This window comes from Streptomyces bottropensis ATCC 25435 (genome assembly GCF_000383595.1).
In the GTDB taxonomy this organism is placed as follows: Bacteria; Actinomycetota; Actinomycetes; order Streptomycetales; family Streptomycetaceae; genus Streptomyces; species Streptomyces bottropensis.
In genome coordinates, this window is record NZ_KB911581.1 from 7,214,343 (window position 1) to 7,272,013 (window position 57,671).

Sequence of the window (57,671 nt, forward strand, 5' to 3'; positions counted from 1 at the left end):
GTCAGGGCGACTTCGGGGGTACTGCCGGGGGTGACCGAAGGGGCGGATTACTCCCCGGGGAGTAGCGCCGTCGGCGGTAGGAGGGCGTCCGCGCCGCCAGTCCTACGCCCCTCGCGAGGGCGTCCGTGCCACCTGCCTCACGCCCGTCCCCCGTACGGCTTCTGCCCCTCACGACGGCGAACGCGCCACAGCCGGCAGCCTCGTCACAGCGTCTCAGCGTCACAGCGTCACAGCGTCACAGCAGATCGTCAGCCCGGCGCCTTCACCGGCTACGCGGGAAAGAACTCCAGGAAGCTCGGCACGAAGCCCACAGAGCCTGGGTGAAGGCCGCCGGCAACGCCAAGAGGGAGGAGCGTCGTTCGTACCGCCAAGCCTTCCTAGAGGCAACAGGGCCCTTCGCGAGGGGCGTCGGAGCCTGTGGAAGGCCACTTGCCCCGCGACCATACATCGCATGAACGACGCCCTCAGCTCGGCGCTCACCTGGGGCATCGAGCGCGAGCAGGCGTTCGCAAGAAACTGGTCACAGCTCGTCGAGCTTCCGTGGGTCACACCGCCCAAGCCGATCGCCCGGACGCCCGAACGGATCGAACACTGGAAGCGCACCGGCGAGAAGCCCGGCCCGGCCATGGCCCGCCCCTCGCCTCTCGGCGACAACAGCAGACAGAAGAGGGCTCGTCCGAACGCGTCCCGGATGGGCACGCTCACCCGGTTCACGGACCCTCTCCCCAGCTGAGGAGAGGGTCTCGAAACCATGCGCAGCGGATTCCCTTTCCAACGCGCGGAGGCTCTCCCCTGGGTGCTGAGGCTGAGCCTCTACGGCAGTGGTCACAGGTCAAACGCCTACGCGCGGCCTGGCCGAGTTCCAGTGTGGCCAACCGTGTGGCTGGGGCGTTCGCTTCGGGGAGCGGGGCAGTACGGCGACGAGGCCCGCCGCAAACACGACAGCGGGGCGCCAGAGGCTGAAGCCTGTGCCGTTCGCGACCTGCAAATCGGCGGACGACACCGCGAACAAGGCGGGCGAGCCGGATCCACGTCACTGATTCGGGGCCACTGAAGGCACACGTCCAGGAGTACGTCATGCCGGACAACAAGTTCCTCACCCTGGTCTCCGGCACCGCCGTCGATATCCGGATCAACATGCTGAAAGTGACGACCTCCCGCCTCACCTGGAAGTTCGAACGCCGAAAGGAGCCCACTGGGAAGTACCTGGCGCACACCCCTCTCCTGACGCGCTCGCTGCAGGTCCACAGATCTGAGAAACGGACCACCCAGGGGTGCGCAAGCCCATCAATATACAATCGATCATGTATATTGATATACGCCACAGCGTGCATGAGGAGGCCATCTTGAGCCGCACCGTGATCGACCTCGACGACGAGGCACTGGAAGAAGCCGCCAAGGAACTCGGCACCACTACCAAGCGCGACACCATCAACACCGCCCTGCGCGAGGTCACCGCCCGCTACCGGCGCCTGCGCGCGCTCGAAGACGCCCGGCAACTGGTGACCGACGGAGCCCTGGACATCGACATTCTCCTGGACAAGAACCAGTACCGGCCGTGACCGTCGCCGACTACCTCATCGACACCTCCGCCCTCGCCCGCGTCCTGCTCCGCCAGACCACGACTGAGTGGGACGACAGGATCGGCGCCGGCCTCGTCGCGATCTGCGACATCACGGAACTCGAGGTCCTCTACTCCGCCCGCTCAGCCGCGGACCGCGCGCGGCTGAAGGCCGCACTCGACGCCCACTACGTGTGGTGCCCCATGCCTGAGGGCATCTACCGCCGCTCCCGCGTCGTCCAGGAACAACTGACCACCAAAGGGGAACACCGCAGTGCGGGCCCCGTCGATCTCCTGGTGGCCGCAGCCGCGGAAGAAGCAGGCCTCACCCTGCTCCACTTCGACCGCGACTTCGAAACCATTGCTCGCACGACGGGGCAGCCGGTCCGCATGATCGACCTCAGGCAGTAGAGTCCGCGCGGTCGCACGGACGGGCGTCAAGCCTCTCGCCGACCGCCCACCCGAGGCGGTATCGCGCTGATGCCCCCACCGCCGGACGGCCCTCGTTCCGCGCCCTCGCGCCCGCCCCGCGGACTGAGCCGCCTCGCCGACACCCAGTCCGGTGCACGGCACGCGCGGGTGAACTGCCGAGCCACCGGCGATGTGGCCGATCTCGTAGCTGAACCGCGGCTCGCCTCCCGCGGCGAGAGACCGGGACAGGTGAGCGTACTTCTCGCGCTTGAGCAGGTCGTTCATCCGCAGCGTCAGCGGAAGCAGTGAGGCGAAGTCGCGTGCCGTCGCGTTGCCGTCGAGGGTTGCGTTGCGGACGGTCTCTCCGGCGGTCAGTCGGATTCTCATATGGGCCGTGCCCCTTTGGGGTGTTGTGGGAGTGATCGTCGGCGGCCTGCACGTACGCCGTGTTCGTCGGGGTACGAGCGTTGGTTCGGCGCGGGCCCTGTGAAGGCTTGCCCGCGACCTTGTACACGTCGAGTCCCGGGGTGAAGGGGTAGCCGTGGCTGACATCGGGGAGGGCCAGCGCCGCTTGGCGGGCGGTGTCCTGGAGCCAGTCACCGGCCGCGCTCACCGGGCCGCCCGCGTGCCGGTGCCGTAGGTGTGCGGGTCGACGGGCCGCTCGGCCCGGGGCAGGTGGGCGACGACGAGCCGGTAGGAGTCGGTGACGAGCTCCCTGACGAGCTCCTGGTCGACGCCTTCTCCGCTCTCCAGGGTGATCCAGTGCTTCTTGTTCATGTGGTAGCCGGGGGTGATGTGGCTGTACTGCTGCCGCAGGGCGTGGGCCTCGCCGGGGTCCGCCTTGAGGATCACGACGGGACGCCCCGGGACTTCGGTCATCAGCATGAACACCTTGCCTCGTACTTTGAAGACCTCCCAGTCGTCACCGAAGGGATGCTCGAGCTGGGCTCCGGGAAGCTCCTCGGCGTAGGCGGCGGCGGTCTTGTGCAGGGTCGTTTCGTTCAAGAACGTTTCCTTCATCGGGTGAACTCGGGCTGGGCACCCCATGACGCGAGTGGCGCGCCGCGCGGTCGTGGCAGCACGTCCCACTCTCTCCCCGAAACCGACATAAGGCGCAGTAAACTGCGGACACATGATGGTCAGCAAGCGACACCCCAGCCCAAGCGGACGGGCTGAACCGGCCGCGGTTCCGCTGTACGGTTTCCAGCCCCCGGTCGGTACTCCGTACGGCCTGGAGGTGAACACCGTCGAGGACTTCTTCGCCCAGCACGACGACTGGCCGTGGAACCCGCCCCGTCCGGTCCGCGCCACCTTCCACTACCTCATCGCCGTCACCGAGGGCGAGCTGCGGCACGACGTCGACCACGTCACGCGGACCGTCGCCCCCGGCCAGTGGCTCTGGGTGCGTCCCGGACACACGCTGTGCTGGCATCCGCCCGGCTCCGCCCGCGGCCCGTTCGTCCTGTTCGAACCGGATGTACTGCGACCCGACATCGCCCGTCTGCTGGCCCCGCTCACCGCGCACGACGCCCCCGCCGTGCTGAGCCCGCAAGCCGATGACGCCGCCTGGCTCCAGCAGACGGCGCTCCAGCTCCTGGACGAACACCGCGCACTCGGGCGGCGCCCCCTCGACATCCACCACGCTCTGCGCCGCAGCCTGCTCGAATCGCTGCTGCTGCGCCTGACCAACGTCCCGGGCATCGCCCCCACCGGTACGGCCACGGCCGGCACGGGCCGCACCGGCAGGTACGGACGCTTCCTGGATGCCCTGGAACTGCACTTTCGGGAGCTGCACCAAGCCGCGGACTACGCCGAGCTGCTCGACTGCTCGGTCCGCACCCTGAGCCGCGCCGCCCGGGACGCCACCGGCAAGGGGGTACGTGAACTCATCGATGAGCGGCGCCTCCTGGAAGCCCGGCGCCTGCTGGGAGCTGCCCGGTGGGACGCCCGGGCTGTGGCCGCCCACCTGGGCTTCACCGACTCCGCGAACTTCGGCCGCTTCTTCCGCGACCGTACCGGTCTCACCCCGGCCGCCTTCGCCGCCCGCGAGGCGAGGACCGACGCGTGACGCAACGCGGCGGAGGCGCCTTGCCCGTCAGGAGGAGATGGCTGCCTTCGCTGTCTGCGTGAACGCCCAGTGGGAGTGCCCGACGTGCCACTCGCCGTCAATCAGCCGGTACGCCTCGCGCCGGCCGTGCGGAGGTCGCGTTCGCAGACGGCAAGAACGTTGCCGGAGGGGTCGGTGAACCAGGCGAACCAGGGGCCGTTGGCGCGGTAGATCCCGTCCGAGTCGATCTGCACTCCCTCATAGTGCTCGAAATCCACGCCGCGTCGGGTGAGGTCCGCGACAGTACGGGGGAGGTCAGGGACGACGATGTTGAGGATGGTGAAGCGTGCTGGTTGGTGGTTGCGGGAGGCGTACGCGACGGTGCTCGCACCGCCGGGGAGGCGGATGGTGAGCATGGCGTCCCGGTCTTCGACTTGCAGCCCGAGTACGTCGTGGTAAAAGGTGCGGGTCGATTCCAGGTCGGTCACGGTGAAGGAGCTGTAGGCGTCGGTTGCGGTGTCGGTCATTATGGGATCCTCACGTTCGGGTCATTCGGGTGCGCAGGTGTCGCGAGGCGTGTCTCAGAGCAGATCGATGCGGCTGGGACGACCACTGGCCCGATGCCGGCGGCACAGGCGGGGCCCCGCTCGCTATGCCGGAGGAACCCGGCCAGGCTAGGGACCACAGGCTGCGCCGCGGTCAGGAGGCGACCCTCTCGGTCACGGTCTGGGAGAACGCCCAGTTGGAGTGCACGATGAGCCACTGTCCGTCGACGAGCCGGTAGCCGTGCGTGGCGTTCCAGGCGCGCCGCTGCATCTCGTTGCCGTCCTCGTCGAGCACGTAGGTCTTCAGGTTGTAAGCCAGGACGGCGAAGTCGCCGCTGTCTCCGACGTGGACCGTCGGGTTGACGTACTCGCTGCGCACGATGTGCGGGTGGGAGTAGATGGACGACAGCCACGCGACGGTCTTCTCCTTGCCGACGACGATGTTCTCGAGGATCGGGTCGAAGTAGCTCACCTCGTCCGCGAAGCCGTCCAGATAGCCGCCCGGGTCGCCGGCGCTGAAGCGTTCGTTGTACGACTTCTCCAGCTCGATGAGGGTCTTGCCGACTTCTTCCTTGTTGACGCCCACGGCGTCCTCCCTTTCTTTGTGCATGCCCCAGCCGGTGCCTGTCGGCCAACCAGGGGATGTGTTTCTTTCAGTCGTCCAGGACGACGACGTGCTTGCCCGGCGTGGTGCCGGATTCGAGGTCGGCCTGGGCGTCTCGGACTTGTTCCAGGCCGTGGTAGACCTTCGCGACCGGGACGTTGAGGCGTCCGGCGGCGATGGCCTGGAGCTGGTGGGCGAAGACGTCGGCCGGCAGGTCGGCGGCCTGACCACCGTAGGAGGTCAGGCGTACCCCGAAGGGGATCATGAACGGGGTGAAGTCCGGGATGGACCACTGGCCTGCCAGGGCTCCGGTGAAGCAGACGGTGCCGTGCCGGCGGACGGTGTTGAGGGTGTCGGGGAGGACCGAGCAGCCGACCAGTTCCAGGGCGGCGTCGACGCCGTCCGGCACCAGCTCGCGCACCTGGTCGGCGAGGGTGCCGTTGTCGACGAGGGGATGGTCGACGCCCGCGGCCCGCAGTTCCTCGGTCCGGCCGGGGCTGCGGGTGGTGGAGATGACGGTGGCGCCGAGGTCCTTCGCGATGGTGGCCGCGCTCAGCCCGACCGTGGAGGTGCCGCCGCGGATCAGCAGCGTCTGCCCGGCTTTGAGGTCCAGGCCGCGGGTCAGGGATCCGTAGGCGGTCTGGAACATCTCGGGCAGCGCGCCGACGACGTCCCACGGCAGGCCGGTCTCGAACGGGATGACCTGCCCTGCGGGGACGGTGACGTACTGGGCGTACGCGCCGTCGTACGAGCGGCCCATGCCGCCCATCATCGTGGCCACTTGCTGTCCTGGCCGCAGCCCGCTGTCCTCGTCGGCCTCGTCGACCACGCCGACGCCCTCGATGCCGGGCACGCGCGGGTAGGTGACCACCGCGTCGGACTCGCCCTTGCGGGTGGTGACCTCGGACTCGTTGACGCCGAACGCCTTCACCTTGATCCGCACCCAGCCGGGTTTGCGGACGGGCACCGGTACGTCCTTGATCTGAAGTGCGTCGAGGCTGCCGGGCCGGGTGACGACGACGGCCCGCATCGTCGCCGGTGCGGCGCCGCCGGTTGCTGTCGGTTGGCTCATGCCGAGCTCCTTGTTGTGTTCGTCTCCCGGGAATGTGAAGTCGGAGCCGGGGCTCCAGGCACAGGTGCCCGGGTGATCAGTCAGTGGTGACCCTGCGCCGTTCTGCATCTCGGGATCGCGCGGTGACCGTCAGGGGCGGTCGATGCCCTCCCACAGGCCGAGGGCCTGCTGGTAGTGGGCGGTGGCCTCGAAGGGAGGGCTGCCGACGCTTCCCGAGGTGGGTTTGTCCGTGACGGCGGGCCACAGGCGGGTCTGCTCGCCGGTGGCGAAGTCGAGGACGATGTCGCGGATCCGCGTGTCCCGCTCGGCCTGTTCGGCGCTGCGGCCCGGCTGTTCCTGGCCGACGAGGGCATACATCTCGGTGCCGTGCACAGCGGGGGCGCCCTCGGCGGGCCCGATCATGAGCAGATGGGCGTTGCCGCCCGCGGCGGCGTGTGCCAGGGCGCCGCGGGCGGCCGGGAGCGCGAAGAGGTAGTCGGCCATGACCGCGGCGCGGACTTCGGCCGGGGTGCGGCCGCCCTGGTCGTAGGCGTCGACGATCTTCTGCGCGCGGGAGCGGGAAATACGCCACCCCGCGACCTCGTCGACGACGCGGTCGCGGGCGTGGGGGTTGAAGCGGTCGAGGTCGTTCGCCACCCACCAGCCCATGTCGTCACTCGCCATGCTCAACAGCACGTCGACATCGCGGTGCGCGCCCGAGGCCAGGACGTCCATGGGATGGGCGTGCACCACCGCGCCGGGCTGCCCGATGTCCAGGACGACGCCGGTGGCCTGGTTGTCCACCCCACCGCGGACTCCGAGGTCCGTCGGGGCGACCTTGCGCAGGGCGTCCTTCAGGGAGGCCGCGTCGAGGTCGAGCAGCTTCTCCGGGTTGTCCGCGACGCCGAGTTCGGTGACGAACAGGTGCGCGAGCTCCTCGGCCCACCAGGCCGGGACGCTACGAGCGGGTCCGCCGGAGAACCCGGCCAGTCGCCGGTACAGGCCATCGGCGGAGGAGGCGCCGAGCAGACCGAAGGTGGAGTAGGCGCCGGCGCTGTGGCCGTAGACGGTGACGTTGTCGGGGTCGCCGCCGAAGTGGGCGATGTTCCGCTTGACCCAGGTGAGCGCGGCGATGATGTCCTGCAGGAAGAGGTTGCTGGCCTCGGCGAGCCGCCCGCCGTATTGCGAGAGCGAGAGCGCGCCCAGGGCGCCGAGCCGGTAGTTGACCGACACGCTCACCACGCGCCCCGTCGCGGCAAGACCGGAGGCGTTGGAGGTGATCTGAGTGTTCGCGCCGTACTCGAATCCACCGCCGTGGATGTACACGGTCACCGGGAGCGCCTTGTCGGCCGGCTGCTCAGGGGCCCACACGTTCAGGTTCAGACAGTCCTCGCCCATCCCACTGTCCGCTTCGAGCCAGTCGCCGCTGTCGGGCTGGACAGCGACAACACCCTTGCGGTCATAGGGTCGGTCTGGATCGAAGTCCGCGACCACAGGGCGGCGATACCGCTCGGCGGTGGCGTATGGGATCCCCCACCAGGAGCGCACCCCGGGTGCAGTCGGAGCCTTGGGCGCGGTCGCGGTCATGACGAGTCCTTCCAGCGCGGTTCGGGTGTTTCGCGCGGAGTGTCGGCAGCTGGTTGCGAGCGGTGACGTCTCCCATCGTTTCCTGCGATCCGACAAAGCGCCCGGCGAGTGGCGGTCACCTGGTGGTCAGCAGGTGACACTTCGGCAAACAAGATCCCGGTGCCGGCCGTCAACTTCTCTTAGCAGGCTGACGGCCGGATCGTCGGCGAACGGCGCCAGCCTGACCTCGCACAAGAGGCCGGTCTCCTCTTCTTGATCCGGCGTCTTCGCGCGAACAGCGCCCGCTGCGGCACGGTCCCCAGCCCCTGGCGGAGACGATGGCCGAGCTCGGCCGGCGAGCCCGCGCCGCGACCCCCGAGGAGGCGGCCCGCGCCGGTGACCGGGTCGTGGTGAGCATCCCGCCGGCTCCCTACCGGGAGCTTTCCCGCCGCCGCAGCGTCGGGCAAGGTCGTGCTCGACATCGGAGCGTCCGTGACGCGCCGTACGACGAACCCGACGACGGCCGCGTCGGCCTTGTCGAGCCACGTCACGTCGTCGGCGATCACCGGCACGCGCTCGGCGGCCCTGGGCAGCGGACCACGTCCCGTCCGAGCGGTAGCCGTCGCTGCCCCGGGAGGAACGGGATGAGCAGGAAGACCGGCGGCTGTATGTGCGGGAGCCGCCCAGCCCGGCCGCTCCCGCCCCGCCTGTCGGTCCTCTCCGGGCCGTTTCCAGTACGCCCAGGTGTGCGAATACCTCACCCGGCCGGGGCGGAGCCTCCGCGGTCACGGTCGTTTGTCGGCTTGACCGGCGGTCACAGCTCCCGCACGTACGTGTCCTGGTACGCCGCCCTCCCCCCGAACACGTTCAGGCCGACGTGTCCGCTCCTGTACGTCGTGTCCGTCACGTCCATGATCCGGGTGCCGTTGAGGAACACCTGGATGCGGTCGCCCTCGGTGAGGATGCGGACGGGGTAGGTCGTGCCGCGGCGGACCAGAGCCGGGACGCGGGCGAGGGCTTTGGCGTCGTCGAAGTAGCCGTTGGCCTTGGCGACCAGGCGGATCACGCGTAGGTCGGGGTCGATGTTGAGGCAGTAGGCGTCGGCGCCGTCGGAGGAGGCGCGCCAGAGGAGGGAGAGGGCGCCGCCCGTGTCCGGGGCGGCGCCGCCGAGCCGGACCAGAGTGGTGAGGTCCAGGTCCGTCGCCGTGCGGGCCGAGATCGCGTTGGAGTCCTTGTCGAAGCTTCCGGCGCGGCCCGCGCTGTCCGTCGACCAGCGGCCGGCGGGGGTGATCGCCAACTTGCCGAGGTTCGAGCGGAATTCACCGCCGGCCGGGGCGGCCACCAGCGGCTTCACCCGATCCACTAGGCGGAAGGTGCTGTCCAGCCTGTGCACCTTGAGCGACTCGATGTGTGCGGTGCCGCCCTTGGCGTAGAAGGCCATGCCGTCGGCGTCCGGGCCGGGGAAGATCAGGCTGGTCACGGCGGCCTGTCCGTCCGCGCCGAACGCCTCGACCGAGGACGAGTCGACGTACACGCGCAGGGTCACGCGGCCGTCGGTCGTCTTCATCGGCGCGGTCGTGCGGCCCGCGAAGTACTGCGTGAAGTCGCTCAGGCCCGATGCCGAGCGGTCCACGAACAGTTCGTGCGTCTCGGCGTCATATCCGACTGACGTGTGCTGGTCGTCGTCGGTCCGGAGCCGGAAGCCGATCTCCGTGGCGGTGCCAAGGGTGATCTCGGCCTCGATCTCGTAGGCGGTGCCCCGGACTCCCGCGAGCGGGTTCGCGGAGGTGGGGCCGACGGCGAGGTCCTTGCGGGTCGTGGTGGACGTGCGCAGCGTGACCAGCTCCGGGACCGGGCGCTGCGCCAGGCGTACGCCGTCGGCGGTGTCCGTGAGGGTCAGTTCGCGGGGGGTGCTCAGCTGGCCGTTCCAACCGCCGGTCGGGGCGCTGAAAGGGTAGTCCCAGTTGCTCATCCAGCCGAGCCAGACGCGGCGGCCGTCGGGCAGGCCGTAGAAGGACATGGCGGCGTAGTAGTCGCGGCCGGAGTCGGCGCGCAGGACCGTGCCGGCCTTCTGGTCGGGAGTGAAACCGGCGCCGTTCCACTCACCCGTGAAGTACTGGGCGGCCGAGCCGTTCGTGGCGCGTACGGCACCGGTGCTCAGGGTGAGGACCCACTTCACCTTGTCCTTGTCGCCGTCGACCGGCAACGGGAAGAAGTCGGGGCACTCCCAGACGCCGGGCGTGGCCCAGTCGCCGTAGCCGAAGGAGCTGACCTGGGTCCAGGTGAGGAGGTCGGTGGAGGTGAAGAAGCGGATGTGGTCGCCGGCGGAGACGACCATCAGCCACTGGTCGTGGGCCTCGTCGCGGATGACCTTCGGGTCGCGGAAGGTCCAGCCGGCGTCCGGGCCGCCCGGGTTCTGCACGGCCGGACTCGGGCCGCCGTGCAGCTGCCAGGAGCGTCCCTTGTCCTTGCTGTACGCGATGCGCACGCTCGCGTTCCCGCCCGGCTTGTCCGGGTGGTAGCTCGTGTAATAGGCGATCAGGCCCGAGCCGCCGTCGAAGAGACCGGAGGTGTCGTCGGCGTCCACGACCGAACAGCCGGTCCAGCAGTGACCGTAGGCGTTCCAGGGCAGGGCGATCGGCAGGGGCTGCCAGTGGACGAGGTCGGTGCTGACCGCGTGCGCCCAGCGGCCCTCGTCCTGGTGGAAGAGGTGGTACTCGCCGTCGTGGTGCAGCAGGCCGCAGGGGTCGCTGGTGGAGCCGGTGAGCTGGGAGTAGTGGTACGTGGGGCGGTACGGCTCGGTGAAGTGGTCGGCGGTGCCGCGGACTTCGACGTTCTGGAAGTACGACGTCCCGTGCGCGGCCGCGGTGCCGAAGGCGGCGCCCTTGGTGCGGGACACGCGGGTTTTCAGCGCCCGTACGCCGTCCACGTACACCTCGATGGTTCTGCCCGTCGCGCGGGCCTCGACGCGGTACGTGCCTCCGGCCGTGATGCGCCGGACCGGGCCGGAGGCGGAGGCGAGGCGGGTGCCGGAGGAGCGGTCCAGCAGGACGACGGCGTCGCGGCCGGCCTCCAGTCGGGCTTCGTAGCCGCCGGAGCCGTTCGCGGACGCACGCAGGACGAGGCCGGCCGAGGAGGAGCGGTCGCCGGATGTGATGTCGGCCCTCGCCACCAGGTCGCCGTCGGTGAAGGGGGCCGTGCGCAGGCCGTTCTCGCCGCGGATGCCGCGCAGGTCCGGGGTCCAGGTGCCGGAGCGGGCCGTCCAGCCCTGGAGGCCGGTGACGAGGTCGGCCGCGGCGATGTTCTCGAAGGACACCTCGCCGGCCGAAGCCGTGACGGCGAGTCGGCCCTTCGTGTGGGTGGAGTCCTGGGCGGTGATGACGGGGCTGTAGCCGTCGGGAGAGAGGAAGTTGGTCTGCCAGTGCACGCGCAGTTCGTCGCGTTCGGCTTCGAGGCGCAGACGGTAGACCGTGTCGGCCTTGATGGTGGTCGCGTAGGTGCCGAGGGTGACGTCGCCGTCGATGCGGTAGAGCCTCAGCCTGCCCTGGCCCGGGTCGACTTGGACGCCGTAGCCGTGTGTGGCCGTGGCGTCGGTGCGCACCAGCAGTGAGGCGATGGCGGAAGCGTCGTGCAGGAGCAGGTCGGCCTGGAGCGCGGTGTCGTACGTCCTGGTCGTGGTGATGGCGCGGGCGGTGGCTCCCTGGGTCGGGGCCGCGCGCCAGCCCAGCGGACTCGCCGTCCAGGTGCCGCCGCTCGTGGTCCAGCCGGTGAGGTTGGTGGTGACTGAGGAGAGGGACGGCGGGCCGAAGGTGACCGTGCCGCCCTGGGCGAGCAGGCCCACCGAGCCGGTGTCGTGGCGGTGGTCCTCGGTGTGGAGGAGCCGCTTGCCGTCGACACGCACCGTCAACTCGGCTCCGTCCACTGCCACTTCGAGGTCATAGGGCTTTCTGGTCCGCGCGCTCGGAAGTGGAGCGGTGGCTAGTGTGTCGCCGCCGGCCAGGTCGTAGAGCCGTATGCGGGAGCGGCCGGGGTCGAGGGCGACCGCGTATCCGGTCGAGCCGTCCAGGGCTGCCCGGAACACCAACGCGCCTACGGAGGCGGAGGATTGGGGCGTGACGCGGGCCGCGTACGTGCCCTTGGCCGCGAGTTGCTGCTCCGACAGAGCGAGGGCGGGCCCGCGACGGCCGGCGGTCGCCTTCTGGCCGCCGTCCAAGGTGCGGGTCCAGGTGCCGGTGACGGGGATGGGGTCGGGAATCGGGGTGGCGGCGGGGGTCGCTCCGGCGGCGCTCGGGGCGGCGGCCTGTGCTGCGGAGGGGATGCCTCCGAGAGGCAGCAGGGTGGCGGCGGTTCCTCCGGCGAGCAGGAGGGTACGGCGGGACACGCTCATGGCGGCTCCTGAGGGAGAACAGGCGAGGGGGGCCACGGCCCCGCGGGATGTCCAGCCCGCGGGCCGTGGCCGTGTGTAAGACCGTCACGGCCACAGCGGCCGGGGTCCGTCGGTGAAGGCCGACGCCATCTGCCAGGCGTCGAACCGCTCCAGGGCCACGTCGCCGTCGGCACCGATACCGATGCCTACGGCCTCGTCCGGGCGGGTGGGGTAGATGCGGGCGGTCAGGGCACGCCCGTTGGCGAAGATCTCCAGTGCGGAGTGGTCGACGAGGACGCGCAGGTCGACTCGGCCGTCAGGGCCCAACGGCAGTTCGCCGTACCGGGGTTCGGTGTCGACCGTCGGGTCGAGACTGCTGGTCTCGCGGTGCAGTCGGAGGGTGCCGCTCGCTCCGTCGTGCGACCGGCTCACCTCCACGACCGTGCGTTCCGCGCCGTCGGGTGTCTCGCGGAGCACGAGCCGGGCCCTCGCTCCGGGAGCGAGACGCAGGGTCGTCTCGATGTCCAGCTGGTCCCCGCGCACGGCGGGCAGCCGGGTGTACGAGTCGGCCAGCCGGCCCGGAGCCACCTCTACGCGCTCCCGCCGCAGCTCGGTCAGCTCCGGCGCCGGGGCCTGGTGCAGGCCGCCGTCCGTGGCGAGCGTGACGACCCTCGGCAGGGACATCACACCGCACCAGCCGGCCTGCGCGTTCGCCTCGTCCGTCCGGCCCTCCTGGAGCCAGCCGAGCATGATGCGGCGGCCGTGCTCGTCACGGGTGGACTGGGGGGCGTAGAAGTAACGTTCGCCGTAGTCGAGGCGGTGGAGGGCGGTCGGGGCGAAGGTGTCGCCCTGGTAGCGGCCGGTCCAGTACAGAGGGTGGTGGGTGGTGCCCTCGTCCCAGGCGGAGAAGACCAGCGCGTCGGTGCTGCCGGCCTCCTCGTCCTCGCCGAGCCGGAAGAGGTCGACGCACTCCCACATCGTGCCGGTCCAGTCGAGCTCGCCCTGGTTCTGCGAGGCGTCGCCGGTCAGCAGGGGGCCGACGTAGCGCCAGCTGCGCAGGTCGTCGGATTCGTACAGGAAGGCCGTTCCGCCGACGCCCCGGATTCCCGAGCCCACCAGCTGACGCCACACCGCGTTCTCGCCGGAGCCCTCCCGCCAGACGCAGTGGTCGCGGAAGGCCGTGATGTCGATGCCCTCGGGCGGGGCGGTGATAACGGGGTTGGCCGGGTACTTGGTCCAGTACTTCAGATCCGCCGATCCCCTGGCCACGCAAGGGAGTTCATGCTCGCCGTGCCTGCCCGAGTAGACGAGCGTGGGCACTCCCCCGTCGTCGACGAGGACTCCGGACCAGCAGCCGTCGCGGTCTGGGCCAGTGGTGCCGGGGACGAGAGCGACCGGTTCGTCGGCCCAGTGCACGAGGTCGGTACTGGTGGCGTGGCCCCAGTGGATGCGGTGGTGGGCGGCGGCGAGCGGGTTGTACTGGTAGAAGAGGTGGTAGACGCCGTTCCAGTGGCTCAGCCCGTTGGGGTCGTTGAGCCAGCCGCCGGGCGAGGTGAAGTGGAAGCGGGGGCGGTGGGGGTCGCGCAGGGCGCGTTCGGCCAGTCCCTCGGCGGTGTGGCTGCCGGAGGGGAGGGTGAGATCGTGGGTCATGCGGCGGTGGTCTCCGCTTTCTCGGTGTCGTCGGTGGCGTCGGTGGCCGCGGTTGCCTCGGTGGCCTGCCGGTCGGTGGCCTTGAGGACGCGGCGGGCGATGTCGGAGGCGGGTGCGCGCAAATGGCAGCGCACCCAGTGGGGCTGGCCGTCGTCTTCGCCGACGATGTGGCGGACGGGGTCGGTGCGGCTGCACGCGCCGTCGTCGCCGTAGGGGCAGGACGTGGGGTTGAGGATCGCCTCGCGCAGGCGGGCGCGCTCGACGGCGTCGTAGCTGCCGGCCCGTTCGGGGTCGGGTACGGCGGACAGCAGCAGGCGGGTGTAGGGGTGGGCGGGGGCGTCCATCACCGCCAACGCGTCGCCGCCCTCGACGAGTTCGCCGGCGAACATGACCATCGTGGTGTCGGCGAGGTAGCGGGCGGAGCCCAGGTCGTGCGTGATGTAGAGCATGGCGATGTTCCGCTCGTCGCGCAGGCGCCGCATCAGGTTGAGCACGCCGACGCGCACGGATACGTCCAGCATCGACGTCGGTTCGTCGGCCAGGACGATGCGCGGTTCCACCGCCAACGCGCGAGCGATGGAGACGCGCTGACGCTGGCCGCCGGAGAGTTCGTGCGGGTAGGACTGGAGCATGTCCTCGGTCAGGCCGACCGTTTTCATCAGCTCGCGCAGCACCTCTGGTGTGGCGGAGTGGCCGTGCAGGACGAGGGCCCGGGTGAGGAAGTGCTCGATGCGGTGGACGGGGTTGAGTGAGCCGAAGGGGTCCTGGAACACCATCTGGACCTTGCGGCGGTACGCCCGTGACGCCCGGCGCCGCTCGGTGCGCAGGACGTCCTGGCCGTCGAGCAGCACCTGTCCGGCGGAGGGCTGTTCGAGGCGGGCGAGACAGCGGGCGATGGTGGACTTGCCGCTGCCGGACTCGCCGACCAGGGCGGTGATCCGGCCGGCCGGGAGATCGAAGGAGACGTCGTTGACGGCTCGGACACGACGCCGGGAGAAGACGGTGCCGACCTGGAAGTCCTTGGTCAGACCGCGTACGGACAACAAGGGCTGGGTCATCGCGGGGCTCCCTGGGCACTCTGGGCCGCCCACCGGCCGGGGGCGATCTCGCGCAGGTCGGGGATGTTCATGGAGCAGTCCGAGCGGTCCTCGGGACAGCGGACGTGGAAGCCGCAGCTGTCGGCGGTGCGCGGGGCGTCGAAGAGGCCGGTGAGCTCCTGGCGCGGGCCGGTCAGCGGCGGGAAGGCGTTCATCAGCGCCTCGGTGTAGGGGTGGAGCGGATGGGCGAACAGGTCCTTGGCGTCGGCTAGTTCGACGATCCGTCCGCCGTACATCACGCCCATGCGGTCCGACAGCTCGACCATCAGGGACATGTCGTGGGTGATGAAGAGGATGGAGAAGCCCAGCTCCCGCTGGAGGTCGCGGATCTGCGCCATGATCTCCTGCTGCACGACCACGTCGAGCGCGGTGGTCGGCTCGTCCATGATCAGCAGCCGGGGGTGGAGTGCGACGGCCATGGCGATGACCACGCGCTGGCGCATGCCGCCGGACAGCTGGTGCGGGTATGCCTTCAGCCTTCCCGGGTCGATGCCGACCAGCTCCAGCAGCTCACCGGCCCGCTCACGCGCCGCCCGCTTCTTCAGCTTCTCGTGGGTGGTGAAGATGTCGACTATCTGCTCGCCGATGGTCAGGACGGGGTTGAGCGAGTTCATCGCCGACTGGAAGACCATGGCGATCTCCCGCCACCGGAAGGCGCGCAGCTCCCGTTCGTTCAGGGCGAGGACGTCCCTGCCCTGGAAGCGGATGCTGCCCGCGGTGATCTCCGCCGGGGGCTTGAGCAGTCGCATCACCGCGTTGGCGATGGTCGACTTGCCGCAGCCGGATTCTCCGGCGAGGCCGAAGACCTCTCCGGCGCCGATGGAGAAGGAGACGTCGTCGGCGCCCACGACGGTGCGTCCGTCGCCGCGGTATTCGACGCGCAGGTCGTTCACCTCAAGTACGGGTTCCATGGCTCAGCCCCTCGTCTCACGGCGGGCACGGCGGTTGCGCAGTCTGGGGTTGGTGACCTCGTCGACCGCATAATTGACCAGCGCGAGCGCGAACGCGACGAGCGCGATGCACAGCCCGGAGGGGACGAAGGCCCACCATGTGCCCGTCATCAGCGCGCCGTCGTTGCTGGCCCAGTACAGGTTGGTGCCCCAGCTGACGACGCTGCTGTCGCCGAGGCCGAGGAACTCCAGGCCTGCCTGGGCGCCGATGCCGAAGATCACGCAGCCGAGCAGCGTGGTCATCACCACGGACGCCATGTTGGGCAGGATCTCGCGGAACATGATCCGCAGCGGGCGCTCGCCGGTGACGACGGCGGCGGCCACGAAGTCCTTGCCGCGGATCGACTTGGCCTGAGCTCGCAGTACCCGGGCCGAGCCCGCCCAGCCGGTGACGACGAGGACCAGGATCACGGTGGAGGTGCCGGGCGGCAGGAACGCGGCCAGGATGATGAGCAGCGGGAGGCCGGGCAGCAGCAGGAAGATGTTGGTGACCAGGGTCAGCGCGTCGTCCATGATGCGGCCGAAGTACGCGGACGCCAGGCCGACGAGGATGGCGACCGCGGTCGCCACGAGCCCTACGGTGAACCCGACGAAGAGGGAGCTGCGCGCACCCCACAGCGTGAGGGCGAGCACGTCTTGTCCCTTGGCGGTCGTACCGAGCCAGTGCGCGGCCGAGGGAGCCTGGCTGCCCGTGGAGTTGATGAGCGACGGGTCGCCCGGTACCAGGACGGGCGCGAGCAGGGCCAGCAGCGCGAAGAGAGCTAGCAGGATCAGCCCGGTCAACGCCTTCTTGCTGTCGATGAGCTGGCGCAGCAGTCCGCGCCGACGGGAGGTGCGCGCGGGGCTGGTCGGCGTGGTGGCCGTCGCGATCTCGATGGCGGTCATGTCGGCAACCTCCTCAGCGGACGCGGACGCGCGGGTCGAGGCGGACGTAGACGAGGTCAACGAGGAAGTTCGCGACCAGTACCGCGGCCGTGATCGTCAGGAAGATTCCTTGCATCAGTGGGTAGTCCAGGCCCTGGACGGCCATCAGCAGCTGGTAGCCGATGCCGGGGTAGGCGAACACGACCTCGGTGAGCAGGGCGCCGCCGACGACGAAGCCGAGCGCCATGCCGAAGTTGGTGACGGAGGGCAGCAGCGCGTTGCGGGCGGCGTAGCGGAACATGATCCGCGAGGGGCTGAGCCCCTTCGCCTCGGCCATCGTGATGTAGTCCTCGGCCGCCGTGGCGATCATGGTGTTGCGCATGCCGAGCATCCAGCCGCCGATGGAGACCAGCACGATGGTCAGCGCGGGCAGCACCAGGTGGGTGGCGACGTTCGAGAGGAACTCGCCGTTGAGGCCGGGGGTCAGACCGACGTCGTAGGCGTGCCGCAGCGGGAACCAGTTCAGGCTCACCCCGAACAGGTACAGCGCGCCCATCGCCAGCCAGAAGTACGGGAACGAGCCGACGAAGATCAGCAGGGGCGGGAAGGCGGAGTCGAGGACGCCGCCGCGCCGCCAGGCGGCGACGATGCCGAGCAGGTTGCCGAGCACGGCCGCGATGACGAGCGCGACGCCGCCGAGCAGCAGGGTCCAGCCGATCTGCGAGCCGATCACGTCGGTGACCGGCGTGGGGAAGCGGGTGATGGAGATGCCGAGGTCGCCGGTGAAGACGCTCTTGACGTAGGAGACGTACTGCTCCCAGAGGGGGCGGTTGTCGAGGCCGAAGAGTTTCCGCAACTGGGCTATCTGGTCGGGCTGCATCGTGCCCTGGGCCTGCGCGAACATCCGGGAGACCGGGTCGCCCGGCATGAAGCGCGGGAGAACGAAGTTCAGGGTGATGGAGGCCCAGAAGGCGAGCAGATAGAACCCCAGGTTGCGCAGGATCAGACGCACGGATCGTGCTCCCTGTCGGTGGGGGGGGTGAACGTGTGGCTCGGTGCGCGGGGGCGGCCGTCCGGGGAGGAGGGCGGCCGCCTGTCCGCGGGCGGCGTCAGCCCTTGACGGGCTTCAGCGACGTGAGCACGAGGATCGTGCTGCCGTTGCGGTTACCGAGGGTGGCGTACGGGTTCTCTTCGGTGGGCCAGCCGGTGAAGCGGGCGTCCGTGTACGCGCCCCACTCGGGGCCGGTGAACAGCGGGACGACGGGCGCGTCCTTGTTGTACAGCTCCTGCAGGCCGTTCATCTGCTCGGCTTGCGTCTTCTCGTCCGTGGCGGCGGCGAAGGCGTCGATGAGCTTGTCGGCCTTCTTGTCGCCGAAGCGGTGGTAGTTCTCCGTGGCCTGCTTGCCGACCTGCCGCACCATCTTGGTCGACATCACGCCGCGGAAGTACTCGTAGGGGGTGGCGCCGTTGTTGCTCCACACGATGCCGGTGTCGAAGGTGCCGGTGTTGTACGAGGACGAGACCGCCGACCAGTCGGGCGTCTTCACGGTGGCGGTGATGCCGACCTTCGCCAGGTCCTGCTTGATGATGTTGGCGACCGAGATCCAGTCGGAGGAGGCGGAGCCGACGGAGATGTCGAGGGTGAAGTTCTTGCCGTTCTTCAGCTTCCGCTTGCCGCCGCTCTCCTTGTAGCCGGCCGCGTCGAGGGCCTTGGCCGCCTCGGTGCTGTCGTACTTCGTCCAGGTGCAGGAGGCGGCCAGCGATGTGTCACGCCACTTGTCGTACGTGCGGGCCAGGCCCGTGCAGTCGGCGGGTTCGGCGTAGCCGTTCATCGCGACCTCGGTGATCTGGTCACGGTCGACGGCCATGCTGAGCGCCTTGCGCACGGCCGGATCGTTGAACGGCGCCTTGGTGGTGTTCAGCTGCCAGTTGATCATGGCGCCGGTGGCCGGGAACCAGTAGTGGTTGTGCTTCTTGTCCTTGGCGACGAAGGACTTCTCGATGTCCGGGATGAACGACTGCGTCCAGTCCACCTCGCCGTTGGTGAAGGCGATGTTGGCGCTGTCGTTGCCGGAGAAGGCGAGCATCTGGATGCCGGCGATCTGCTGCTTCGCGGGCTGCCAGTAGTCGGGGTTCTTGCGCAGCTCGTACGACTGGCTCTGGAACTTCTCGATCTTGGTGTACGGGCCGGTGCCGACCGGGTCCGGGTTGGTGTACTTCGCCGGGTCCTTCACCTTCGACCAGATGTGCTTCGGCAGGATGTAGTGGCCGCTGATCTCGTAGAAGGCGGTCGAGAACGCCCTGTCGAAGGAGAACTTCACCGTGTGGGCGTCGACCGCGGTGACCTTGTCGAGGTAGTCGAAGCCGCCGAGCACCTTCTTCTGGAGCTCGAAGGTGTAGACGACGTCGTCGGCGGTGAGCGGCTTGCCGTCCGACCACTTGACGCCGTCGCGCAGCGTGAAGGTGAGGGACTTGCCGTCCTTGGCCTGCTCCCACTTGGTGGCCAGCCACGGCGTGTCCTTGGCGTCGGCCATGCTGTGCACCGCCAGAGGCTCGTAGACCGACTGGAGGGTCATGGGGGCGGCCTGCGGGGAGAGTGGGTTGAAGTTGCGCGTGAACGTCGCCAGATCCTCGCGCGGGATGGTGAGCAGCTGGTTGCCAGAAGTGTCACCGGCGCCGGCGGCGCCCGAGCCACCCGTACAGGCGGACAGGACCAGGGCCGCGGCGGCGGTCGCGGTGACCGCTCTCAGGACGGCTCGTGGCCGCCGTGAAGGTATGCGGGAGGGTGCCATAATGGAGACTCTTTTCCTCTCTTCAACACACAGGGCGAAGACGGGATGGGATTCCTCGGCGGGCTGATTAGTGGTCAGACCGACGAGCGTTCGAGCAGCGGGCAGTCGATCGTCACCCGGTGGGTGTCGAGCGGCTGCCCTGCTGCGAGGGCGGCGAGCATGTCGATGCCCTTGGTGCCCATGGCCTCGAAGGGCAGGGCGAGCGTCGTCAGCTTCGGCCGCAGATAGGCGGCGATGAGTTCCTGGTTGTCGAACCCCACCACGGCCACGTCGTGCGGGATGCGCAGCCCACGTTCCTTGATCGCGTCGTACGCGCCCATCGCCATCCGGTCGTTTCCGCAGAACAGTGCGGTCGGCCGGGCGCCGGCCGGGCGGTCCAGCAGTTCGCCGGCGGCGGTGTAGGCGCTGTCGGCGGTTGCCCAGCCGGGGACGACGAGCGAGGGGTCGAGGGTGATCCCGGCCTCGCGCAGGGCACGTTCGTACCCTTCACGCCTGCCGATGGCGGCCGGGATCACCGGGTCGAGGTTGATGAACCCGATGCGGGTGTGACCGGCGTCCAGGAGCCGGCGGGTCGCCTTGTATCCGCCCGACACCTCGTCGGGCAGGATGCACGGCAGCTCACCGGCCGCGTCGTAGCAGTTGACGAGCACCGTCGGCACCTCCCGGACGGCCTTGGGGAGCGTGACGGCGCGGTGCCAGGTGGTGGCGTACAGCAGCCCTTCCACCCGGTGCTCCAGCATCTGGTCGAGCGCGGCGGCCTCCTGGGCGGGGTCGCCCTCGCTCGCGGCGATCAGCAGGAACCTCCGGTCACCCCAGGCGCGGCTCTGCGCGCCCGTGATCATCTCCCCCGCGAACGGGCCGGTCACGATCTCGGTGATCAGCCCGAACCACCCGCTGCGGTTCGCGGCCAGCGCCCGCGCCCCGGCGTTGGGCCGGTAGCCGAGCTCGGCGATCGCCGCCAGGATCCGCCGACGGGTCTCCTCGGGGATGGCGGCGCCGGGCTTGTCGTTGAGGACGAAGGAGACGGTGGTCCGCGAGACACCCGCGTGGCGCGCCACGTCGCTCATGGTCACGCGCTGCGTCCTGTTCGTGGCCACTTCCAGTCCCTTTCGGCGAGTCAGAGACGAGACAACGCCTCCAGTTTCGCGCTTTAATAACGCGCGTTACTTCCTTGTGGCAGGGAAGTTACGTCCGTCTTGAACGGCATGTCAATACCTGTGCAAGGGCTGCATCAGGCCACCGGTCCCGGTGTCCTTCGCGACCCGCATCTTCTGAGAGAGGCAGACAGTCACCATGGCCCGCCCCCAGGCCCCCGTCAGCGTCACCGTCCTCGGCGAGTGCGTCGCCGACGCCTTCACCGACCCCACCCGGTCCAGCTCCGACGAGCTCGCGCTGCGCGCCCTGCCCGGCGGCGGCCCCGCCAACACCGCCGTCGCTCTCGCCCGGCTCGGCACCCCCACCCGCTTCCTCGGGCGCTTCTCCACGGATGTCTTCGGCACCCTCTTCCGTGCCCGCCTCAGCGCCTCCGGCGTCGACCTGACCGGCAGCCTGACCGCCCCCGAGCCCAGCGCCCTCGCCGTCGCCGACCTCGACGAGGCCGGCCAGGCCACCTACACCTTCTACGCCGACAGCGCGGCCGACTGGCAGTGGACCGACGAAGAACTCGCCGCCACCGGGTGGAAGAGCGCGGCCTGCCTGCACACCGGCTCCCTGGCACTCATACGCCAACCCGGCGGCACCCGCATCGAGGACCACCTCGCCAAGGCCCGCGAGCACCTCACCGTGTCCATCGACCCCAACGTCCGCCCCCTGCTCGTACCGCCCACCGCCTACCGCGAACGGCTCCCCCACTGGTGCACCCTCGCCGACATCCTCCGCCTCAGCGAGGACGACCTCTCGCTGCTCCTGCCCGGCGCCAGCCCGGAAGAGGCGTGCGACACCTGGCACGCCGCCGGCGCGCGCCTCGTCATCATCACCTTGGGCGGACGGGGCGCCCTCGCCTCCCTCGACGGCCTCCGCGTCACCGTCCCGGCCCCGGCCGTGGACGTCGTCGACACCGTCGGCGCCGGGGACTCCTTCACCGCGGGTCTGCTCCACCGCCTCGCCGCCCTGGGACACCTCGGCGGCCGACTCGACCGGCTGAACCTCGAAGACTTCACCGACGCCTGTTCCTTCGCCGCCCGCGTCGCTGCCCTGACCTGCTCAGTCCCCGGCGCGAACCCGCCCTGGGCGGAAACCTCCGCGATCTCCGTTCCCGCGATCTCCGGACGCCGTCCGCACGGCAGCAGCAGTCCAGTGGTCTCGTAGAAGCGCAGCGTTGCGGCCGGATGCCGAGGCGCTCGGCCAGCTGCGATATGCGGTAGGCCGTCGCACCACCGACGGTAAAGCCTCGACACAACTCGAAGGTCAAGACCCATCGCCAAACCACCCGAACCCCCGCCTGGACGGACAGCCAGGAGCCGTCCGTATACGGGTTCACCCGCCGGAACCTCCAGGATCGCGGGAACCCACGTGCTCCCCCCTTGGACGTGCTCGCCGACGCCGGCGCCGATCGTGCCAGCACGGTCTACCACCCACACTGAAGGAGGCCATGCTCTGGCCCGGGGCGCTCGAAGGCGCGGGCGCCACCGCGCAGCCGGCGCACACCCGTTCGCAACAATCCACAGCTGGACAGGGCCTGTTGGTGACCGTCCCACCAGCCTGACCAGTCGAACCGCAGGGCTCTGCGCAAGAGGGGCGAGTAACCCATCCGGGCGGTTTCCTCTTGGGGCAGTTTCCCCACCTCTGGACGTCATCACAGATCGAGCGACGCGAGGGCGACAGTGTCTCCACATCGCGATGGCAGCCCATGCCGCGCAACCGGCAGATGGGACACCGATTCACCCCGTAGACACCGTCGCCTGAACACGACCGCGCCGCCCCGGCCCCTGCACGGCCCCTGGGTCTTGGCATCGGCCCTCAGAGCAGCCACCCGGACCACGAGCGACAACTTCGAACACCCACTCCGCCGCAGGTCAGAGGGGCTCGGCCTCGCCCGGCCGCCGCCGGACCCCAAACCCACGAGCAGCGGATTCAGTCCGTTCAGGCAAAGTTGACGCTCCGCCAGCCAAAAAAGAACGTTTCCGCAGGTCAGAGACCTGCGGAAGTGGGGCGGGTGGGACTCGAACCCACGGCCGACGGATTATGAGTCCGCTGCTCTAACCGGCTGAGCTACCGCCCCGTACGGCGTGTCGCGTACATGTGTGCGCGCCGTCTGCCGCAGCATAGCCGCTCATACGATCTCCTGCTTCGGATGGTCGGCCTTCGCATGCGCTTCTTGACCTTGAGGACTTCGGCGGCGCGCACGCGGTTCCCCCGGACATGAAAAAGGACCCCCGACGGGGTCCTTCCTCACTGCTCTCCCGACTGGACTCGAACCAGTAACCTGCCGGTTAACAGCCGGCTGCTCTGCCAATTGAGCTACGGAAGACCGAAGCTCCCCCGACTGGACTCGAACCAGTAACCTGCCGGTTAACAGCCGGCTGCTCTGCCAATTGAGCTACGGAGGATTGCCTCGCTGCATCGAACGCGACTCCCTGGGTATTCGCCAGGGGGCGTGCGCTCGCTGCGACACATACATTAGCGCAAGCAGGGGGGTGCTCCGCCAATCGGTATCCCGCGCCCGTCGCGCGCGCAGGGCACGCAAGGGACCGACGCAGACGTAAGGGAAGGGTGGCCGCCATGCGCTATCGGCTCACGTTCTTTGCCGGACTGGCCCTGGGCTACGTACTCGGGACGAAGGCCGGACGCGAACGCTACGAGCAGTTGAAGAAGTCCGCGCGACAGGTCGCGCAGAACCCCGCGGTGCGCAACACCGCCGAGTCGGCCGCCCAGCAGGGGCGCGTCTACGCGGGCAAGGCGTACCACGTGGTCAGCGAGAAGGTCGGGGACCGTGTGCCCGACCTGGTCGCCGAGCGGGTCCGCTCGCTGCGCGAACGCAACGCGAACGGCTCCTCCGCGGACGACTGGGGAACGAGCAATACCTAGGGACCACATCGGGTCGGCCGGACCGACGCGCGGCGCCCCCACCCCTTCCGGTGCGGCAGAATTTCCGCCATGGGGATAGTCGCCGGGTTGGACAGTTCGCCCGATTTTACGCGCATTGTCGTCTGTGACGCGGACACAGGGGCCGTGCTCAGGCAGGGTTATGCCCCGCACCCGCTGGAGCCGGCGGAGGGCGGGGGGCGTCCGGCGGACGTCGACCCGCAGGCCTGGCTGCTGTCCCTGGGCGAGGCGGCCACCGGCGGGCTGCTGGAGGGTGTGCAGGCGATCGGGGTCTCGTCCCAGCAGAACGGGCTGATCGCGCTGGACGCACAGGGCAACAGCGTGCGTCCGGCGATGGTCGGCGGCGACAAGCGGACCCAGGTCGCGGCGGCCGACCTCGTCGACGCGCTCGGGGGGCGCGGCGCGTGGGCGGAGGCCGTCGGCTGCGTACCGGGAGCCGCACAGCCGGTGACGAAGCTGCGCTGGATGAGCCGTACGGAACCGGATGCCGCGATGCGGACGGCCGTCCTGCTGCAGGCGCACGACTGGCTGGTCTGGCAGTTGCTGGGGCGGCCGGTCAGAAGGACGACGGACCGGGGCGGGGCGTCCGGGACCGGGTACTGGAACGCGGCGACCGGGCAGTACCGCACGGATCTCGTCGAGATGGCGCTCGGGCACCAGGTCATGCTGCCGGAGGTGCTCGGCCCCTCGGACGCCGCCGGGACGACGCCGGAGGGGCTCCTCATCTCCGCCGGCACCGGGGAGACCATGGCCGCCGCGTTCGGGCTCGGCATCGGGCTCGGGGACGCGGTCGTGTCGCTGGGGGCCTCCGGGTCGGTCATGGCCGTGCACACGACGGCGCTCGTCGACTCATCCGGGATGATCACCTCGCTGGCCGACGCCACCGGAATGCATCTGCCGGTCGTCACCACGCTCAACGCCGTACGGACGCTGCGCGGGGCCACCGAACTGCTGGGCGTGCCCGATCTGGAGGCGCTGTCCGACCTGGCGATGAAGTCGACGCCGGGGTCGCACGGGCTGGTGATGCTGCCGTATCTGGAGGGCGAGCGGACGCCGAACCTGCCGCACACGGCGGGGACACTGGCCGGGCTGCGGCGGGAGTCGATGAAGCCGGAGCACTTCGCGCGGGCCGCGTTCGAGGGCATGCTGTGCGGGCTCGCGGACGCGCTGGACGTGCTGCGCGGCCGGGGTGTCGACGTGCGGCGGATCTTCCTGCTGGGCGCGGCGGCGGAGCTGCCGGCGGTGCAGGCGGCGGCGCCGGCGCTGTTCGGGGTGCAGGTGGTGGTGCCGCAGCCGGCGGACTACGCGGCGGTGGGTGCGGCGCGGCAGGCCGCGTGGGCGCTCGGGGTCTCGCAGGGGACGCTCGATCCGCGTACACCACCGATGTGGCCGGGGGCGGCGGCGCAGGTGCTGGACCCCGGGGACGAACTGGCGGTGGGGCAGGCGGTACGGCAGCAGTACGTGGCGGTGCGCGAGCAGACGCATCCCGGGGCGTTCCGGGCATGAGACCCGGCTCCCGGCCGCGAGGTCCGGTCACCGGAGCTTCACCGTCGGGTTAATTCGGTTGAGGTAACGCGGGGGGAGTGTTCGACGATGGGGGGTGGTGCGTCCCGAACCCCGTCGACTCCGAGAGATCTCGCGTGCTCATACGATTGCTGAGAAGTCATCTTCGTCCTTACCGGACACCGATCATCCTGCTGGTGCTGCTGCAGTTCGTGCAGACGTGCGCGACGCTCTACCTGCCCACACTGAACGCGGACATCATCGACCAGGGCGTGGTGGAGGGGGACACCGGCTACATCCTGTCCTTCGGCGCGCTGATGATCGGCATCTCGCTGGTGCAGGTCGTCTGCAACATCGGGGCCGTGTACTACGGCGCCCGCACCGCCTCGGCGGTCGGCCGGGACATCCGGGCGGCCGTGTTCGACCGGGTGCAGTCGTTCTCGGCGCGTGAGGTCGGTCACTTCGGGGCCCCGTCGCTGATCACGCGGACGACGAACGACGTCCAGCAGGTGCAGATGCTGGTGCTCATGACGTTCACGCTGGTGGTGTCGGCGCCGATCATGTGTGTCGGCGGCATCGTGCTGGCGCTCGGGCTGGACGTGCCGCTGTCGGGCGTGCTTCTCGCCGTCGTACCGGTGCTCGGCATCTCCGTCAGCCTGATCGTGCGCCGGCTGCGCCCCCTGTTCCGGGCCATGCAGGAGCGGCTGGACACCGTGAACCGGGTGCTGCGGGAGCAGATCACCGGCAACCGGGTGATCCGGGCCTTCGTACGGGACGACTACGAGAAGGACCGGTTCCGCAAGGCGAACGCCGAGCTGACGGAGGTGTCCCTGGGCACCGGGCGGATGCTCGCCCTGATGTTCCCGATCGTGATGACCGTCATCAACCTGTCGTCGATCGCCGTGGTCTGGTTCGGTGCCCATCGCATCGACAGCGGCGGGATGGAGATCGGCGCGCTCACCGCGTTCCTCGCCTATCTGATGCAGATCGTGATGGCCGTGATGATGGCCACCTTCATGTTCATGATGATGCCGCGCGCGGAGGTGTGCGCCGAGCGCATCCAGGAGGTGCTCGACACCGACAGCAGTGTGGTGCCGCCGGTCGCGCCCGTCCGGGAGCTGCGGCGGCACGGCTTCCTGGAGGTACGGGGCGCGGGCTTCCGCTATCCGGGCGCCGAGGAGCCGGTCCTCCGGTCGATCGAGGTCGTCGCACGTCCCGGTGAGACGACCGCCGTCATCGGGTCCACGGGCAGCGGGAAGTCCACGCTGCTGGGGCTGGTCCCGCGGCTGTTCGACGTCACCGAGGGCGAGGTGCTGGTGGACGGGGTCGACGTCCGGACGCTCGATCCGCAGCTGCTGGCCAGGACCGTGGGGCTGGTGCCGCAGAAGCCGTACCTCTTCTCGGGGACCGTGGCGACGAACCTGCGGTACGGCAATCCCGACGCCACCGACGAGGAGCTGTGGCACGCGCTGGAGGTGGCGCAGGCCAAGGAGTTCGTGGAGCGGCTGGAGAACGGGCTGGACTCCCCCATCGCTCAGGGCGGGACGAACGTGTCCGGCGGGCAGCGGCAGCGGCTCGCGATCGCGCGGACGCTGGTGCAGGGGCCGGAGATCTATCTGTTCGACGACTCGTTCTCCGCGCTGGACTACGCGACCGACGCCGCCCTGCGCGCGGCGCTGGGGCGGGAGACCGCCGAGGCGACCGTGGTGATCGTGGCCCAGCGGGTGGCGACCATCCGGGACGCCGACCGGATCGTCGTCCTCGACGAGGGCCGGGTCGTCGGCACCGGACGCCACCACGAGCTGATGGCGGAGAACGAGACCTACCGGGAGATCGTCCTCTCCCAGCTCACGGAAGCGGAGGCAGCCTGATGGCCGGGCCGTTGGCACGGATGGCGGGGGCCGGGGCTCCCGATCAGCACTCCATGGACTTCAAGGGGTCCGGGAAACGGCTGCTCGCGCAGTTCAGGCCCGAGCGGTTCACGATGTACGCGATGATCGTGTGCGCGGTGCTCAGCGTCGGTCTCTCGGTGCTGGGGCCGTACCTTCTCGGCCGGGCGACCGACCTCGTCTTCGCGGGGGTCGTCGGGCGGGAGATGCCGGCGGGTGCCACGAAGGCCGAGGTCCTGGCCTCCATGCGCGAGCGCGGGGACGGCGCGGTCGCCGACATGCTGTCGGGCACGGAGTTCACCCCGGGCGAGGGCATCGATTTCGACGCCGTCGGCACGGTGCTGCTGGTTGCCCTCGGCATCTTCCTGGTCGCGGGGCTGCTGATGGCGGCGGCGACCCGGCTCTCCAACCGGGCCATCAACCGGACCGTCTACCACATGCGCGAGGAGCTGCAGGCGAAGCTGTCGCGGCTGCCGCTGTCGTACTTCGACCGGCGGCAGCGCGGTGAGGTGCTGAGCCGGGCGACCAACGACATCGACAACATCGGCCAGACGCTCCAGCAGTCCATGGGGCAGCTGGTCAACTCGCTGCTCACCATCATCGGTGTGCTGGTGATGATGTTCTGGGTGTCTCCGCTGCTGGCGCTGGTCGCGCTGGTGACCGTGCCGGTGTCGTTCGTGGTCGCCACCCGCGTCGGCAAGCGGTCGCAGCCGCACTTCGTGGCGCAGTGGCGGGTCACCGGGAAGCTCAACGCGCACATCGAGGAGATGTACACCGGGCACACGCTCGTGAAGGTGTTCGGGCGGCAGGAGGAGTCGGCGCAGCAGTTCGCCGAGGAGAACGAGCGGCTGTACGAGGCCGGGTTCAAGGCCCAGTTCAACAGCGGGATCATGCAGCCGCTGATGTTCTTCGTGTCGAACATCAACTATGTGCTGGTCGCGGTGGTGGGCGGACTGCGGGTCGCCTCCGGCGCCCTGTCCATCGGTGACGTGCAGGCCTTCATCCAGTACTCGCGGCAGTTCTCGATGCCCCTGACGCAGGTCGCCTCGATGGCGAACCTGGTGCAGTCCGGTGTCGCCTCCGCCGAGCGGATCTTCGAACTGCTCGACGCGGAGGAGCAGGAGGCCGACGCGGTGCCCGGGGTGCGGCCGGAGGTGCTGCGGGGGCGGGTCGCTCTGGAAGGGGTGTCCTTCCGGTACGAGGCCGACAAGCCGCTGATCGAGGATCTGTCGCTGGTGGTCGAGCCCGGCCACACCGTGGCGATCGTGGGGCCGACCGGGGCCGGGAAGACGACCCTGGTGAACCTGTTGATGCGGTTCTACGAGGTCACGGGCGGGCGTATCACCCTGGACGGGGTCGATGTGGCGTCCATGTCCCGGGACGAACTGCGGGACGGGATAGGGATGGTGCTCCAGGACACCTGGCTGTTCGGGGGGACCATCGCGGAGAACATCGCGTACGGGGCGTCCGCCTCGCGGAAGGTGACGCGCGGGGAGATCGAGGAGGCGGCCCGGGCCGCGCACGCGGACCGGTTCGTGCGGACGCTGCCCGAGGGGTACGACACCGTGATCGACGACGAGGGGAGCGGGGTGAGCGCGGGTGAGAAGCAGCTCATCACGATCGCTCGGGCGTTCCTGTCGGATCCGGTGATCCTGGTGCTGGACGAGGCGACGTCTTCGGTGGACACGCGTACGGAGGTGTTGATCCAGAAGGCCATGGCCAAGTTGGCGCACGGGCGTACGTCGTTCGTGATCGCGCATCGGCTGTCGACGATCCGGGATGCGGACACGATCCTGGTGATGGAGAACGGTTCCATCGTGGAGCAGGGGGCGCACGAGGAGTTGTTGGCGGCGGACGGGGCGTATGCGCGGCTGTACAAGGCGCAGTTCGTCGAGGCTGTGGCTGAGGTGGACTGAGGGGGTGGGCCGAGGGGCGCGTTGTCGGGTGCGGGTGCGTGGGGGCTGGTCGCGCGGTTCCCCGCGCCCCTGAGAAGCAGGGGCCGCGCCCACTGCTTCTCAGACCCACCGGAGTCGCGCTCGACAACGCGCCCCCTCAGTCCAGGTAGCCCCGCAGCTGGTCCGCGAAGGCGTGGTCGCGGAGTTTGTTGAGGGTCTTGGACTCGATCTGCCTTATGCGTTCCCGGGTCACCCCGAAGATGCGGCCGATCTCCTCCAGCGTGCGGGGGCGGCCGTCCGCCAGGCCGTAGCGGAGTTGCACCACCTTGCGTTCGCGTTCGCCGAGGGTGGAGAGGACCGCCTCCAGGTGCTCGCGCAGGAGGAGGAAGGCCGCCGACTCCACGGGGCTCGCCGCGTCGCCGTCCTCGATGAGGTCGCCGAGGGCCACGTCGTCCTCCTCGCCCACGGGGGCGTGCAGGGAGACCGGTTCCTGGGCGAGGCGGAGCACCTCGCTGACGCGTCCGGGGGCGAGGTCGAGGTGGGCGGCCACCTCGTCCGGCGTGGGCTCGTAACCGCGCTCCTGGAGCATGCGGCGCTGGACGCGGACGACCCGGTTGATCAGCTCGACCACATGGACGGGGACACGGATCGTGCGGGCCTGGTCGGCGAGGGCGCGGGACATGGCCTGACGGATCCACCAGGTCGCGTACGTCGAGAACTTGTAGCCGCGGGCGTAGTCGAACTTCTCGACGGCGCGGATGAGGCCCAGGTTCCCCTCCTGGACCAGATCGAGCATGGTCAGCCCGCGGCCGACGTAACGCTTCGCCACCGACACCACGAGCCGCAGGTTCGCCTCGATGAGGCGGCGCTTGGCCATGCGGCCCATGACGACCAGCTTGTCGAGGTCGAGGGCGAGCCGGGTGTCGAGGTCGGAGGCGTTGCCGAGCCGCTCCTCGGCGAAGAGGCCGGCCTCGACGCGGCGGGCCAGTTCGACCTCCTCCACGGCCGTCAGGAGGGGGATGCGGCCGATCTCGCGCAGGTACTGGCGGAACAGGTCGGAGGACGGACCGCTGGTGTCCGTGCGGACGCGCGGCAGTTCCACGGGCTCGGACTCGGGGGGTTCGGCCGGTTCGTCGAGTTCGGGCGGGTCGTCCGGGGCCGCCTCGGGGTGGTGCGCGGCGCGGCTCTGGGCGGGCACCGCGCCGATGACATCGGTCTGCGCGTCCGGCTCCGCACCGTCGCCGCCGACGGCCGTACCGGTGTCGTTCTGTACGAGGGTCTGGGTCTGCACGGGGGCGACCTCCAGGAATGTCGCTGCCCGGGCGTGCGGCAGCGGTACGTCTGGGATGGCGCGGGCGGCCTCTCCGCCGTCCATCCCGTACTCATCGAGCGGAACCGCGGGGATCTCGGACCCATGGGGGACGGGTCGGCCGCGCTCCGAGGACTCAGGCACCGCCACCCAGTGTGGAGTACGACACACAGCCGCCACGAGGGGCGTGCGGTGACTTTTTGCGTCCGGCCCGTGACCGCACGGTTACCGTGGCCCACGAGTGCGCTGCTGGGAGGGCCGTACAGCGCTGGTGGGCCGTTCGGAGCGGGGTGGCTCCGGCGCGGATTGGCATGTGCTCCGGGGACGTGCGCGGCGGGGGCGCGGGCCGGCACGGGCTCAGAGCGCCTCCGCGCCCCGCTCCCGCAACGCCTGGTCGTACTGCTGGAGCACCCACAACTCGTTCTGTACGGCGGCCAGCTGGGCCGGGTCGCCCTGGGCGGCCGCCCTCGCCAGGCTGCCCTGGACGTCGCGCACCCGGCGCTCCACGGCCCGGCGGCGCACGGTGACCAACTGCGCGCCCGCGTACACCTCGTCGACCGTCCTGCGCATGATCGCCTCGACCGCCAGCTCGGTCACCATGGCCCGCACCGTGTCGTCCGGCGCCGCCTCGCGGACCCGGACCAGATACTCCTGCGGGTCCTCGGCACCGTACTCGACGCCACCGGCCTCGATGATCGCCACGCGGACGGCCGCGTAGGGGGCGGCGGTGAACTCGTCGACCCCGTACGCGTCGAAGGCGGGGGCGACCAACTCCGGGCGCTGGAGGGCGAGCTTGAGGAGTTCACGTTCGGTGGCGTAGACCGGGTTGCGCAGGGTGAGGGCCGGGCCGGAAGGGGGGCGGACGGTGGACTCGTACGGCTGGGCCGAGCGCTGTGCGGTGGGGGCGGGACCCTGGCCGCCCCGGTCGCGGGCCCAGCGGGCGAGCTGGGCGACGCGCTTGACGACGAACTGGGTGTCGAGGATGCCGAGCATCCCGGCGAGCTGTACGGCGACCTCGTGCTGCGCGCCGCTGTTCTTGATGCGGGCCACGACGGGCGCCGCCTCGTCGAGGGCGGAGGCACGGCCCGCCGGGGTCTCCAGGTCGTAGCGGGCGACGATCTTGCGGAGCGCGAACTCGAAGAGCGGGGTGCGGGGTTCGGTCAGTTCGACCACCGCGTCGTCGCCCTTGGCCAGGCGCAGCTCGCAGGGGTCCATGCCGTCCGGGGCGATGGCGATGTAGGTCTCGGCGGCGAACTTCTGGTCGTCCTCGAAGGCGCGCAGGGCGGCCTTCTGGCCGGCCGCGTCGCCGTCGAAGGTGAAGATCACACGGGCCGAGCCGTTGTCCATGAGCAGCCGGCGGAGGATCTTGATGTGGTCGCCGCCGAAGGCCGTGCCGCAGGTGGCGATGGCCGTGGTCACTCCGGCGAGGTGGCAGGCCATCACGTCCGTGTAGCCCTCGACCACGACGGCCCGGCTGGCCTTGGCGATGTCCTTCTTGGCCAGGTCGATGCCGTAGAGGACCTGGGACTTGCGGTAGATCGCCGTGTCCGGCGTGTTCAGGTACTTCGGGCCGTTGTCCGACTCGTAGAGCTTGCGGGCGCCGAAGCCGACCACGTCGCCGCCGATGTCGCGGATGGGCCACATCAGCCGGCCCCGGAAGCGGTCGATGGGGCCCCGGCGGCCCTCCTGGGACAGCCCGGACAGCAGCAGTTCCTTGTCGGCGAAGCCCTTGCCGCGCAGGAAGCGGGTGAGGTGGTCCCAGCCCTGGGGGCTGTAGCCGACGCCGAAGTGGACGGCGGCGGCCTGGTCGAAGCCGCGCTCGGCGAGGAAGATCCGGCCGGTGTCGGCCTCGGGGCTGGTGGCGAGCTGTTCCGCGTACCACTCGGCGGCGATCTTGTGGGCCTCGACCAGGCGGATGCGCTCTCCGCGCTGGTGGGAGGGGTTGTACCCGCCCTCCTCGTAGCGCAGGGTGATGCCGGCCTGGGCGGCGAGGCGCTCGACGGCCTCCGAGAAGGAGAGGTGGTCGACCTTCATCACGAACGTGATGGTGTCGCCGCCCTCCTGGCAGCCGAAGCAGTGGAACAGTCCCTTGCTCGGGCTGACCTGGAACGACGGCGACTTCTCGTCGTGGAAGGGGCAGAGGCCCTTGAGGTTGCCGCCGCCCGCGTTCCGCAGCTGGAGGTACTCGGACACCACGGCGTCGATCGGGACCGCGTCCCGAACCGCCTTCACGTCCTCGTCGTTGATCCGTCCTGCCACGCGGTGATTCTACGGTGGCCCACTGACACGGATGTGCTGCGGAAGGGGCACGGGGACCCGCGGGGCCGGTCGCACCCGGTCCGCGGCCGCCCCGGCCCCCTCCGGCGGCCGGCTAGGCGATCAGGCTCTCCAGCGGTACCTGGGGGTTCGCGAGCGCCTCGACGTCCACGGCGGCCCGGGACCCGATCAGCTTCTGGATCGGCTCGGTGACATCCCACACGTTCACGTTCATCCCGGCGAGCACCCGCCCCTCCTTCACCCAGAACGCGACGAACTCCCGCTTGCCCGCGTCCCCGCGGATCAGCACCTGGTCGTACGACCCGGGCGGCGCCCATCCCGAGTACTCCATCCCCAGGTCGTACTGGTCGGAGAAGAAGTAGGGCACCCGGTCGTAGGTGACGTCCCTGCCGAGCATCGCGCGTGCGGCGGCCGGGCCGCCGTTGAGCGCGTTGGCCCAGTGTTCGACCCGCAGCCGGGTGCCGAACAGGGCGTGCGGGAAGGAGACGACGTCACCGGCGGCGTAGATGGAGGGGTCGGACGTGCGGAGCTGCGCGTCCACCGCGATGCCCCCGCCCTCGGACCTGTCGGCCAGCTCCAGTCCGGCGGCCTCGGCGAGGCCGACCCGGGGTGCCGCTCCGATGGCCGCGAGGACGTCGTGCGCCGGGTGCTCCTCGCCGGTGTCGGTGCGGGCCGCGAGGACCATGCCGTCCTGGCCGACGATCTCGGTGAGCCGCGCGCCGAAGCGGAAGCGGACGCCGTGCTCGCGGTGCAGTTCGGCGAAGAGGTTGCCCAGCTCGGGGCCGAGCACACCGTGCAGCGGGGTGGGTCCCGGCTCCACGACGGTGACCTCCGCGCCGTACTCGCGGGCCGCGGCCGCCACCTCCAGCCCGATCCAGCCGGCGCCCGCGATCACGAGGTGGCCGTTGTCCCGGCCGAGCGCGGCGAGGACGCCCTTGAGGCGTTCGGCGTGGGCGAGACGGCGCAGATGGTGGACGCCCGCGAGGTCGGTGCCCGGGATGTCCAGGCGGCGGGGCTCGGCGCCGGTCGCCAGCAGGAGCGTGTCGTACTGGACGAGGGTGCCGTCCTCGCCGAAGCGGACGGTCTTGGCCGTACGGTCGATCGCGTCGACGGTCTGGCCGAGGTGCAGCTCGATGTCGTGGCGCGCGTACCAGGACGGTTCGTGGACGAAGACGCTGTCGCGCTCGGCCTTGCCGAGGAGATAGCCCTTCGACAGCGGCGGGCGCTCGTAGGGGTGGTCCCGTTCGTCGCAGATCAGTATCACGCGGCCGGTGAAGCCCTCCGCTCGGAGCGTCTCGGCCGCCTTCGCGCCGGCGAGACCGCCACCGACGATGACGAATGTCTGATCCGCGTCGACCACTTGATGCCTCCTCTTGAGGTTGCGTCCACATGCGAGCGTCCCGCACACAGCGTGATGCGGGAAGAGGGAGTGACCCGATCAGGCCACGGAGGGTCACGTGTCAGTCATATCCCCGTATACCCCTGTCCCGTCCGCCCCGTCAGTCTCGCGTGCAACGTGCGGGCGGAGGGGTCGGTGAGCGAGGCGATCTGGTCGACGATCACCCGCTTGCGGGCACGGTCGTCCGGCGCCTCGTCGAACAGTGCGCGGAACTGGGGTTCGAGCCCCTCCGGTGCGCGGGCGGTGAGCGCCTGGGCCAGCTCGGCGACGACGATCCGCTGGTCGGCGCGGAGCCGTTCCTGCTCGGCGCGCTGCATCACGTACCGGTCGGCGACGGCCTTGAGGACCGCGCACTCCAGGCGCGTCCCGCGCGGGACGACCAGTTCGGCGGCGTACCGGGTGAGGGGGCCGCTGCCGTACGCCTGCCGGGTGGCGCCCTCGGCGGCGAGGCAGAAGCGGCCGATGAGCTGGCTGGTGGCGTCCTTCAACCGGGCCTGGGCGACGGCCGTCCCGTCGTAGCCGTGCGGCCACCACTCCTGGTCGAGGAGGCGGTCGAGGGCCGCGGCGAGTTCGGTCGGGTCGGTGTCGGCGGGTGCGTAGCGGCCGCGCGCGACCTCGAAGACCGCCTGGCGTTCGGGCTCGGCGTGCAGGCAGTTGGGGTCGATGTGGCCCGCGTGGAGGCCGTCCTCGACGTCGTGGACGGAGTACGCCACGTCGTCGGACCAGTCCATGACCTGGGCCTCGAAGGTCGTGCTGGTGCCGGGGGCGCCCTTGCGGACCCAGTCGAACACCGGGCGGTCGTCGTCGTAGACGCCGAACTTGGAGGACTGCGGGTCGGTGGGATGGGCGCCGCGCGGCCAGGGGTACTTGGTGGCGGCGTCCAGGGCGGCGCGGGTGAGGTTGAGGCCGACGCTGACGAGTTCGCCGGTGGTGTCCGAGGGTGCGAATCTCTTGGGTTCGATCCTCGTCAGCAGGCGCAGGGACTGGGCGTTGCCCTCGAAGCCGCCGCAGTCCTCGGCGAACTCGTTCAGCGCCTGTTCGCCGTTGTGGCCGAACGGGGGGTGGCCGAGGTCGTGGGAGAGGCAGGCCGCCTCGACGAGGTCCGGGTCGCAGCCGAGGGCGGCGCCCAGCTCGCGGCCGACCTGGGCGCACTCCAGGGAGTGGGTCAGGCGGGTGCGGGGGCTGGCGTCCCAGGCGAGGCTGCGGGTGCCGGGGGTGACGACCTGGGTCTTGCCGGCGAGTCTGCGCAGGGCGGCGGAGTGCAGGACGCGGGCGCGGTCGCGTTGGAAGGCGGTGCGGCCCGGGCGTTTGTCGGGCTCGGGGGCGTAGCGCTCCGCGGAGGGCGGGTCGTAGGCGGGCGGGGTGTCGTGGCTCGCGGCGGTGTCGTGGCCGAGGGGTGTGGTGCCTTCCATGATTCGACAGTACGGGGAGGGTGTGACAAATGGGTGCCTACTCGTCCGCCGGGTGCGGTGCGTGGGCGAGTGCGGGCGCCGTGGCTTGCCGCGCGGTTCCCCGCGCCCCTGGAGGGGCGCTGCTGCCGCCCGGGGCTTCCCCGGCCCCCTATGCCGTGGCCAGCGCCGGCAGTGGCCTCGTCCTGCTCGTCAGGGACTCGTCGTAGCGGTGGAGGAGCAGGGTCACCATGGCCGGGTGGGCGCCCAGGGGGGCCGCGGTGATCCAGGGGGCCGCTTCGGCGCACTCCCTGGCGAAGCGGCCGGGGGCGGTGAAGTAGGAGGCCACGGCTATGCGGGTGCGGCCCTGGGCGGTGAGGGTGCGGACGGCTTCGGGGACGGTGGGGGCGGCGGCGGAGGCGTAGGCGGGCAGGACGGGGACGCCGAGGCGGTCGGCGAGGAGGCGGGCCGTGCGGCCGGTGTCCTCGGCGGCCTCGGGGTCGCGGGAGCCGGCGGCGGCGAGCACCACGGCGCTGGTGCGGCGGGCGGCGGCGCTCATCCGGGTGCGCCAGCCGGCCTCGACGAGACGGGCGTGCAGGGTCTCCACGAGGAGGGGGTGCGGGCCGAGGGGGGCGGCCAGGCGGGTGCGGGCCTCGGCGGCGGCCGCCATCTCGGGGATGTCCTGCTTGACGTGGTAGCCGCGGCTGAGGAGCAGGGGGACGAGGACCGCTTCCCGGTCGCCGAGGGCGGCGAGGGTGTCGGGGAGGAGGGGCTCGTTCAGCTCGATGTGACCGAGGTGCACGGCGAGGCCGGGGCGCCGCTCGCGGACGCGCTCCATGAGGGTGCGCACGGTCGCCAGGGCGCGCGGGTCCCGGCTGCCGTGGGCCACGAGGACCAGGGCGGGCGCTGCCGGGCGGGGGCTTCCGTCGCGGGAGACGCGGCTGAGCTGGGCGGCCAGCTGGTCGGTGATCAGGTTCATGATGTGCGCCGTACTGTCGAGGTCCGCGTTCGACTTGCTCGTCGTCGCCGTCATGGATCAATGGTGCCGGGGGGAGGTTGCCTGCCCGTTGCACGGTGGTCACGGGTGTTTTCCAGCGGTTCACCGCGCGGGATGAGGGTGTGTGAGCCCACGTGACCTGGCGTTTCCACTCGTTCGAGTGAAGCTTGTCACGCCTGGCGGTGAACCGGAGCGACACGGATGACGTCTTCGTTGGTCGGAAGGACGGGCGCGGTGGGGCCCGTCGGAAACAACCAGGACACATTCGGGGACGCCTTCGGGGTCCGGGAGACGGGGGTGGGCCGCCGTGAGGCGTGTCGGGCGGGTGGTGCGGCTGCCGCGTACGCGGACGGGCCGGCGGCGGGCCGTGCAGGTGGTGATGCTGCTGTGCGTGCTGGCACTGCTGCCCTCGACATGGATGTTCACGGCGGCCGGCGACCGGCTGCGGAGCACGGCCGACGTGCCGCGCACCGAGGTCGCGATGGTCTTCGGCGCGGGGCTGTGGCAGGGCGAGCCGTCCCCTTACCTCGCGCGCCGGCTGGACGCGGCGGCCGAGCTGTACCGCTCGGGGCGGATCAAGGTGGTGCTGGTCACCGGGGACAACAGCCGCGTGGAGTACGACGAGCCGGACGCGATGCGCGGTTATCTCACCGAGCACGGCGTGCCCGACGACCGCATCGTCAGCGACTACGCCGGGTTCGACACCTGGGACTCCTGCGTCCGCGCCAGGAAGATCTTCGGCGTGGACCGCGCGGTGCTCATCAGCCAGGGCTTCCACATCCGCCGGGCGGTCGCGCTGTGCCAGGAGGCGGGCGTCGAGTCGTACGGCGTCGGCGTGCAGGACCGGCACGACGCGACCTGGTACTACGGGGCCACCCGTGAGCTGTTCGCGGCGGGCAAGGCCTCCCTGGACGCGCTGTTCGAGCCGGACCCCCGCTTCCTCGGTCCTGAGGAAACGGGGGTCTCGAAGGCGCTGGCGTCAGCGGGTCGGTGAGCGCGCCGTCAGTGCTGGACGGTGCCCCAGGTGCCCTGGTCCACGGCGCAGCCCCACTTCTTGCCGTCCGTGGTCTTGCCGTAGACGGCGAACTTCACCTCGTAGAGGTCGGTGCGCAGCATGCGGGTGCTGACCTTGAAGGCCGCGCTCTTGCCGGGCTTCAGCGTCTTGGCGGCGACCTTGACGATCTGGTTGGTCTTCTGAGTGATCTTTGCGCCCCTGGTCGTGACCGTCGCCTTGCCGAAGCGCAGGCTCTTGGTGTTGGTCACCTTGAGGCTGACGTCCTTGAAGGTCACCTTCTTGCTGGAGTTCTTGAGACCGAACCGGAGACCGCCGTTGGTCACCCAGTTGTTGTTGTCCACGTAGAACTTCTTCAGGTAGGTGATCTTGATCGGGCAGCTGGCGGCCGCCTGCGTCCCGACGGTGGGCTGCGACCCGGTGGACGCGGCGGACGCCGCACCGGCGAGGCCCAACTGGGCGGCGGTGAGAGCACCGGCGGCCCCCAGGACGGCGACGGTGGTGCGCATACGGTTCACGGTGTTTCCTCTTCCCCCTACGGCCCTCGCACGGGCCATGTGACAGGACGTACGCCACACCGGGACTCGCGGCTCGGTCCCCGTTCGATCCCCGTTGTCGGTGGCGCCTGTCGTTCTTAGCACGCACGGGCCGAACACGTGGACGGTAAGTGCTTGCGCGGGCGCCTACGGTGACAGAACCGGGACATCGTCACACCCGTCGTTCACCCCGCGCGCCGCGACGGCTCCGACCGGCTCCTCACGCCGGGCGCGGGCGCGCCGGGAGGTCCCCGTGCCGGTGGCGTAACGAGGAGCGTCCCGGCGCGTAACACGTCCGCCGCACGCTGGGCGGTATGCCGAACTCCGCGACGCCCACCCACTGCCCGTACTGCGCCCTGCAGTGCGGAATGAACCTGACGCCCGGTGCGGACGGGACCGAAGGGGTCGTAGTGGTCACAGAGCGCGCGGACTTCCCGGTGAACCGGGGAGCGCTGTGCGGCAAGGGCCGTACGGCGCCGGCGGTGCTCTCGTCCCGGGTCAGGCTGACCAGTCCCTTGGTCAGAAGGGCGGGCGTCCTGGAGCCCGCCACCTGGGACGAGGCACTCGACCGGATCGCCGAGGGGCTCACCCGCACGCGGACGGAACATGGCCCGGACGCGTGCGGAGTGTTCGGCGGCGGCGGGCTGACGAACGAGAAGGCCTACGCGCTCGGCAAGTTCGCGCGGGTGGTGCTCGGCACCTCGCAGATCGACTACAACGGCCGGTTCTGCATGTCCTCGGCGGCGGCCGCCGGGATGAAGGCGTTCGGGCTCGACCGGGGGCTGCCGTTCCCGCTGGAGGACATCCCGAGGACGGGGTGCGTGATCCTCGTCGGCTCCAATCTCGCGGAGACCATGCCGCCGGCGCTGCGGTATCTGACGGAACTGCGCGAGAACGGCGGCACGTTGATCGTCATCGATCCGCGCCGCACCCGTACGGCCGAACAGGCCGACCTGCATCTGTCCCCGCGTCCCGGCACCGATCTGGCCCTGGCCCTCGGCCTGTTGCACCTGATCGTGGCGGAGGGGCGCACGGACGAGGAGTACATCCGCGAGCGGACGAGCGGGTGGGAGGAGGCCCGTGCGGCGGCCATGGCGCACTGGCCGGAGTACGTGGAACGGATCACGGGGGTGTCCGTTCCCGAACTCCGCGAGGCGGCACGGATGTTCTGCGAGCCGGAGCACGCGATGGTGCTCACCGCGCGCGGCCCCGAGCAGCAGTCCAAGGGCACGGACACCGTCGGCGCGTGGATCAACCTCACGCTGGCGACGGGCCGGGCGGGCCGGCCGCTGTCCGGGTACGGCTGCCTCACCGGGCAGGGCAACGGGCAGGGCGGGCGCGAACACGGCCAGAAGGCGGACCAGTTGCCCGGCTACCGCAAGCTCGTCGACCCCGAGGCACGGCGGCACGTCGCCGAGGTGTGGGGCGTGGACCCCGACAGCCTGCCCGGACCGGGCCGCAGCGCGTACGAGCTGCTGGACGCGCTCGGCGGCGACATCAAGTCGCTGCTGCTGATGGGCTCCAACCCGGTGGTGTCGGCGCCGCGTGCCGCACACATCGAGGAGCGGATCAAGTCCCTGGACTTCCTGGCCGTGTGCGATGTCGTGATGTCGGAGACGGCACAGCTCGCGGACGTCGTGCTGCCGGTGACGCAGTGGGCGGAGGAGACCGGCACGACGACCAATCTGGAGGGCCGGGTGTTGCTGCGGCGGCGCGCGATCAGCCCGCCCGACGGGGTCCGCAGCGATCTGGAGGTCATGCACGGGCTGGCCGACCGCCTGGGCGTGGAGAAGGGCTTCGCGACCGATCCCGAGGAGGTCTTCGAGGAGTTGCGGCGGGCCAGCGCCGGTGGCCCCGCCGACTACTCCGGGATCACCTACCGCCGGCTCGCGGAGGAGAACGGGGTGTTCTGGCCCTGCCCCGCGCCCGCCGGCGACCTGCCCGTCGCCGACCTGCCCGCGGGCGACCTGCCCGCCGTTCCGGGACCCGAGGCGCACCCCGGCACCCCGCGGCTGTTCCTCGACCGGTTCGCCACGGATGACGGCCGGGCCCGGTTCGTGCCCGTCTCGCACCGGGCGGCGGCCGAGGAGCCGGACGCCGAGTACCCGGTGCTGCTCACCACCGGGCGCGTGGTCGCCCAGTACCAGTCGGGCGCCCAGACCCGGCGGGTCGACGAGCTGAACGCCGCCGCGCCCGGCCCGTTCGTGGAGCTGCACCCCCGGCTGGCCGAGCGGCTCGGCGCGGTGGAGGGTGCCCCGCTGGCCGTGGTCTCCCGCCGGGGCCGGGCGGTGGCCCCGGCGCGCATCACCACCGCCATCCGCCCCGACACGGTCTTCATGCCGTTCCACTGGCCGGGCGAGGGCCGTGCCAACACCCTCACCAACCCGGCCCTCGACCCCACCTCCCGCATGCCGGAGTTCAAGACGTGCGCCGTGCGGGTGGAGACCGTGGGCGAGTGAGGTCGAGCCCGGGATCGGGCTGATGACGGTTGAACATTCATGCTTTCCCTTACGTTGATCCCGTGTGGTTGTCCCGACGCGTCGCCATGGTGGGGACGGCGCGGGCGCGGCTCGCCGTGACCACATGGGAGTACAGCCGACCCGGGGGATCGCATGCCGGAACACGACAACGACAGTCACCGCTGGACCGACTCGTTCCCGTGGAGCCTCTCCTACCGCTGGGGGCACTCCGCGCTGACCGCCGACTTCGACCTGAGCGGTGACACGCCCCGGCTGCTGCGCGTCCGCCACCCCGGCGAACCCGAACCGGGCCCCGAGGAGGCCGGGACCGACCGCTCGCTGCCCCTGGTGGACCTGGTTCTGCTCGGCGACGGCACGGGCTGGGCGAGACCGCGCTTCACGGGGACGGCGATCGGCGGGCGTCTGCGGTACCGGGCGCACCACTCGACGTACGGGGCGGGGATCGACGGGGCGGGGCTCGACGGGGCGGGGTCGGCCGCCGCGTCGGGGTCGGCCTCCGGGTCCGGGTCCGGGTCCGGGTCCGCTGCCGACTCCGGGTCCGGTTCCGGATCCGGGTCCGGGTCCGGGTCCGGTTCTGGTTCCGGATCCGGCGAGAGTGACTGCTGGCATCGGCTGACGTTCGAACTGCACGACCCGGTCAGCGGGTTGACCGCCTTCGTCGAGTACGCCTCGCCGGACGGCGTCCCCGTGCTGCGTTCCCGGGTCCGGCTGCGCAACGACGGCGCCGGGACGGTCACCGTGCGCTCCGTCGGCAGTCTCCTCCTCGGCGGGCTCCCCTCCCCCGACGAACTGTCCGTCCTGCGGGCACGCAACGACTGGCTCGCGGAATGCCGTTGGTACACCGAGCCGCTGCGGGACTCCGTGCCCGACATCGACCACCGGGTGCACGGCGGCAACGGACACGCGGCGGCACGCCTGGCCGGGCGCGGCAGCTGGCCCACCGACGGGCATCTCGCGATGGGCGCACTCCGGCACCGTACGGACGACCGCACCTGGCTGTGGCAGATCGAGTCGGCGTCCAGCTGGGTCTGGGAGGCCGGCGAGTCGGCGGGCCGGACGTATCTGGCGCTCGGCGGCCCCACGTACGACGAGCACCGGTGGCGCGCGGTCCTGGAACCGGGCGCCGACTTCACGACGGAGTGGGCGGCCCTCGCCCTCGGCACCCGCTTCGACGGCGCCCTGGCGGCCCTGACCACCTACCGCCGAGCCGTACGCCGCCCCCACCCGGACCACACCCGGCTCCCGGTGGTCTTCAACGACTACATGAACACCCTGATGGGCGACCCGACCACGGAAAAGCTGCTGCCGCTCATCGACGCGGCGGCGGAGGCGGGCGCCGAGTACTTCTGCGTGGACGCGGGGTGGTACGACGACGGGGACGGCGGGGACGACGGGGAGGACGGCGGGCGCGGGGAGCGCGCGGGCACGGACGACGCCGACTCGCCCGGGGGGTGGTGGGACAGTGTCGGCGCCTGGCTTCCGTCGGCGCGGCGCTTTCCCGGTGGTGGTGACGTGGGTGGCACGGGTGACGGTGGCGGTGGCGGTGGTGATCCCGCCGCGGGCATCCGGGTCGTGCTCGACCGGATCCGGGAGCGCGGGATGGTGCCGGGGCTGTGGCTGGAGCCGGAGGTCATCGGGGCCCGCAGTCCGCTGGCCGGTGAGCTGCCCGCCGAGGCCTTCCTGCGGCACGAGGACGGCACCCGGGTGACCGAACAGGGCCGCCATCAGCTGGATCTGACCCACCCGGCGGCCCGCGCCCACCTCGACGGGACGGTCGACCGCCTCGTCGGTGAGTGGGGCGTCGGCTATCTGAAGCTCGACTACAACATCACCACCTCGGCGCCGGCCCACCTCGCCCACTCCCGGGCCTGGCTGTCCTGGCTGGCCTCGATCCTGGACCGCCATCCCGGGCTCGTCGTCGAGAACTGCGCGTCCGGCGGTATGCGCATGGACGGCGCGTCGCTGGCCGTGGCCCAGCTCCAGTCCACCTCCGACCAGCAGGACCCCCTGCGCTACCCGCCCATCGCGGCCGCCGCCCCCACCGCCGTGCCTCCGGAGCAGGGTGCCGTCTGGGCCTACCCCCAACCGTCCTTCACGGACGAGGAGATCGCCTTCACGCTCGGCTCCGCGCTGCTCGGCCGCATCCATCTGTCCGGCCATCTGGATGGAATGACGGACCATCAGATCAAGCTGGTGCGGGACGCGTTGACGGTGCACAAGGCGATCCGGGCCGACCTGCGCACCTCTCTGCCCTTCTGGCCCCTCGGACTTCCGGGCTGGACGGACGACTGGATCGCGCTAGGACTGAGACCGCCGGTCGCGGGGGCGGGGCCGGTGTACGTCACGGTCTGGCGGCGGGGCGGCGACACCGAACGGTCCCTCACCATGCGGCCCTTCGCCGTCCCCCGCGCCGGCACGGGCGCGCCGCGGGTGGAGGTCCTGCATCCGTCCGCGACCACCGCTACGGCCGCCTGGGACGGACCGGACCTGCGCGTGCGCCTGCCCGAAGCCCCGTCGGTCCTGCTGCTGAGGCTGACTCCGTCCGCGTCGCCGGAAGGGATACGGGGCGGCGCGGCCTAGGCGGAGGGCGGCAGGCGGTGGCCCCGCCAGTCGCCGCCCTCGATCAGTTTCCCGCCGGCCCGCAGGCCGGCGGCGACGGCCGGGGCCGCGACGTACACCCAGGCCCGTACGACCGTGCCGTCGTCGAGGATCGCCGGGCGTTCCACCCGTTCGTAGAGGTTCGCGGGGTCGCCCGGGGCGTACTCCTCCAGCTCGTCCAGGGCGCGCAGGAGTTCGGCGTAGGACTCGGTCCGGGCGATGACGAGTTCGCCGATCACCGCGCCTCCTCCCCCGCGGCCCCCGCCGGTCTCCTCCACGGCCTGCTCCACGGCGTAGGGGTACCCGGGGCCGTCGTACAGGGCCATGCCACGCATGCCGGCGGGGCGCTCGGCGCGGGTGCGGCCGCGCAGGAAGAGGTCGTGGTTGACCTCTCCGGGGCGGAGGGTGCCGTAGACGAAGAAGGGGAGCACCGTACTCCTCCGGCGGGTCGAGCGGATCAGGAGGCTGGGAGGGGGAGGCCGTCCGTGTAGTCGTTGTACGGGCGGGTGATCTTCTTGAGGCTGTGGGCGTCGAGGGCCGCCTCGGCGGAGTTCGTGCCGAGGGTGCCGGCGTGGTGCCAGGTACCGGTGAGGGTGACCCAGGTGTCGGCGGGCGGAGCCGGGGTGTCGTGGACGCGTACCTTCACGAACTGGGCGTCGGCGGCACAGCAGCTGAAGATGACGCGGGTGAGGTACCAGCCGGCGTCCCCGGCGCCGTCGCCCGTCCCGGAGGAGGTCGCCTTGTCCGGGGTGACGAAGCCGGTCAGCTGGACGGTGCGGCCCTCGATGGCCCGGTCGCGGTCCTGCTGCACCCGGCGGGTGAAGTCCGTGAGGGTCATCGGGAGCGGTGAGGTCTTGGGCAGGGGGTCGAACGCGTCCTGCTCGGTGATCGTCACCGCCTTGGGGGGCTCACGGGAGGCGGTGTACGCGCCGATGGCCGGCGGCGCGTAGAACAGCAGGCTCAGGGCGGGGAGGAGCAGGAGCCAGGCGACTCGGGGCGGGGTGGAGTGATCGTGACCGTGGCCGTCCTCGTACTCGCCGTCGTCCTCGTGCTCGTCGTCGTGCTTGTGCTCGCCGTCGTGCTCGTGCCCGTCGTCGTGCTCATGCCCGCGCTCGTGCTCATGCCCGCGCTCGTGCCCGTCGTCGGGCTTGTGCCCGTCGTCGTGGCGGTGCTGGGCGACGGTCCTGCTCCGCCTCCACAGTGACCACGCCTCGGCCGCGCCCAGCACGAGCAGCAGCGCGCCCGAGGCGACGAGGAGGGGGTACATGCCCTTCTTGACGTATCTGAGGTAGTGGTCGGTGAGGAGGGTGGCGTGCAGGAGGCCGAGGCCGCAGAGGAGGAGAAGGAGCGCCTGCAGGGGTCGTTTCACAGCAGGACGGCTCCGATCAGGACGCTGCACAGGATCGCGACGACGACGGTCGCGCTGGAGAAGCGGACCGCGAAGGCCCGGCCGAAGGTGCCCGTCTGCAGGGCGATCAGCTTGAGGTCGACCATGGGCCCGACCACCATGAAGGTCAACCGCGCGGTCGGTGAGAAGCCGGTGAGGGACGCGGCGACGAAGGCGTCGGCCTCGGAGCACACCGAGAGCAGGATGGCGAGCGCGGCGAGGAACAGCACCGACAGCCAGGGCGAGTCGGCGAAGGTGTCGAGCACGGTACGCGGGACGAGGACGTTGAAGGTGGCCGCGGCCATCGCGCCGACGACGAGGAAGCCGCCCGCGTGCAGGAAGTCGTGCTGGAAACCGGTGCGGAACTCGTTCCAGCGGCTCTGCCCGGGCCGGTGTCCCGTGTGACGCGCGACCGGCTTGAGCCACTCCGCGCGCCCCAGCCAGAGCCACAGCCAGCCCATTCCGGCGGCCGTGACGAGGGAGGCGAGCAGCCGGGCCAGCACCATCTCGGGGCTGCCGGGGAAGGCGATGGCCGTGGCGGTCAGGACGATCGGGTTGATGGCGGGCGCCGACAGCAGGAACGCGAAGGCGGCGGCCGGACTGACCCCTCGCCGGATCAGACTGTGCGCGACCGGCACCGAGGCGCACTCGCACCCGGGCAGGATCACCCCGGCGGCACCGGCGACCGGGACCGCGAGCGCCGGCCTGCGGGGCAGCACCCGGGTGAACACCCGCGCCGGTACGAACGCGTTGATGGCACCCGACAGAGCCGTGCCGAGCAGCAGGAACGGCAGCGCCTGCACGGCGATGGAGAGACAGACGGTCCGCCACGCCTGTACGGCCGGTTCCTCCATCCACCTCGCCATGGCGAACAGCGCGACACCGGGGACGACGGCCGCGCCGAGGAGCAGCAGGGGCCAGTGACGGGGCCAGGCCTGGTCGGGGGGCGCGTCGGAGCCGGGGGGCGCGTCGGAGCCGGGGGCCGCGTCGGAGCCGGGGGCCGCGTCGGTGTCAGGGGGTACGTCGGAGCCGGGGGCCGCGTCGGTGTCAGGGGGTACGTCGGAGCCGGGGGCCGCGTCGGAGCCGGGGGGTGTCATCCGCCCGGCCGTCGCCGCTTCCGGGCCGGCCGCCGTCCCGTGTGGCCCGGCCGTCGCCGCCGCTTCGGCCGGTTCATCTGTCTTCTGCATGCCCACTCCGCACATCCGGACGTTCGGGTCGAACATAGCGGGCGCTCCGGGCTGGCCGTCTCAGACCCCGTCCAGCAGGGACGCGAGGCCGCCTTCGAACGCCGGACCGAGGGTCTCGCCGCCGAGCGCGACGACGACGTACGAGCGGCGCAGGAAGCGGCGGAGAGTGGATGTGTCGAAGCGGATCATGGCCATGCCGTGCGGTGAGCGGAGTTCCACGACGGTGTGGGCCGAACCGTGGGGCCACAGGTGTACGTCGCCGATGCCGGTCGGCCTGTCCAGCCCCTCCGCCAGCAGGGCGCGAGCGAACGCCCAGGTCACGTTCACGTCGTCGGCGGAGACGCCGGCCGGGAAGTCGATGTGCACGGCGAAGGGGTCGTCCGGGGTGTAGCGCAGGGTGGTGCGGACCGGGACCTCGTCGTAGTCGGGGGTGATCAGGCGGGCGCGGGCGCGTTGTTCGAGAGCGGGGGGTGTGGGCATGGTGGGCTGCGCGGGGTGCATGAGCGGTCTCCAGTTCAAGCACGTCTGGTGCTTCGGGTCCTTCGGGTCCTTCAGGCGCTTCGACTTCTTCATGCGGTTCAGGCCCTTCGGATGCTCGGAGGCCACGGGCTCGTGTGTTCGCCAGTTGTCTCTTCGGGTGACACCAGGTCCGACTGCGCCAAGGCCCCCTGTATTACGCCGCCTTGGAAGTAACCCGCTGTGATGCGAGTCACTTTGTGTGATTACTTGAGATTTTTGTCATTGCGACATACAAAATCGGCCATAACCCATCAGCAGGTGACTGGAGAGCGTCCCCGCCATGACCGACGGCCCGCCCGCGTCCGCGACCGCGTCCGCGACCGCCACGTACACCCGGATCTTCGAGGAACAGCACCCGCGCCTCGTCGCGTACGCGCGCTCCCTGACCAGGAACTCCTGGACCGCCGAGGACCTCGTCGCGGAGGCGCACTTCCGTGTGTGGCGGAGGCTGTCGGCGGGGCACGAGATCGACAACGTCCCGGCCTATCTGACGACGACGGTCCGGCATCTCGCGACGGCCGCGGGGACGGCCGCCACGCGGGAGACGCCGCTGGATCCCACCGCTCCCGAGCGGGTCGAGGCCGACGTGCGGGTCGCCGCCGGTGCCGTCGACCCCACCGACCCCGCTGAACAGGTCTCCTCCGTCGATCTGCTGGTGCGTGTGCTGGGCCAGCTGCCCGAGCGGTGGGTGCGGGCGCTGTGGCTGGCCGAGGCGGAGGGGCAGCCGCTGGAGACGGTCGGGCAGCGGATCGGCGCCAAGCAGGGCGCGACGGCGGTGCTGCTGCACCGGGCGCGTGAGGGGATGCGTCAGGCCTTCCTGCGCGAGCAGCCGGGGGCGCCGGTCGATCCGGCGTGTCAGGTGCGGTGGGGGCGTATGCCGGCGTACGTGCGCGGTACGGCGACCTCGCGGCAGTCCGAGCAGTTGCTCGGCCATGTGGACGTGTGTGACGACTGCCGGGCGCGGCTCGCGGTGCTGATGCGCACGAACGACCGGCTGCCCGCACTCGTCGGTCCGGCCCTTGTGGTGTTCGTCGTGGGTGGGGGTGGGGGCAAGTTGCTGCTCTCCCTGACGGCGGGGTCCGCCGGGGCGGTCACCGCGCTGGGTGGGGCTGGTGGGACCGGTGGGGCGGGCGCGTATGGCGGGCAACTGCTGCATGCGGTGCGGCAGGTGGCTACGGGTGGGGCTGGCGGGGTGAAGGTGCCCGCGGTTGCCGCCGTGGGGGTGGCCGCTGCGGCTGCCGCCGTGGTGGCCGGTGTCCTTCTCACGCCCCTCGACTCGGACGCGGGGGCGGCTCGGCGGGTGCCGGTCGCGCAGGCTCCGGTGCCGCATCGGCCCGAGGGGCGGTCGCCGGAGGTTGTCGAGCGCCGGGGTGTGGTGGTGGGGGTGGGGTCGCGTCTGCCCGGCGGTCCCGGTGCGGGTGGGGGCGAGGGGGTGCCGGTGCGGGAGGGGGTGCCGGTGGAGGGGGTGCCGCCTGTTCGGGAGGCGCCGCCGGTCGAGGAAGCACCACCCGTGCGGGAGGCGCCGCCGGTCGAGGAGGCACCACCCGTGGAGGAGGCACCGCCCGTGCGGGAGGCACCGCCCGTGCAGGAGGCACCGCCCGTCGAAGAAGCGCCACCCGTGACGGAACCACCTGCGCAAGAGGCGCCGCCCGCCGAGGAAGTGCCGCCTGTGGAGGAGGCACCGCCGGCCGAGGAGGCACCGCCCGTGCAAGAGGCACCGCCGGTCGAGGAGGCACCGCCCGTGCAAGAGGTGCCGCCGGTCGAGGAGGCACCGCCCGTGCAGGAGGCACCGCCCGTGCAGGAGGCACCGCCCGTGCAGGAGGCACCGCCCGTGGTGGAGGTGCCGCCCGTGGTGGAGGCACCGCCCGTGCAGGAGGCACCGCCCGTGGTGGAGGTGCCGCCCGTGGTGGAGGTGCCTGGGCCGCCTGAGGTGATTGCACCGGGGGCGGAGGTGCCTGTTCCTCCGGTGGAGGAGGTGCCTGAGGTTCCGGGGCCTGGGCATGGAGGCGGGTGCTGAGGTCTTGGTCGCGTGGGGTGGTGGCGGTGTCTTTTTCTCGCCCCCGCCGCCCCTACCCGTCCCATCCCCAGGGGGGCGCCCCTTCGACCCCCTTGGGGCGGGAGGTCAGGAGGCCGGGGGGTGTGGGGCTCGCGGGTGGGTGCGGGCGCGTCGTGGTTGCTCGCGCAGTTCCCCGCGCCCCTGAAAAGCGAAGCGGGGGCTTCGCCCCGCTTCGCTTTCGGACCGACTGGCCCGGCATCCCGGCATCCCGGCATCCCGGCGGACCATCACGTACGCCCCGCCGGACCAGCGCCTCCGCGCCCGTCCACCTCGCCAGAGGCCCGGGGACACACGGAGAGGCCGCCCGTCTACTTCGCCAGACCCGCCGGACCATCACCCCAAGCCCGCCCGTCCACCTCGCCGGAACCGCCGGCCCACCCCCGCGAGACCCACTCCTCCACCTCGCCAGACCGGCCGGACCACCACCCCCGGGCCCGCCCACCCACCCCGCCCAGTCCCGTCGGCCCACCCCCGCGAGGCCCACTCGGCCCTCTCGCCAGACCGGCCCACCCACCACTCCCAGGCCCGCCCGTCCTCCTCACCGGGCCACCCCCAGCCCGCCCAGGCCTCGCCCCACACCCGCCCGACCTCCCCGGGTCAGCGTCAACCGCCACGGGTCGGGCGGGGACAGGGTGTCCCGAGGCGGCCTCCGGGTGGGGCGCGCGGTGGGGGCCGCGCGCGCTTCGTGCGGCTCAACCCCCGTACGGGCGCCTCTTCTTCGCCTCGCGTAGGGCGTGGGCCCACCAGGACAGTTGGTCCAGCATCACGTGGGCCGCGGAGTTGGGGGCGGACGGGTCCTTGAGGTGGCCGGTCTCGTCGAAGGCGGCGTGGGCCTGGTGGAAGGAGACCGTGTCACGGACGGTGGTGGCGTGGAGTTCCGCGAAGACCTGTCGGAGGTGTTCGGTCGCGCGGAGGCCGCCCGACATGCCGCCGTAGGAGACGAGCGCGACCGGCTTGGCGCGCCATTCGTGGAAGTGCCAGTCGATGAGGTTCTTCAGGGCCGCCGGATAGGAGTGGTTGTACTCGGGCGTCAGCACGATGAACGCCTCCGCCGCCGCCAGCTTCGGGGTGATCTCGGCCAGACGTGCCGTGCTCTCGGGGGTCGTCGCGAAGGTCGTCGGCAGGTCGGCCTCGGCGACGTCCACCACGTCGACCTCGAAGCCGTCGTGCTGCCGTACCCTCCCCAGCAGCCACTCGGCGATCACCGGGCCGAAGCGGCCGGTGCGGTTGCTGCCGATGACCAGCGTCACCCGGACCGGGGTGGCGGAGGAGGAGACGGGCGCGATGCCGGTGTGCGTGTCCGTTGAGGTCTGCATGGGGACCACCCTCGTACCTCGACCTTGCTTGAGGTCAAGCCCGAGGCCGCCACGACCTGCCGAGGCCCCGACCCGACCTCCGGTCACCCGTTCACACCCCCGGGTCCCCTCGATCGCGTTCTCTGCCGCAGGACCCTCACCTCACCCCGGTGACCTGCCAGAACACCTCGCCACTCGCCCCCTCCCGCACCCTCCTGACACCCATTCACATCATTTCTGACGGACCATCAGCAAGCGCTCGACGCGGTGTGCCACTTACCTCGGAAAGGAACGGAGGACTCTCGGAGGAGCCAGCACGATGCGACGTACCGTCCGGCCGCTGACCGCAACCGCGCTAGCCGTCGCCCTCGCGGCCCTCGCCGCCGCACCCGCGTACGGCGGTGAGGGCACCGGGCGACTCGACGTCTCGCCGGCCGGTGCCGTCCCCGGCGACGAGGTCACCGTCCGTACGACGGCGTGCGGCGCGGGCGGTACGGCGACGGGGGACGCCGGCGCGGTCGGCGCCGGCTCCTTCCCGCTGGCGCCCGACTCAGGACGGCAGCGGCTCGACGGACGGTTCGAGGTGCCGCCGAGCGCGCAGCCGGGAACGTACGAGATCGTCGCGACCTGCGCCGACGGTGGCCGCAGGGTCACCGGCGACCTGGTGGTCTCGCTCACCGGCACGCGCACCGCGCCGCCGGCGTATCCGAGGGGAAGTGTGAAGACGGGGGTCGGTGGCGCACTCGGTCCCGACCCCGTACAGACCGCGGCGGGCGTGGCGGCTCTGGCCGTCGCCGCCGCGGGCGGTACCTGGCTCCTGCATCGCCGGGCGAGAGGCGACGGGATCTGACGGACACCCTCCGCCGTCCGTCCGCCGGTACCGCCGTCCCTCTCCCCTCCGGGCCCGATGCCCCTCGGCCCGGAGGGGAGGACAAGGGACCGTTGCGAACGCCCGCACGGCCGTGAGGAGGTCCTCGTGCGTCGGCTCTCCGACTCCGTCATAGCCGGGGTGACCGTGATCGCCCTCTTCTGCGGCGCGTGGCTGGTGCGCAGCGGCACCGCCTCACAAGCGCCTCCCCAGCCGTCGGCCGCGCAGGCCCACCTCCGGTCCGGTACGCCGAGTGTCTCGCCGGAGCCGGGCGGCGCCTCCGCGGTCCCGGCAGCCGTCCCGCTGCCGCCCTCTCCGCCCGACCGCATCCGCATCCCCTCCCTCCGCGTGGACGCGCCACTGATGGGGCTCGGCCTCACGCCCGCGGGCAGCCTGGACGTCCCGCCCGCAGCGAAGGAGAACCTCGCGGGCTGGTACGAGTCCGGCACCAGCCCGGGCGCCCGGGGCACCTCGATCGTGGCCGGACACGTGGACAACGCCGAGGGGCCCGCCGTCTTCTTCCGCCTCGGCGCGCTGAGGCGCGGCGCCACGGTCGAGGTGGACCGGCGGGACGGCGGGACGGCCGTGTTCACGGTGGACGCGGTGGAGGTGTACGACGCGCGGGACTTCCCCGACGAGAAGGTCTACGGGGCGGCGACGCGGCCGGAGTTGCGGGTCATCACCTGCGGCGGGGGGTATTCGAGGGCGACCGGCTACCAGGGCAACGTGGTCGTCTTCGCCCATCTCACGGGCAGTCGCCCGAGCTGAGCACCGGCACCGGCCGCCCCCAGCACCCGGCGAGCGCCGCGCCCCTCACAGCCCTCACAGCCCTCAAACCCGCAGGCCCGCGCGCCCGCACGCCCTCACGCCCTCACGCCCTCACGCCACCCACTGCTCGTACCCCATCTTCGCCACCAGCGTGAACACCACCGTCAGCAGTACGACCCGGACGAAGCCGCTGCCCTTCTTGAGGGCGGTCCGGGCGCCGACGGTGCCGCCGACGAGGTTGAAGACCGCCATCAGGGCCGCCAACTGCCAGTACACCGTGCCCTTCCAGGCGAACGTGGCGAGCGCGCCCGCGTTGGTGCAGCAGTTGACGATCTTGGCGGTGGCGGAGGCGGTGACCAGGTCCAGGTGGAGGAGGGCGGTCAGGGCGAGGACGAGGAACGTGCCGGTGCCGGGGCCGATGAGACCGTCGTAGAAGCCGATGCCGACGCCCGCCAGGCCGATCGCGGCGAGGACTCGGCGTGCCGAGACGGGGCCCGTGGCGGGGGCCGTCGTGCCGAAGGAGGGGCGCAGGATCACGAACGCGCCGACGGCGAGCAGGACGACCATGACCACCGGCTTCAGGACCTCGGTGCTCAGACCGGCGGCCACGAACGCGCCGGCCGTCGAGCCCGCCAGTGCCGCCAGACCGATGCGTACGGCGATCCGCACGTCGACGGGCGTGCGGCGGGCGTACGTGACCGCCGCGCCCGTGGTGCCGACGATGGCGACCGCCTTGTTGGTGCCGAGCGCGTACTGCGCGGCCGAGGCGCCGTTCGGCAGACCCAGGAGGAGGGCGGGCAGAAGCAGGAGCCCGCCGCCGCCCACCACGGCGTCGATCCAACCGGCCGCGAGGGCGGCGAGGCAGAGGACTACGACCATGGTCAGCGATATGTCGGGCACGACGCGACCCTATGCGGTGCGATACGTGCGCTGTCCATCGACCTGAGGAACTTCTGAGGTGAGGATCCTTGGGGGTGAGGATCCTCGGGGTGGGGATCCTCGGGGTGGGGATCCTCGCGGGTCCGGCACCCGGCACCCGGCACCCGGCACCCGCCCAACGTGCCTGATGTTGCGCCGTGAATGCCCGCCCGGCGTGACCTACGGCACCGCGGCCCGGCGCGCCCCCCGTCTCCCCGCGCCCCGCCCCGTCCTGCCGTATACGCCTGCGCGGCCCTCGTATGGCCAGGTCAGCAGCGTGATCCCGGGTGTCCTCACACCCCGTCACACCCTCCCGGAAACCCCTCACACCCGGATCGGGGCCGCGGGGAGGGCAGCGTTCCTCGTGGGAAACAGACGCGATGCGGTCGGGTAACACCGGCACCGCAGGCTCAAGGACATGACCTCGAACGAGCGTGTGGTGGTGATCGGCTCCGGCCTCGCGGGCGTACGTCTCGCCCGGCGGCTCGGAGAGTTCGGCATGCCCGCCACGCTGGTCGGCGAGGAGGAGCACACACCGTACAACCGGGTGCTGCTCGCCGAGGTACTGGCCGGGCGGTACGCCCCCGAGGTCATCGCGTTGCCCGCCCCCGCCGAGCCCACGCGGCTGGTGAACGGCCGGGTGGTCCGGATCGACCGCGAGATGCGAGCCGTACATCTCGCGGACGGTACGGAGATCGCGTACGACAGACTGGTCCTCGCGACCGGTTCCAACCCGGTGCTGCCGCCGCTGCGCGGCCTCTGGGACCCGGAGCGGCACGAGTTCCCCGACGGGGTGCACGCGTTCCGGACCATGGATGACTGCCTGCGGCTGTCCGGTGCCGTACGGCCGGGGGCTCGGGCCGTCGTCATCGGGGGCGGGCTCCTCGGGGTCTCCGCCGCCCGCGCGCTCGCCCTGCGCGGCGCCCAGGTCGTCCTCGCCCAGCAGGGCGAACGGCTGATGGAACGCCAACTCGACCCGTCCGCCTCGAAGTTGGTCCGACGCCACCTCACCGACCTCGGCGTGGAGGTGCACACCGAGACGCGTGTCCGTGCCGTGCGCAGCGTCGGCGGGGCCGTGCGGTCGGTGTCGATGGCCGACGGATACACGCTCGACGCGGACCTGGTCGTCATCGCCTGCGGGGTCCACCCCCGGGTGGGTCTCGCCCAGGATGCGGGGCTCGCCGTGCACAAGGGCGTCATCGTCGACGAGGAGCTGCGCAGCTCCGACCCCCACATCCACGCGATCGGCGACTGCGCCCAGTTCCAGGGCACGGTCTACGGGCTCGCCACCCCGGCGCTCGAACAGGCTGACGTCCTGGCCGAGTTGCTGGCCGGCGACGCCGCGTCCCCGGCCGCCCGTTACACCGGCACCCGCGCCCTGACCCGGCTGACGCTCGCCGGAGCGGACTTCCTCGATCTCGCCGCGTTCGGCGAGCCCGAGCCGCTGCCCGGCGACGACGTCATCCAGCTCACCGACGCCACACGCGGCACCTACCGCAAGGTCGTCGTCCGCGACGACCGCCTGGTCGGCGGGGTGCTCGTCGGCGAACTCGGCACGGTGGGCGCGCTCGCCCGCGCCTGGGAGGGAGCGGAGCCGCTCCCCGGAGACGGCGCTCCCCTGCTCCACCTGCTCACCAACGATGGAGGCTCCTGAATGTCCGCCACCCTGGGGCCCACCCCCACGATCGTGCTCGTCGGCCACGGCATGGTCGGCCAGCGCTTCCTGGAGGCGCTCGCCGAGCGCGGCCTGACCGCCACGCACCGCGTGGTCGTGCTGTGCGAGGAGCCGCGCCCGGCGTACGACCGCGTGGCGCTCACCTCGTACTTCGCGGGCAAGACGCCCGAGGACCTGTCGATGACCGACATGGAGTTCATCGAGACGCACGGCATCGAGCTGTTCGTCGGTGACCCGGCGGAGACGGTCGACCGCGAGGCCAGGAAGGTCACGGCCCGCTCCGGGCAGGTCTTCGAGTACGACATCCTCGTCCTCGCCACCGGTTCCTTCCCCTTCGTGCCGCCGGTCCCGAACAAGGACGCCACCGGCTGCTTCGTGTACCGCACGATCGAGGACCTGCTCGCGATCGAGGAGTACGCGAGGACGGCCGAGACCGGTGCCGTGGTCGGCGGCGGTCTGCTCGGGCTTGAGGCGGCCGGCGCGCTGAAGGGCCTCGGACTCACCTCCCACATCGTGGAGTTCGCGCCCCGGCTGATGCCCGTGCAGGTGGACGACGGCGGTGGCGCCGCGCTGCTGCGCACGATCGAGAACATGGGCCTGAGCGTGCACACCGGCGTCGGCACCCAGGAGATCGTGGTCGACGAGCAGGGTGCCGTCACCGGGATGAAGCTCTCCGACGGCTCCGAACTCGCCACCGACCTGGTCGTGTTCAGCGCCGGCGTCCGCCCCCGCGACCAGCTCGCCCGCGACTGCGGCCTGACGGTCGGCGAGCGCGGCGGCATCAGCGTCGACGAGCAGTGCCGGACCGTGAGCGACCCGCACGTGTTCGCGATCGGCGAGTGCGCGCTGGCCTCCGACGGCCGGGTGTACGGCCTGGTGGCGCCCGGGTACGAGCAGGCCGAGACGGCCGCCGCGACCATCGCCGCCGACGAGGCCGCGTTCACGGGCGCGGACATGTCGACGAAGCTGAAGCTGCTCGGCGTGGACGTGGCCTCCTTCGGCGACGCGCACGGCGCGAGTGCCGACTGCCTGGACGTCGTGTACTCCGACTCCCGCTCGGGCGTCTACAAGAAGCTGGTCATCGGCCGCGACGGCGAGCTGCTCGGCGGCATCCTGGTCGGCGACGCGGAGGCGTACGGCACGCTGAAGGCGTTCACCGGGTCCGTCCCGCCGGTCTCGCCCGAGTCGCTGGTGCTGCCGGCGGGCTCCGGCGGCGGCGCCCAGCTCGGCCCGTCCGCGCTGCCGGACGAGGCGATCATCTGCTCCTGCCACAACGTGTCCAAGGGCGCGATCCGCGGCGCGGTCACCGACCACCGGTGCACCACGGTGCCCGAGGTCAAGAAGTGCACCAAGGCCGGCACCGGCTGCGGCAGCTGTGTGAAGGTGCTGGGCCAGCTGGTCACCGCCGAGCTGGAGGCCGGCGGTGTCGTCGTCGACAAGGGCCTGTGCGGCTGCTTCTCGCAGACCCGCGAGGAGCTGTACGAGATCGTCCTCGCCCTGCGCATCAACACCTACCAGCAGCTGCTGGACCGCTACGGCCGCGACGAGGCCAAGGGCGGCGACGGCTGCGAGGTCTGCAAGCCCACGGTCGGTTCGATCATCGCCTCCCTCGCCCCGACGATCGGCGCCAGCGGCTACGTCCTGGAGGGCGAGCAGGCGGCCCTGCAGGACAGCAACGACCACTTCCTGGCCAACCTGCAGAAGAACGGCTCGTACTCCGTCGTCCCGCGCATCCCCGGCGGCGAGATCACCCCCGAGGGGCTGATCGTGATCGGCGAGATCGCCCGCGACTTCGGTCTCTACACGAAGATCACCGGCGGTCAGCGGATCGACATGTTCGGCGCACGTGTCGAGCAACTCCCCCTCATCTGGGCCCGGTTGGTGGACGCCGGCTTCGAGTCCGGCCACGCCTACGGCAAGTCGCTGCGCACGGTGAAGTCTTGTGTCGGGCAGACCTGGTGCCGCTACGGCGTCCAGGACTCGGTCCGCATGGCGATCGACCTGGAGCTGCGCTACCGGGGCCTGCGCTCCCCGCACAAGCTCAAGTCGGCGGTCTCCGGCTGCGCCCGCGAGTGCGCCGAGGCCCAGTCGAAGGACTTCGGCATCATCGCCACCTCCAACGGCTGGAACCTCTACGTCGGCGGAAACGGCGGCGCCACTCCCCGCCACGCGGACCTCCTGGCCCAGGACCTCGACGACGCCCAGCTGATCAAGCTGATCGACCGGTTCCTGATGTTCTACATCCGCACCGCGGACCGCCTGGAGCGCACCTCGACCTGGCTGGAGCGGATCCCCGGCGGCCTGGACCACGTCCGGGACGTGGTCGTGGAGGACTCCCTCGGCATCTGCGAGGAGCTGGAGTCCCTGATGACCGACCACGTCTCGGCCTACGCCGACGAGTGGGCCTCCACCATCAACGACCCCGAGAAGCTCGCCCGGTTCGTGTCCTTCGTCAACGCCCCGGACACCCCGGACCCGGTCGTCGGCTTCGTCCCCGAGCGTGACCAGATCAAGCCCGACCTGCCCCTGCTGTCCATCGGCCTGCGGCCCGCCGATGTCCTGGAAGGAAGCGCCCAGCGATGACGATCGCCCCCGAGAAGACCGATGTGAAGGTCCAGCTGCGGCTGGCGGACGGCTGGTTCACGGTCTGCGACCTGACCCTGCTGACCCCGGGCCGCGGCGTGGCCGCCCTGCTCCCCGACGGCAACCAGGCCGCGCTGTTCCTCGACCGCGCGGGCAGGCTGTACGCCATCGACAACCGCGACCCGTTCGGCGGCGCCGCCGTCCTCTCCCGGGGTCTCACCGGCAGCCACCAGGGCCGCCCGTTCGTGGCCTCGCCGCTGCTGAAGCAGCGCTTCGACCTGGCGAGCGGGGAGTGCCTGGACGACGAGGCGGTACGGATCACGGCGTACGAGGTGCGCGCCGCGTAGGCAGGGCCACGGCTGCCGCGTCACGCCTTCAGTTGCTCGTACGTGACGCCGGTCAGCTGCTCGGAGGCCGTCCAGAGGCGTTCGCCGGCCCGGTCGTCGTGGGCCCAGGGCGCCCTTCTGGAGGGGCCGGGCGCGCCGCGCCACATCAGGAAGGACGGCCCGATGAAGGAGTCGGGGCGTACGCCGGGGGCGGTCGCCGCGTACAGCGTGGGCAGGGCGCCCGCTTCGGCGGACTGGGCGAAGACGCTGTTGCCGACGCGCATGAAGCGCTCGACGCCCTTGCGGCCCTCGGCGGTGGCTCCGGCCGTCTGGAGGTTGGTCGCCGCGTAGCCCGGGTGCGCGGCCGCCGCGACCACCTCGTAGTGGTGAGTGGCCAGCCGCCGGGCCAGCTCGTGGGTGAACAGCAGGTTGGCGGTCTTGGAGCGGCCGTAGGCGACCCAACGCCCGTACTTGCGCTCGCTGTTGAGGTCGTCGATGTCGATGTTCGACCTGAAGTGCATGGTGCTGGAGAGGGTCACGACCCGGGCGCCGGGAGTGGCCAGGAGCAACGGCAGCAGCAGGCCGGTCAGCGCGAAGTGACCGAGGTGGTTGGTGCCGAACTGCGTCTCGAAGCCGTCGGCCGTGCGGCCCTGCGCGACGGCCATCACGCCCGCGTTGTTGACGAGCAGATCGAGGCGGTCGCGGGTGCGGGCGTAGGTGTCCGCGAAGTCCCGGACGGAACTCAGGTCGCCGAGGTCGAGCCGGATCAGCTCCAGGCTTCCGTGCGGGACTTCGGCACTCATCCGCTCCAGTGCCGCCGCGCCGCGCTCCTCGCTGCGGCAGGCGAGGACGACGTGGGCGCCGCGGCGGGCGAGTTCCCGTGCCGCCACGTATCCGATGCCGCTGTTGGCGCCGGTGACGACCGCGGTGCGGCCGTGCTGGTCGGGGATGTCGCGTACGTTCCAGCCGCCGGTCATGACGCCACCTCCCGAAACGCTCCTGAGCAGGTGTTCAGCGTAGTCTCGCCGAGGGGGTTGCGGGAGGGTGTCCACCTGGGTTGCGGCAGGGGTGTCGGGCTCGGCCGCAGGGGTGCCGGGCTCGGCCGCGGGTCCGGTGGGGCTTCTCGCGCAGTTCCCCGCGCCCCTGGAAAGCAGGGGCTGCGCCGGCTGCTTTCCAAAGGTGCGGGCCGTCGTCCTACAGGCCTGCCGGCCCGCGGGAGCCTGAGGGTTCAGGGCCGCAGGGGCTTGGGCTTCGGGGC

General features: G+C 71.2%; 45 protein-coding genes, 3 tRNA genes and 1 pseudogene. 19 read left to right on the plus strand and 30 right to left on the minus strand.

The window, feature by feature from the left end:
• The first annotated feature begins 451 nt into the window (after positions 1-451).
• The 4 genes from STRBO_RS0132015 (at position 452) to STRBO_RS0132025 (ending at position 1,972) form a co-directional block, all read left to right on the plus strand.
• Complete coding sequence (locus STRBO_RS0132015; protein WP_005479052.1) at positions 452-733, plus strand: hypothetical protein; 282 nt, start codon at positions 452-454, stop codon at positions 731-733.
• A gap of 344 nt (positions 734-1,077) precedes the next feature.
• Positions 1,078-1,350, plus strand: a complete 273-nt coding sequence (locus STRBO_RS43560; protein ID WP_158690963.1) for a hypothetical protein — start codon at positions 1,078-1,080, stop codon at positions 1,348-1,350.
• Positions 1,347-1,562: a type II toxin-antitoxin system VapB family antitoxin gene (locus tag STRBO_RS0132020; protein WP_020115394.1), complete on the plus strand. Its 216-nt coding sequence runs from the start codon at positions 1,347-1,349 to the stop codon at positions 1,560-1,562. The genes STRBO_RS43560 and STRBO_RS0132020 overlap by 4 nt, the downstream gene beginning before the upstream one ends.
• Positions 1,559-1,972, plus strand: a complete 414-nt coding sequence (locus STRBO_RS0132025; RefSeq protein WP_005479055.1) for a PIN domain nuclease — start codon at positions 1,559-1,561, stop codon at positions 1,970-1,972. Before STRBO_RS0132020 ends, STRBO_RS0132025 begins: the two co-directional genes overlap by 4 nt.
• 201 nt (positions 1,973-2,173) lie before the next feature.
• Here STRBO_RS0132025 and STRBO_RS45745 read toward each other — a convergent pair.
• A pseudogene (locus STRBO_RS45745) lies at positions 2,174-2,524 on the minus strand (cyclophilin-like fold protein); the annotation flags it as partial.
• 57 nt (positions 2,525-2,581) lie between these two features.
• On the minus strand, positions 2,582-2,977 hold the full coding sequence (locus STRBO_RS0132030) for an MmcQ/YjbR family DNA-binding protein (protein ID WP_020115395.1): 396 nt from the start codon (positions 2,975-2,977) through the stop codon (positions 2,582-2,584).
• A 127-nt stretch (positions 2,978-3,104) separates the two neighbouring features.
• Here STRBO_RS0132030 and STRBO_RS0132035 point away from each other — a divergent pair, with 127 nt between their 5' ends.
• Positions 3,105-4,040 (plus strand): helix-turn-helix domain-containing protein, encoded by a 936-nt coding sequence (locus tag STRBO_RS0132035; RefSeq protein WP_020115396.1) that lies wholly within the window; start codon positions 3,105-3,107, stop codon positions 4,038-4,040.
• A 101-nt stretch (positions 4,041-4,141) separates the two neighbouring features.
• Here STRBO_RS0132035 and STRBO_RS0132040 read toward each other — a convergent pair whose 3' ends face one another.
• The 12 genes from STRBO_RS0132040 to STRBO_RS0132100 form a co-directional block, all read right to left on the minus strand.
• The gene (locus STRBO_RS0132040; protein ID WP_005479061.1) at positions 4,142-4,546 is read right to left on the minus strand and encodes a VOC family protein; all 405 of its coding nucleotides are present in this window, start codon (positions 4,544-4,546) and stop codon (positions 4,142-4,144) included.
• A 172-nt stretch (positions 4,547-4,718) separates the two neighbouring features.
• Complete coding sequence (locus STRBO_RS0132045; protein WP_005479063.1) at positions 4,719-5,174, minus strand: YybH family protein; 456 nt, start codon at positions 5,172-5,174, stop codon at positions 4,719-4,721.
• 43 nt (positions 5,175-5,217) lie between these two features.
• Complete coding sequence (locus STRBO_RS0132050; protein ID WP_020115398.1) at positions 5,218-6,240, minus strand: alcohol dehydrogenase catalytic domain-containing protein; 1,023 nt, start codon at positions 6,238-6,240, stop codon at positions 5,218-5,220.
• Between the two features lie 129 nt (positions 6,241-6,369).
• Positions 6,370-7,806 (minus strand): carboxylesterase family protein, encoded by a 1,437-nt coding sequence (locus STRBO_RS0132055; RefSeq protein ID WP_005479065.1) that lies wholly within the window; start codon positions 7,804-7,806, stop codon positions 6,370-6,372.
• A gap of 793 nt (positions 7,807-8,599) precedes the next feature.
• Complete coding sequence (locus STRBO_RS0132065; RefSeq protein WP_020115401.1) at positions 8,600-12,172, minus strand: glycoside hydrolase family 32 protein; 3,573 nt, start codon at positions 12,170-12,172, stop codon at positions 8,600-8,602.
• Positions 12,173-12,256: 84 nt separating this feature from the next.
• Positions 12,257-13,801 (minus strand): glycoside hydrolase family 32 protein, encoded by a 1,545-nt coding sequence (locus STRBO_RS0132070; RefSeq protein WP_005479068.1) that lies wholly within the window; start codon positions 13,799-13,801, stop codon positions 12,257-12,259.
• Entirely contained in the window at positions 13,798-14,859 is a 1,062-nt protein-coding gene (locus STRBO_RS0132075) for an ABC transporter ATP-binding protein (protein ID WP_005479071.1), read from the minus strand. The genes STRBO_RS0132070 and STRBO_RS0132075 overlap by 4 nt, the downstream gene beginning before the upstream one ends.
• The gene (locus STRBO_RS0132080; RefSeq protein ID WP_005479073.1) at positions 14,856-15,809 is read right to left on the minus strand and encodes an ABC transporter ATP-binding protein; all 954 of its coding nucleotides are present in this window, start codon (positions 15,807-15,809) and stop codon (positions 14,856-14,858) included. The genes STRBO_RS0132075 and STRBO_RS0132080 overlap by 4 nt, the downstream gene beginning before the upstream one ends.
• A gap of 3 nt (positions 15,810-15,812) precedes the next feature.
• Positions 15,813-16,733, minus strand: a complete 921-nt coding sequence (locus STRBO_RS0132085; protein WP_005479075.1) for an ABC transporter permease — start codon at positions 16,731-16,733, stop codon at positions 15,813-15,815.
• Between the two features lie 13 nt (positions 16,734-16,746).
• Positions 16,747-17,724 (minus strand): ABC transporter permease, encoded by a 978-nt coding sequence (locus tag STRBO_RS0132090; RefSeq protein WP_005479077.1) that lies wholly within the window; start codon positions 17,722-17,724, stop codon positions 16,747-16,749.
• Positions 17,725-17,821: 97 nt separating this feature from the next.
• A complete protein-coding gene (locus STRBO_RS0132095) occupies positions 17,822-19,504 on the minus strand; it encodes an ABC transporter substrate-binding protein (protein WP_005479078.1) in 1,683 nt (560 codons plus the stop codon).
• Positions 19,505-19,578: 74 nt separating this feature from the next.
• Positions 19,579-20,571, minus strand: coding sequence for a LacI family DNA-binding transcriptional regulator (locus STRBO_RS0132100; RefSeq protein WP_051085310.1), 993 nt, complete (start codon positions 20,569-20,571; stop codon positions 19,579-19,581).
• Positions 20,572-20,797: 226 nt separating this feature from the next.
• Between STRBO_RS0132100 and STRBO_RS0132110 the strand changes: the two genes are divergently transcribed.
• Complete coding sequence (locus tag STRBO_RS0132110; RefSeq protein WP_005479082.1) at positions 20,798-21,811, plus strand: carbohydrate kinase family protein; 1,014 nt, start codon at positions 20,798-20,800, stop codon at positions 21,809-21,811.
• A gap of 839 nt (positions 21,812-22,650) precedes the next feature.
• On the opposite strand, the gene STRBO_RS0132115 is transcribed toward STRBO_RS0132110, so the two are convergent.
• The 3 genes from STRBO_RS0132115 to STRBO_RS0132125 form a co-directional block, all read right to left on the minus strand.
• A tRNA-Ile gene (locus STRBO_RS0132115) sits at positions 22,651-22,724 on the minus strand.
• Positions 22,725-22,900: 176 nt separating this feature from the next.
• A tRNA-Asn gene (locus STRBO_RS0132120) sits at positions 22,901-22,973 on the minus strand.
• Positions 22,974-22,979: 6 nt separating this feature from the next.
• Positions 22,980-23,052 (minus strand) — tRNA-Asn (locus STRBO_RS0132125).
• Between the two features lie 172 nt (positions 23,053-23,224).
• On the opposite strand from STRBO_RS0132125, the gene STRBO_RS0132130 reads away from it, so the two are divergent.
• The 4 genes from STRBO_RS0132130 (at position 23,225) to STRBO_RS0132145 (ending at position 28,856) form a co-directional block, all read left to right on the plus strand.
• Entirely contained in the window at positions 23,225-23,530 is a 306-nt protein-coding gene (locus STRBO_RS0132130) for a hypothetical protein (protein WP_020115403.1), read from the plus strand.
• Between the two features lie 69 nt (positions 23,531-23,599).
• Entirely contained in the window at positions 23,600-25,054 is a 1,455-nt protein-coding gene (locus STRBO_RS0132135; protein WP_028796957.1) for an FGGY family carbohydrate kinase, read from the plus strand.
• Positions 25,055-25,188: 134 nt separating this feature from the next.
• Entirely contained in the window at positions 25,189-26,922 is a 1,734-nt protein-coding gene (locus STRBO_RS0132140) for an ABC transporter ATP-binding protein (RefSeq protein ID WP_028796958.1), read from the plus strand.
• Complete coding sequence (locus tag STRBO_RS0132145) at positions 26,922-28,856, plus strand: ABC transporter ATP-binding protein (protein ID WP_005479091.1); 1,935 nt, start codon at positions 26,922-26,924, stop codon at positions 28,854-28,856. Before STRBO_RS0132140 ends, STRBO_RS0132145 begins: the two co-directional genes overlap by 1 nt.
• Before the next feature lie 136 nt (positions 28,857-28,992).
• Here the strand turns inward: STRBO_RS0132145 and STRBO_RS0132150 are convergent, their stop codons facing one another.
• The 5 genes from STRBO_RS0132150 to STRBO_RS0132170 form a co-directional block, all read right to left on the minus strand.
• Entirely contained in the window at positions 28,993-30,288 is a 1,296-nt protein-coding gene (locus tag STRBO_RS0132150) for an RNA polymerase sigma factor (protein ID WP_028796959.1), read from the minus strand.
• Between the two features lie 213 nt (positions 30,289-30,501).
• Positions 30,502-32,403 carry a DNA primase gene (gene dnaG, locus STRBO_RS0132155; RefSeq protein ID WP_005479094.1) on the minus strand — a complete coding sequence of 634 codons (1,902 nt, stop codon included), beginning with the start codon at positions 32,401-32,403 and terminating at the stop codon, positions 30,502-30,504.
• 112 nt (positions 32,404-32,515) lie between these two features.
• Positions 32,516-33,781: an NAD(P)/FAD-dependent oxidoreductase gene (locus STRBO_RS0132160; RefSeq protein WP_005479096.1), complete on the minus strand. Its 1,266-nt coding sequence runs from the start codon at positions 33,779-33,781 to the stop codon at positions 32,516-32,518.
• 104 nt (positions 33,782-33,885) lie between these two features.
• Positions 33,886-35,232, minus strand: coding sequence for a deoxyguanosinetriphosphate triphosphohydrolase (locus STRBO_RS0132165; protein WP_005479098.1), 1,347 nt, complete (start codon positions 35,230-35,232; stop codon positions 33,886-33,888).
• Positions 35,233-35,380: 148 nt separating this feature from the next.
• Positions 35,381-36,241 (minus strand): sirohydrochlorin chelatase, encoded by an 861-nt coding sequence (locus STRBO_RS0132170; protein ID WP_005479100.1) that lies wholly within the window; start codon positions 36,239-36,241, stop codon positions 35,381-35,383.
• Positions 36,242-36,584: 343 nt separating this feature from the next.
• Here STRBO_RS0132170 and STRBO_RS0132175 point away from each other — a divergent pair, with 343 nt between their 5' ends.
• Complete coding sequence (locus STRBO_RS0132175; RefSeq protein ID WP_237547372.1) at positions 36,585-37,199, plus strand: SanA/YdcF family protein; 615 nt, start codon at positions 36,585-36,587, stop codon at positions 37,197-37,199.
• Positions 37,200-37,207: 8 nt separating this feature from the next.
• On the opposite strand, the gene STRBO_RS0132180 is transcribed toward STRBO_RS0132175, so the two are convergent.
• Positions 37,208-37,735: a hypothetical protein gene (locus STRBO_RS0132180; protein WP_005479102.1), complete on the minus strand. Its 528-nt coding sequence runs from the start codon at positions 37,733-37,735 to the stop codon at positions 37,208-37,210.
• A gap of 332 nt (positions 37,736-38,067) precedes the next feature.
• Here STRBO_RS0132180 and STRBO_RS0132185 point away from each other — a divergent pair, with 332 nt between their 5' ends.
• Positions 38,068-40,212 (plus strand): molybdopterin oxidoreductase family protein, encoded by a 2,145-nt coding sequence (locus STRBO_RS0132185; RefSeq protein WP_028796961.1) that lies wholly within the window; start codon positions 38,068-38,070, stop codon positions 40,210-40,212.
• Positions 40,213-40,365: 153 nt separating this feature from the next.
• Positions 40,366-42,813 carry an alpha-galactosidase gene (locus tag STRBO_RS0132190; RefSeq protein ID WP_005479105.1) on the plus strand — a complete coding sequence of 816 codons (2,448 nt, stop codon included), beginning with the start codon at positions 40,366-40,368 and terminating at the stop codon, positions 42,811-42,813.
• Here STRBO_RS0132190 and STRBO_RS0132195 read toward each other — a convergent pair.
• The 4 genes from STRBO_RS0132195 to STRBO_RS40695 are packed head-to-tail and all read right to left on the minus strand — an operon-like array spanning position 42,810 to position 46,011.
• Positions 42,810-43,262 (minus strand): gamma-glutamylcyclotransferase family protein, encoded by a 453-nt coding sequence (locus STRBO_RS0132195; RefSeq protein WP_005479106.1) that lies wholly within the window; start codon positions 43,260-43,262, stop codon positions 42,810-42,812. The genes STRBO_RS0132190 and STRBO_RS0132195 overlap by 4 nt on opposite strands.
• 26 nt (positions 43,263-43,288) lie before the next feature.
• Positions 43,289-44,200: a TIGR03943 family putative permease subunit gene (locus STRBO_RS0132200; RefSeq protein ID WP_005479107.1), complete on the minus strand. Its 912-nt coding sequence runs from the start codon at positions 44,198-44,200 to the stop codon at positions 43,289-43,291.
• On the minus strand, positions 44,197-45,441 hold the full coding sequence (locus STRBO_RS0132205; RefSeq protein ID WP_020115408.1) for a permease: 1,245 nt from the start codon (positions 45,439-45,441) through the stop codon (positions 44,197-44,199). The genes STRBO_RS0132200 and STRBO_RS0132205 overlap by 4 nt, the downstream gene beginning before the upstream one ends.
• Before the next feature lie 24 nt (positions 45,442-45,465).
• Positions 45,466-46,011, minus strand: a complete 546-nt coding sequence (locus STRBO_RS40695) for an SsgA family sporulation/cell division regulator (protein WP_005479112.1) — start codon at positions 46,009-46,011, stop codon at positions 45,466-45,468.
• Positions 46,012-46,204: 193 nt separating this feature from the next.
• Here STRBO_RS40695 and STRBO_RS40700 point away from each other — a divergent pair, with 193 nt between their 5' ends.
• The gene (locus tag STRBO_RS40700; protein WP_005479114.1) at positions 46,205-47,941 is read left to right on the plus strand and encodes a sigma-70 family RNA polymerase sigma factor; all 1,737 of its coding nucleotides are present in this window, start codon (positions 46,205-46,207) and stop codon (positions 47,939-47,941) included.
• A 731-nt stretch (positions 47,942-48,672) separates the two neighbouring features.
• Here the strand turns inward: STRBO_RS40700 and STRBO_RS0132220 are convergent.
• Entirely contained in the window at positions 48,673-49,296 is a 624-nt protein-coding gene (locus STRBO_RS0132220) for an NADPH-dependent FMN reductase (RefSeq protein ID WP_005479115.1), read from the minus strand.
• A gap of 298 nt (positions 49,297-49,594) precedes the next feature.
• Here STRBO_RS0132220 and STRBO_RS0132225 point away from each other — a divergent pair, with 298 nt between their 5' ends.
• Together STRBO_RS0132225 and STRBO_RS0132230 are read left to right on the plus strand one after the other, a co-directional pair.
• Positions 49,595-50,125, plus strand: a complete 531-nt coding sequence (locus STRBO_RS0132225) for a hypothetical protein (RefSeq protein ID WP_005479117.1) — start codon at positions 49,595-49,597, stop codon at positions 50,123-50,125.
• A gap of 126 nt (positions 50,126-50,251) precedes the next feature.
• Complete coding sequence (locus tag STRBO_RS0132230) at positions 50,252-50,911, plus strand: class F sortase (RefSeq protein ID WP_005479119.1); 660 nt, start codon at positions 50,252-50,254, stop codon at positions 50,909-50,911.
• A gap of 111 nt (positions 50,912-51,022) precedes the next feature.
• On the opposite strand, the gene STRBO_RS0132235 is transcribed toward STRBO_RS0132230, so the two are convergent.
• Entirely contained in the window at positions 51,023-51,811 is a 789-nt protein-coding gene (locus tag STRBO_RS0132235) for a sulfite exporter TauE/SafE family protein (protein WP_005479121.1), read from the minus strand.
• A gap of 436 nt (positions 51,812-52,247) precedes the next feature.
• On the opposite strand from STRBO_RS0132235, the gene STRBO_RS0132240 reads away from it, so the two are divergent.
• The 3 genes from STRBO_RS0132240 to nirD are packed head-to-tail and all read left to right on the plus strand — an operon-like array spanning position 52,248 to position 56,434.
• Positions 52,248-53,483: an NAD(P)/FAD-dependent oxidoreductase gene (locus STRBO_RS0132240; RefSeq protein ID WP_005479124.1), complete on the plus strand. Its 1,236-nt coding sequence runs from the start codon at positions 52,248-52,250 to the stop codon at positions 53,481-53,483.
• Positions 53,484-56,087 carry a nitrite reductase large subunit NirB gene (gene nirB, locus STRBO_RS0132245; protein ID WP_005479125.1) on the plus strand — a complete coding sequence of 868 codons (2,604 nt, stop codon included), beginning with the start codon at positions 53,484-53,486 and terminating at the stop codon, positions 56,085-56,087. It begins immediately after the preceding gene.
• On the plus strand, positions 56,084-56,434 hold the full coding sequence (gene nirD, locus STRBO_RS0132250) for a nitrite reductase small subunit NirD (RefSeq protein WP_005479126.1): 351 nt from the start codon (positions 56,084-56,086) through the stop codon (positions 56,432-56,434). Before nirB ends, nirD begins: the two co-directional genes overlap by 4 nt.
• Before the next feature lie 20 nt (positions 56,435-56,454).
• Here nirD and STRBO_RS0132255 read toward each other — a convergent pair whose 3' ends face one another.
• Positions 56,455-57,390 carry an oxidoreductase gene (locus tag STRBO_RS0132255; RefSeq protein ID WP_005479130.1) on the minus strand — a complete coding sequence of 312 codons (936 nt, stop codon included), beginning with the start codon at positions 57,388-57,390 and terminating at the stop codon, positions 56,455-56,457.
• Positions 57,391-57,671: the final 281 nt, after the last annotated feature.

Bases quoted from the DNA above. Each gene is read 5' to 3' on its own strand.
- STRBO_RS43560 (WP_158690963.1), top strand. From the start codon at position 1,078: ATGCCGGACAACAAGTTCCTCACCCTGGTCTCCGGCACCGCCGTCGAT.
- STRBO_RS0132225 (WP_005479117.1), top strand. From the start codon at position 49,595: ATGCGACGTACCGTCCGGCCGCTGACCGCAACCGCGCTAGCCGTCGCC.
- STRBO_RS0132135 (WP_028796957.1), top strand. From the start codon at position 23,600: ATGGGGATAGTCGCCGGGTTGGACAGTTCGCCCGATTTTACGCGCATT.
- STRBO_RS0132220 (WP_005479115.1), bottom strand. From the start codon at position 49,296: ATGCAGACCTCAACGGACACGCACACCGGCATCGCGCCCGTCTCCTCC.
- STRBO_RS0132255 (WP_005479130.1), bottom strand. From the start codon at position 57,390: ATGACCGGCGGCTGGAACGTACGCGACATCCCCGACCAGCACGGCCGC.
- STRBO_RS0132065 (WP_020115401.1), bottom strand. From the start codon at position 12,172: ATGAGCGTGTCCCGCCGTACCCTCCTGCTCGCCGGAGGAACCGCCGCC.
- STRBO_RS0132015 (WP_005479052.1), top strand. From the start codon at position 452: ATGAACGACGCCCTCAGCTCGGCGCTCACCTGGGGCATCGAGCGCGAG.
- STRBO_RS0132205 (WP_020115408.1), bottom strand. From the start codon at position 45,441: ATGTTCGACCCGAACGTCCGGATGTGCGGAGTGGGCATGCAGAAGACA.
- STRBO_RS0132100 (WP_051085310.1), bottom strand. From the start codon at position 20,571: ATGAGCGACGTGGCGCGCCACGCGGGTGTCTCGCGGACCACCGTCTCC.
- STRBO_RS0132175 (WP_237547372.1), top strand. From the start codon at position 36,585: ATGCTGCTGTGCGTGCTGGCACTGCTGCCCTCGACATGGATGTTCACG.
- nirD (WP_005479126.1), top strand. From the start codon at position 56,084: ATGACGATCGCCCCCGAGAAGACCGATGTGAAGGTCCAGCTGCGGCTG.
- STRBO_RS0132110 (WP_005479082.1), top strand. From the start codon at position 20,798: ATGGCCCGCCCCCAGGCCCCCGTCAGCGTCACCGTCCTCGGCGAGTGC.
- STRBO_RS40700 (WP_005479114.1), top strand. From the start codon at position 46,205: ATGACCGACGGCCCGCCCGCGTCCGCGACCGCGTCCGCGACCGCCACG.
- STRBO_RS0132040 (WP_005479061.1), bottom strand. From the start codon at position 4,546: ATGACCGACACCGCAACCGACGCCTACAGCTCCTTCACCGTGACCGAC.
- STRBO_RS0132075 (WP_005479071.1), bottom strand. From the start codon at position 14,859: ATGACCCAGCCCTTGTTGTCCGTACGCGGTCTGACCAAGGACTTCCAG.
- STRBO_RS0132080 (WP_005479073.1), bottom strand. From the start codon at position 15,809: ATGGAACCCGTACTTGAGGTGAACGACCTGCGCGTCGAATACCGCGGC.
- STRBO_RS0132190 (WP_005479105.1), top strand. From the start codon at position 40,366: ATGCCGGAACACGACAACGACAGTCACCGCTGGACCGACTCGTTCCCG.
- STRBO_RS0132055 (WP_005479065.1), bottom strand. From the start codon at position 7,806: ATGACCGCGACCGCGCCCAAGGCTCCGACTGCACCCGGGGTGCGCTCC.
- STRBO_RS0132130 (WP_020115403.1), top strand. From the start codon at position 23,225: ATGCGCTATCGGCTCACGTTCTTTGCCGGACTGGCCCTGGGCTACGTA.
- STRBO_RS0132070 (WP_005479068.1), bottom strand. From the start codon at position 13,801: ATGACCCACGATCTCACCCTCCCCTCCGGCAGCCACACCGCCGAGGGA.
- nirB (WP_005479125.1), top strand. From the start codon at position 53,484: ATGTCCGCCACCCTGGGGCCCACCCCCACGATCGTGCTCGTCGGCCAC.
- STRBO_RS0132165 (WP_005479098.1), bottom strand. From the start codon at position 35,232: ATGGAAGGCACCACACCCCTCGGCCACGACACCGCCGCGAGCCACGAC.
- STRBO_RS0132170 (WP_005479100.1), bottom strand. From the start codon at position 36,241: ATGACGGCGACGACGAGCAAGTCGAACGCGGACCTCGACAGTACGGCG.
- STRBO_RS0132240 (WP_005479124.1), top strand. From the start codon at position 52,248: ATGACCTCGAACGAGCGTGTGGTGGTGATCGGCTCCGGCCTCGCGGGC.
- STRBO_RS0132050 (WP_020115398.1), bottom strand. From the start codon at position 6,240: ATGAGCCAACCGACAGCAACCGGCGGCGCCGCACCGGCGACGATGCGG.
- STRBO_RS0132145 (WP_005479091.1), top strand. From the start codon at position 26,922: ATGGCCGGGCCGTTGGCACGGATGGCGGGGGCCGGGGCTCCCGATCAG.
- STRBO_RS0132185 (WP_028796961.1), top strand. From the start codon at position 38,068: ATGCCGAACTCCGCGACGCCCACCCACTGCCCGTACTGCGCCCTGCAG.
- STRBO_RS0132095 (WP_005479078.1), bottom strand. From the start codon at position 19,504: ATGGCACCCTCCCGCATACCTTCACGGCGGCCACGAGCCGTCCTGAGA.
- STRBO_RS0132085 (WP_005479075.1), bottom strand. From the start codon at position 16,733: ATGACCGCCATCGAGATCGCGACGGCCACCACGCCGACCAGCCCCGCG.
- STRBO_RS0132045 (WP_005479063.1), bottom strand. From the start codon at position 5,174: ATGCACAAAGAAAGGGAGGACGCCGTGGGCGTCAACAAGGAAGAAGTC.
- STRBO_RS0132035 (WP_020115396.1), top strand. From the start codon at position 3,105: ATGATGGTCAGCAAGCGACACCCCAGCCCAAGCGGACGGGCTGAACCG.